The 56,449-nt window shown below is 67.9% G+C and carries 56 protein-coding genes (2 of these 56 cut by a window edge); 22 read left to right on the forward strand and 34 right to left on the reverse strand.

What is annotated here, in order from left to right:
- Positions 1-390, reverse strand: partial view of an aldo/keto reductase gene (locus EV650_RS12020; protein ID WP_134118288.1) — the start only. It extends 567 nt beyond the left edge of the window; 390 of the gene's 957 nt are visible here — the first part of the coding sequence; the start codon lies at positions 388-390; its stop codon lies beyond the left edge, outside the window.
- 102 nt (positions 391-492) lie between these two features.
- Positions 493-1,899, reverse strand: coding sequence for a DUF2252 domain-containing protein (locus EV650_RS12025; RefSeq protein WP_134118290.1), 1,407 nt, complete (start codon positions 1,897-1,899; stop codon positions 493-495).
- Between the two features lie 88 nt (positions 1,900-1,987).
- On the opposite strand from EV650_RS12025, the gene EV650_RS12030 reads away from it, so the two are divergent.
- Both EV650_RS12030 and EV650_RS12035 read left to right on the forward strand, forming a co-directional pair.
- Complete coding sequence (locus EV650_RS12030) at positions 1,988-3,037, forward strand: LLM class flavin-dependent oxidoreductase (protein ID WP_134118292.1); 1,050 nt, start codon at positions 1,988-1,990, stop codon at positions 3,035-3,037.
- Positions 3,038-3,153: 116 nt separating this feature from the next.
- Positions 3,154-4,011 carry a peptidoglycan recognition protein family protein gene (locus EV650_RS12035; RefSeq protein ID WP_134118294.1) on the forward strand — a complete coding sequence of 286 codons (858 nt, stop codon included), beginning with the start codon at positions 3,154-3,156 and terminating at the stop codon, positions 4,009-4,011.
- A gap of 80 nt (positions 4,012-4,091) precedes the next feature.
- On the opposite strand, the gene EV650_RS12040 is transcribed toward EV650_RS12035, so the two are convergent.
- Genes EV650_RS12040 through EV650_RS12060 form a run of 5 tightly spaced genes read right to left on the reverse strand, consistent with a single transcriptional unit; the run spans position 4,092 to position 7,897 of the window.
- Positions 4,092-4,652 carry an HAAS signaling domain-containing protein gene (locus tag EV650_RS12040; RefSeq protein WP_134118297.1) on the reverse strand — a complete coding sequence of 187 codons (561 nt, stop codon included), beginning with the start codon at positions 4,650-4,652 and terminating at the stop codon, positions 4,092-4,094.
- Complete coding sequence (locus EV650_RS12045) at positions 4,649-4,990, reverse strand: PadR family transcriptional regulator (protein WP_134118299.1); 342 nt, start codon at positions 4,988-4,990, stop codon at positions 4,649-4,651. Before EV650_RS12045 ends, EV650_RS12040 begins: the two co-directional genes overlap by 4 nt.
- A gap of 45 nt (positions 4,991-5,035) precedes the next feature.
- The gene (locus EV650_RS12050) at positions 5,036-6,607 is read right to left on the reverse strand and encodes a DUF6297 family protein (protein WP_134118301.1); all 1,572 of its coding nucleotides are present in this window, start codon (positions 6,605-6,607) and stop codon (positions 5,036-5,038) included.
- Entirely contained in the window at positions 6,604-7,251 is a 648-nt protein-coding gene (locus tag EV650_RS12055) for an ABC transporter ATP-binding protein (RefSeq protein WP_134118303.1), read from the reverse strand. Before EV650_RS12055 ends, EV650_RS12050 begins: the two co-directional genes overlap by 4 nt.
- A 10-nt stretch (positions 7,252-7,261) precedes the next feature.
- Entirely contained in the window at positions 7,262-7,897 is a 636-nt protein-coding gene (locus EV650_RS12060; RefSeq protein WP_134118305.1) for an O-methyltransferase, read from the reverse strand.
- 105 nt (positions 7,898-8,002) lie between these two features.
- Between EV650_RS12060 and EV650_RS12065 the strand changes: the two genes are divergently transcribed.
- Positions 8,003-8,980: a carbohydrate kinase family protein gene (locus tag EV650_RS12065; RefSeq protein ID WP_134118307.1), complete on the forward strand. Its 978-nt coding sequence runs from the start codon at positions 8,003-8,005 to the stop codon at positions 8,978-8,980.
- On the opposite strand, the gene EV650_RS12070 is transcribed toward EV650_RS12065, so the two are convergent.
- Positions 8,977-9,396, reverse strand: coding sequence for an ester cyclase (locus EV650_RS12070; protein WP_134118309.1), 420 nt, complete (start codon positions 9,394-9,396; stop codon positions 8,977-8,979). The genes EV650_RS12065 and EV650_RS12070 overlap by 4 nt on opposite strands.
- 71 nt (positions 9,397-9,467) lie before the next feature.
- Between EV650_RS12070 and EV650_RS12075 the strand changes: the two genes are divergently transcribed.
- Complete coding sequence (locus EV650_RS12075) at positions 9,468-10,061, forward strand: TetR/AcrR family transcriptional regulator (protein WP_134118311.1); 594 nt, start codon at positions 9,468-9,470, stop codon at positions 10,059-10,061.
- Here EV650_RS12075 and EV650_RS12080 read toward each other — a convergent pair.
- The 10 genes from EV650_RS12080 to EV650_RS12125 all read right to left on the reverse strand — a co-directional run bounded on the left by EV650_RS12080 (position 10,049) and on the right by EV650_RS12125 (position 23,168).
- Entirely contained in the window at positions 10,049-10,735 is a 687-nt protein-coding gene (locus tag EV650_RS12080) for a GntR family transcriptional regulator (RefSeq protein WP_134118313.1), read from the reverse strand. The two genes, EV650_RS12075 and EV650_RS12080, sit on opposite strands and share 13 nt — an antisense overlap.
- Before the next feature lie 44 nt (positions 10,736-10,779).
- Positions 10,780-12,057 (reverse strand): alpha/beta fold hydrolase, encoded by a 1,278-nt coding sequence (locus EV650_RS12085; protein ID WP_134118316.1) that lies wholly within the window; start codon positions 12,055-12,057, stop codon positions 10,780-10,782.
- Positions 12,054-12,863 (reverse strand): ATP-binding cassette domain-containing protein, encoded by an 810-nt coding sequence (locus EV650_RS12090; RefSeq protein WP_134120036.1) that lies wholly within the window; start codon positions 12,861-12,863, stop codon positions 12,054-12,056. Before EV650_RS12090 ends, EV650_RS12085 begins: the two co-directional genes overlap by 4 nt.
- 5 nt (positions 12,864-12,868) lie before the next feature.
- Positions 12,869-13,669, reverse strand: a complete 801-nt coding sequence (locus EV650_RS12095) for an ABC transporter ATP-binding protein (RefSeq protein ID WP_134118318.1) — start codon at positions 13,667-13,669, stop codon at positions 12,869-12,871.
- Positions 13,666-14,649, reverse strand: coding sequence for an ABC transporter permease (locus EV650_RS12100; RefSeq protein WP_134118320.1), 984 nt, complete (start codon positions 14,647-14,649; stop codon positions 13,666-13,668). The genes EV650_RS12095 and EV650_RS12100 overlap by 4 nt, the downstream gene beginning before the upstream one ends.
- A gap of 127 nt (positions 14,650-14,776) precedes the next feature.
- Positions 14,777-15,640: an ABC transporter permease gene (locus EV650_RS12105; RefSeq protein ID WP_134120037.1), complete on the reverse strand. Its 864-nt coding sequence runs from the start codon at positions 15,638-15,640 to the stop codon at positions 14,777-14,779.
- Positions 15,641-15,643: 3 nt separating this feature from the next.
- Positions 15,644-17,338 carry an ABC transporter substrate-binding protein gene (locus EV650_RS12110; RefSeq protein WP_238174165.1) on the reverse strand — a complete coding sequence of 565 codons (1,695 nt, stop codon included), beginning with the start codon at positions 17,336-17,338 and terminating at the stop codon, positions 15,644-15,646.
- A complete protein-coding gene (locus EV650_RS12115) occupies positions 17,338-19,155 on the reverse strand; it encodes a glycoside hydrolase family 127 protein (protein WP_238174166.1) in 1,818 nt (605 codons plus the stop codon). Before EV650_RS12115 ends, EV650_RS12110 begins: the two co-directional genes overlap by 1 nt.
- A gap of 96 nt (positions 19,156-19,251) precedes the next feature.
- Positions 19,252-21,771, reverse strand: a complete 2,520-nt coding sequence (locus EV650_RS12120) for a polynucleotide kinase-phosphatase (RefSeq protein ID WP_134118324.1) — start codon at positions 21,769-21,771, stop codon at positions 19,252-19,254.
- Positions 21,768-23,168 (reverse strand): 3' terminal RNA ribose 2'-O-methyltransferase Hen1, encoded by a 1,401-nt coding sequence (locus EV650_RS12125; RefSeq protein WP_134118327.1) that lies wholly within the window; start codon positions 23,166-23,168, stop codon positions 21,768-21,770. The genes EV650_RS12120 and EV650_RS12125 overlap by 4 nt, the downstream gene beginning before the upstream one ends.
- A 218-nt stretch (positions 23,169-23,386) precedes the next feature.
- On the opposite strand from EV650_RS12125, the gene EV650_RS12130 reads away from it, so the two are divergent.
- Positions 23,387-23,707, forward strand: coding sequence for a hypothetical protein (locus EV650_RS12130; RefSeq protein ID WP_134118329.1), 321 nt, complete (start codon positions 23,387-23,389; stop codon positions 23,705-23,707).
- Positions 23,708-23,738: 31 nt separating this feature from the next.
- On the opposite strand, the gene folE is transcribed toward EV650_RS12130, so the two are convergent.
- Positions 23,739-24,350 carry a GTP cyclohydrolase I FolE gene (gene folE, locus EV650_RS12135; protein ID WP_134118338.1) on the reverse strand — a complete coding sequence of 204 codons (612 nt, stop codon included), beginning with the start codon at positions 24,348-24,350 and terminating at the stop codon, positions 23,739-23,741.
- A 75-nt stretch (positions 24,351-24,425) separates the two neighbouring features.
- Here folE and EV650_RS12140 point away from each other — a divergent pair, with 75 nt between their 5' ends.
- Both EV650_RS12140 and ybaK read left to right on the forward strand, forming a co-directional pair.
- On the forward strand, positions 24,426-25,091 hold the full coding sequence (locus tag EV650_RS12140) for a helix-turn-helix transcriptional regulator (protein WP_134118340.1): 666 nt from the start codon (positions 24,426-24,428) through the stop codon (positions 25,089-25,091).
- Entirely contained in the window at positions 25,084-25,572 is a 489-nt protein-coding gene (gene ybaK, locus EV650_RS12145; protein ID WP_134118342.1) for a Cys-tRNA(Pro) deacylase, read from the forward strand. Before EV650_RS12140 ends, ybaK begins: the two co-directional genes overlap by 8 nt.
- Here ybaK and EV650_RS12150 read toward each other — a convergent pair.
- From EV650_RS12150 to EV650_RS12160, 3 genes are read right to left on the reverse strand one after another with little or no spacing between them, the layout of a single operon-like run.
- The gene (locus tag EV650_RS12150; RefSeq protein ID WP_134118344.1) at positions 25,559-26,869 is read right to left on the reverse strand and encodes a glycoside hydrolase family 32 protein; all 1,311 of its coding nucleotides are present in this window, start codon (positions 26,867-26,869) and stop codon (positions 25,559-25,561) included. The genes ybaK and EV650_RS12150 overlap by 14 nt on opposite strands.
- A gap of 34 nt (positions 26,870-26,903) precedes the next feature.
- Entirely contained in the window at positions 26,904-28,979 is a 2,076-nt protein-coding gene (locus EV650_RS12155) for a phosphocholine-specific phospholipase C (RefSeq protein ID WP_134118346.1), read from the reverse strand.
- Between the two features lie 53 nt (positions 28,980-29,032).
- Positions 29,033-30,124 carry a 3-deoxy-7-phosphoheptulonate synthase gene (locus EV650_RS12160; protein WP_134118349.1) on the reverse strand — a complete coding sequence of 364 codons (1,092 nt, stop codon included), beginning with the start codon at positions 30,122-30,124 and terminating at the stop codon, positions 29,033-29,035.
- A gap of 207 nt (positions 30,125-30,331) precedes the next feature.
- Between EV650_RS12160 and EV650_RS12165 the strand changes: the two genes are divergently transcribed.
- The 6 genes from EV650_RS12165 (at position 30,332) to EV650_RS12190 (ending at position 33,065) form a co-directional block, all read left to right on the forward strand.
- Positions 30,332-30,847: a GNAT family N-acetyltransferase gene (locus EV650_RS12165; RefSeq protein WP_134118351.1), complete on the forward strand. Its 516-nt coding sequence runs from the start codon at positions 30,332-30,334 to the stop codon at positions 30,845-30,847.
- 62 nt (positions 30,848-30,909) lie between these two features.
- Entirely contained in the window at positions 30,910-31,275 is a 366-nt protein-coding gene (locus EV650_RS12170) for a hypothetical protein (RefSeq protein WP_369409952.1), read from the forward strand.
- A gap of 3 nt (positions 31,276-31,278) precedes the next feature.
- Positions 31,279-31,833, forward strand: a complete 555-nt coding sequence (locus EV650_RS12175; RefSeq protein WP_439648772.1) for a histidine phosphatase family protein — start codon at positions 31,279-31,281, stop codon at positions 31,831-31,833.
- Positions 31,826-32,209 carry a fluoride efflux transporter FluC gene (locus EV650_RS12180; protein WP_134118355.1) on the forward strand — a complete coding sequence of 128 codons (384 nt, stop codon included), beginning with the start codon at positions 31,826-31,828 and terminating at the stop codon, positions 32,207-32,209. The genes EV650_RS12175 and EV650_RS12180 overlap by 8 nt, the downstream gene beginning before the upstream one ends.
- Positions 32,185-32,571 carry a fluoride efflux transporter CrcB gene (crcB, locus tag EV650_RS12185; RefSeq protein ID WP_238174167.1) on the forward strand — a complete coding sequence of 129 codons (387 nt, stop codon included), beginning with the start codon at positions 32,185-32,187 and terminating at the stop codon, positions 32,569-32,571. The genes EV650_RS12180 and crcB overlap by 25 nt, the downstream gene beginning before the upstream one ends.
- A 203-nt stretch (positions 32,572-32,774) precedes the next feature.
- Positions 32,775-33,065 carry a WhiB family transcriptional regulator gene (locus tag EV650_RS12190; RefSeq protein WP_134118357.1) on the forward strand — a complete coding sequence of 97 codons (291 nt, stop codon included), beginning with the start codon at positions 32,775-32,777 and terminating at the stop codon, positions 33,063-33,065.
- Positions 33,066-33,090: 25 nt separating this feature from the next.
- On the opposite strand, the gene EV650_RS12195 is transcribed toward EV650_RS12190, so the two are convergent.
- From EV650_RS12195 to EV650_RS41465, 5 genes are all read right to left on the reverse strand, one after another.
- Entirely contained in the window at positions 33,091-33,519 is a 429-nt protein-coding gene (locus EV650_RS12195) for a PLD nuclease N-terminal domain-containing protein (protein WP_134118359.1), read from the reverse strand.
- Positions 33,520-33,537: 18 nt separating this feature from the next.
- Entirely contained in the window at positions 33,538-34,413 is an 876-nt protein-coding gene (locus EV650_RS12200; RefSeq protein WP_134118362.1) for an ABC transporter permease, read from the reverse strand.
- A complete protein-coding gene (locus tag EV650_RS12205) occupies positions 34,403-35,173 on the reverse strand; it encodes an ABC transporter ATP-binding protein (RefSeq protein ID WP_134118364.1) in 771 nt (256 codons plus the stop codon). The genes EV650_RS12200 and EV650_RS12205 overlap by 11 nt, the downstream gene beginning before the upstream one ends.
- A 12-nt stretch (positions 35,174-35,185) precedes the next feature.
- Entirely contained in the window at positions 35,186-36,265 is a 1,080-nt protein-coding gene (locus EV650_RS12210) for an ABC transporter substrate-binding protein (protein ID WP_134118366.1), read from the reverse strand.
- 66 nt (positions 36,266-36,331) lie between these two features.
- On the reverse strand, positions 36,332-36,451 hold the full coding sequence (locus tag EV650_RS41465; RefSeq protein WP_369409953.1) for a putative leader peptide: 120 nt from the start codon (positions 36,449-36,451) through the stop codon (positions 36,332-36,334).
- 120 nt (positions 36,452-36,571) lie between these two features.
- Between EV650_RS41465 and EV650_RS12215 the strand changes: the two genes are divergently transcribed.
- A complete protein-coding gene (locus EV650_RS12215) occupies positions 36,572-39,160 on the forward strand; it encodes a family 78 glycoside hydrolase catalytic domain (protein WP_238174168.1) in 2,589 nt (862 codons plus the stop codon).
- On the opposite strand, the gene trmB is transcribed toward EV650_RS12215, so the two are convergent.
- Together trmB and EV650_RS12225 are read right to left on the reverse strand one after the other, a co-directional pair.
- Positions 39,141-39,851, reverse strand: a complete 711-nt coding sequence (trmB, locus tag EV650_RS12220) for a tRNA (guanosine(46)-N7)-methyltransferase TrmB (protein ID WP_134118370.1) — start codon at positions 39,849-39,851, stop codon at positions 39,141-39,143. The two genes, EV650_RS12215 and trmB, sit on opposite strands and share 20 nt — an antisense overlap.
- 13 nt (positions 39,852-39,864) lie before the next feature.
- The gene (locus EV650_RS12225; RefSeq protein WP_134118372.1) at positions 39,865-42,864 is read right to left on the reverse strand and encodes a bifunctional [glutamine synthetase] adenylyltransferase/[glutamine synthetase]-adenylyl-L-tyrosine phosphorylase; all 3,000 of its coding nucleotides are present in this window, start codon (positions 42,862-42,864) and stop codon (positions 39,865-39,867) included.
- 147 nt (positions 42,865-43,011) lie between these two features.
- Between EV650_RS12225 and EV650_RS12230 the strand changes: the two genes are divergently transcribed.
- On the forward strand, positions 43,012-43,515 hold the full coding sequence (locus EV650_RS12230; RefSeq protein ID WP_134118374.1) for a hypothetical protein: 504 nt from the start codon (positions 43,012-43,014) through the stop codon (positions 43,513-43,515).
- 52 nt (positions 43,516-43,567) lie between these two features.
- Entirely contained in the window at positions 43,568-43,855 is a 288-nt protein-coding gene (locus EV650_RS12235) for a YiaA/YiaB family inner membrane protein (RefSeq protein ID WP_134118376.1), read from the forward strand.
- Here the strand turns inward: EV650_RS12235 and glnA are convergent.
- On the reverse strand, positions 43,852-45,192 hold the full coding sequence (gene glnA, locus EV650_RS12240; RefSeq protein WP_134118378.1) for a type I glutamate--ammonia ligase: 1,341 nt from the start codon (positions 45,190-45,192) through the stop codon (positions 43,852-43,854). The genes EV650_RS12235 and glnA overlap by 4 nt on opposite strands.
- Positions 45,193-45,308: 116 nt before the next feature.
- Here glnA and EV650_RS12245 point away from each other — a divergent pair, with 116 nt between their 5' ends.
- Positions 45,309-45,713 carry a hypothetical protein gene (locus EV650_RS12245; RefSeq protein WP_134118380.1) on the forward strand — a complete coding sequence of 135 codons (405 nt, stop codon included), beginning with the start codon at positions 45,309-45,311 and terminating at the stop codon, positions 45,711-45,713.
- Here EV650_RS12245 and EV650_RS12250 read toward each other — a convergent pair.
- Both EV650_RS12250 and EV650_RS12255 read right to left on the reverse strand, forming a co-directional pair.
- Entirely contained in the window at positions 45,639-46,544 is a 906-nt protein-coding gene (locus EV650_RS12250; protein WP_134118382.1) for an HTTM domain-containing protein, read from the reverse strand. The genes EV650_RS12245 and EV650_RS12250 overlap by 75 nt on opposite strands.
- A 76-nt stretch (positions 46,545-46,620) precedes the next feature.
- Positions 46,621-47,106, reverse strand: coding sequence for a hypothetical protein (locus tag EV650_RS12255; protein ID WP_238174169.1), 486 nt, complete (start codon positions 47,104-47,106; stop codon positions 46,621-46,623).
- A 56-nt stretch (positions 47,107-47,162) separates the two neighbouring features.
- Here EV650_RS12255 and EV650_RS12260 point away from each other — a divergent pair, with 56 nt between their 5' ends.
- A complete protein-coding gene (locus EV650_RS12260; protein ID WP_134118386.1) occupies positions 47,163-47,843 on the forward strand; it encodes a peptidoglycan recognition protein family protein in 681 nt (226 codons plus the stop codon).
- Here the strand turns inward: EV650_RS12260 and EV650_RS12265 are convergent.
- Positions 47,795-48,973 carry a DUF418 domain-containing protein gene (locus EV650_RS12265; RefSeq protein ID WP_134118388.1) on the reverse strand — a complete coding sequence of 393 codons (1,179 nt, stop codon included), beginning with the start codon at positions 48,971-48,973 and terminating at the stop codon, positions 47,795-47,797. The genes EV650_RS12260 and EV650_RS12265 overlap by 49 nt on opposite strands.
- Positions 48,974-49,058: 85 nt before the next feature.
- Between EV650_RS12265 and EV650_RS12270 the strand changes: the two genes are divergently transcribed.
- The 4 genes from EV650_RS12270 (at position 49,059) to EV650_RS12295 (ending at position 55,730) form a co-directional block, all read left to right on the forward strand.
- Positions 49,059-49,691, forward strand: coding sequence for a GNAT family N-acetyltransferase (locus EV650_RS12270; RefSeq protein WP_166678093.1), 633 nt, complete (start codon positions 49,059-49,061; stop codon positions 49,689-49,691).
- 71 nt (positions 49,692-49,762) lie between these two features.
- Positions 49,763-51,535 carry an NAD+ synthase gene (locus tag EV650_RS12275; protein WP_134118392.1) on the forward strand — a complete coding sequence of 591 codons (1,773 nt, stop codon included), beginning with the start codon at positions 49,763-49,765 and terminating at the stop codon, positions 51,533-51,535.
- Positions 51,536-51,711: 176 nt separating this feature from the next.
- Positions 51,712-53,982, forward strand: a complete 2,271-nt coding sequence (gene panB / locus EV650_RS41560; RefSeq protein ID WP_439648773.1) for a 3-methyl-2-oxobutanoate hydroxymethyltransferase — start codon at positions 51,712-51,714, stop codon at positions 53,980-53,982.
- A gap of 104 nt (positions 53,983-54,086) precedes the next feature.
- Complete coding sequence (locus EV650_RS12295) at positions 54,087-55,730, forward strand: alpha/beta fold hydrolase (RefSeq protein WP_134118397.1); 1,644 nt, start codon at positions 54,087-54,089, stop codon at positions 55,728-55,730.
- Here the strand turns inward: EV650_RS12295 and EV650_RS12300 are convergent.
- Positions 55,675-56,449, reverse strand: partial view of an aldo/keto reductase gene (locus EV650_RS12300; protein ID WP_134118399.1) — the 3' portion only. 125 nt of this gene lie beyond the right edge of the window; only the last 775 of its 900 coding nucleotides appear in the window; the start codon falls outside the window, past its right edge; its stop codon occupies positions 55,675-55,677. The genes EV650_RS12295 and EV650_RS12300 overlap by 56 nt on opposite strands.

The following is a 56,449-nucleotide window of genomic DNA, read 5'->3' on the forward strand; positions in this document are numbered from 1 at the left end:
CAGATCGATCCGGTCCGTCCGGAGCCGGCGGAGCGACTCGTCACAGGCCCAGCGGATGTAGTCCGGGTCACCGTTCTCGCCCGGCGCCTCGCGGGTCTCCTCGACGTACGTGTAGCCGGCCTTGGACGCGATCACGATGTCGTCCCGGACGTCCCCGAGCGCGTCCGCGATCAGCTTCTCGCTGTGCCCACACCCGTACACGTCAGCGGTGTCGAAGAACGTCACGCCCAGCTCGTACGCCCGCCGCAACGCCCGCTTCGACTCCCCGTCATCGATCACACCCCACCCCACCGGACTCCCCTGCCGAGCATGAGGTCCCCCGATCGCCCAACACCCCATACCGAGCCCACTGACCACCGGCCCACCATCACCGAGCGAACGCCGAGTCATGCCAACCTCCGTCGAACGGGAACGTTTCCAGCCACCAGATCACGCCCCCGCCCCACAGTCCAACAGATGTTCCTACTGACCCCCACAACTCCCAGCAATGAGTCAGACCCCTTCACGGGCCTGCACGCGGCCGGACTGGACCGCTTCGGCGAAGGTCTTGTGGTCTTGGGAGTTTTGGTCGGCGTACGTCGTGGCGAAGGTGGTTATTGCTTCGTCGAAGCGGGGGGATTTGCCTAGGTAGGCGGCTAGGGCGAAGCGGTCGCCGGAGCGGGCGTGGGCTCGGGCGAGGGTCCAGCCGCAGAGGCGCGCGTACAGGGTCATGGCTTCGGGGGTGAGGGTCTCGATGTCGGCGGAGAGTTTCCAGTCGCGGAGTTGGCGGACGTAGTAGTCCTGCTCGCCGTCGGCGGTGTCGGCGCGGAGCCAGCCGAGGAAGATGTCGCTGGCGGCCTGCATCAGGCGCTGGCCGACGACCACCCGCTCGCCTTGGTTCACATGCTCCGAGGGACCGGCGTACGACGACAACGCCGACGGCCCGGCCTGTTTGGCCTGGAGGAGCAGCGCCTCGTCTGCCACCGTCGACTCGAGCAGCATGATCCACGCCCGCGTTCCGACGCTGCCCACGCCGACCACCTTGTGCGCGACATCGGTGAGGCGGAAGTGGTCGAGCAGGTGGCGGCGATCCTGCTGCAGGGTCTCGCGGTACCCGGCGATCAGATCCTGCATTTGCGCGAGCAGCTCCGCGCCGTCGAGGTCGGTCAGTTCGTCCATCGGTACGACGAGCGGCGGGTTCGAGACGATCCGGCGGCGGCCGTCGATCGTCGTGGTGAGCTTCCCGATCGCCTGCATACTGTCGCGGGTGTACGCCTTGGAAAGCATCCCCCGGGCCGCCTTAAGCCCCTTCCGCTCCCCCGACGGCAGCGTCGCCTTCAGCCGCTTGGCCGACTCCTCGACGTCCAACCGCGCGTACCAGACCTCAAGAATCGGCTGGCCGGCGAACTCGCGCATCGCCTCGCGATAGCTGCGTACGGCGGTCAGCACGATCTCGCGACACTCCTTGGCGCTGAACCCGTTGTCCTGCGCGGCCACCACGAAACTGGTCGCAAGCCGCTTCACGTCCCACTCGAACGGTCCGGGCAGCGTCTCGTCGAAGTCGTTGATGTCGAACACGAGCCGCCGCTCAGGAGACGCGTACGCACCGAAGTTCGACAGATGGGCGTCGCCCGACAGCTGGACCGACAAACCGGTCGGCGTGGACTGGGCGAGGTCGGCGGCCATCACCAAAGCCGCGCCGCGGTAGAAGGTGAACGGCGAAACCAGCATCCGGCCGTTCCGGATCGGCACCAGCTCCGGGACGCGCCCGTCGGCCTGGGTGAGCAGCAACCCGACCGGATCCCGCTTCGGGTCCAGCCGTACTTCGGCGTGCGACTCGAGCGGCACCACCTTCCGCACGGCCTTCCCGCGCGCCGCCCGCTCCTCCGCAGTCAGTTGCTCATCCAGTCGCGCGTTCATCAAGCCAGCCTGGCCCCTGCACCCCGGTCTTGACCAGCCAGCGAGACGTCCCAAAGTCGACTAAACAAGTGAACTTAAGCTGTTTTGCATGACTTTCCTCTGGTACATCCCGAACCAGGTCGACCCCGGTCACCGCGGCGACGACACCGTCCAGGGACACAACAGCATCGACCGGCTGACCGAGCTGGCCCGGCTCACCGAGGACCACGGCTGGGGCGGCGCGCTGATCGGCACCGGGTGGGGCCGGCCCGACACGTTCACGGTCGCGACCGCGCTCGCCGCCCGGACCACGACCTTCCAGCCGCTGGCCGCGATCCGGCCCGGATACTGGCATCCCGCGCACTTCGCGTCCTCGGCGAGCACGCTCGACCAGCTGAGCGGCGGGCGGCTGCTGATCAACATCGTCTCCGGTCAGGACAACCTCGCGGCGTACGGCGACAGCGAGGGCGATCAGCCCCAGCGCTACGCCCGCACGAAGGAGTTCCTCCAGCTGGTACGGCGGTTGTGGACCGAGGAGGACGTGACGTTCACCGGCGAGTACTTCTCGGTCACCGGATCCACGGTCGCGACGCATCCCGTCGTACGGGAAGGTCGGCCGCATCCGCGGCTGTACTTCGGTGGCGCGTCGGATGCCGCGCAACGAGTCGCTGCGACGGATGCCGACGTACAGCTGTTCTGGGGTGAGCCGCTGGACGGGATCGCCGGGCGGATCGCTCGGCTGCGGGAGCTGGAGAGCGAGCTCGGTCGCGAACACGCGCCGCTGGAGTTCGGGCTGCGGATCACCACGTTGGTCCGCGACACCACCGAGGAGGCCTGGGCCGACGCCGAGGCGAAGGTCGCGAAGATGGCCGAGGCGCAGGGCTCCAAGGACCGTCGCTGGTTCAAGGCCGTCGGCCAGCAGCGACTGCTCGAGCTCGCCGAACGCGGCGAGGTCCTCGACGACAACCTCTACACCGCACCGGGCAAGTACGGTGGCGGTGGCGCCGGCACCACCTGGCTCGTCGGCTCCCCCGACGAGGTCGCGAAGTCGCTGCGCAAGTACCGCGATCTCGGCGTCACGCACTTCATCCTCAGCGACACGCCGTACCGGGAGGAGACCGTCCGGATCGGCGACCAACTGCTGCCGCTACTGACCTGAACCTCCAAGCCTGAAAGGATGGCGTCATCGCTTGACGTCGCGTGCCGAGTGTGATCGGTTGATTACCGAGCGCCAGCGTCGGGTATGGGGCGCTGTGAGGCACGTGAGGAGCACAGATGGTCGAATATCTGCCCCGGTCCGCGTGGAACGCGCGACCGCCGAAGGCCGGTCCGGGCAACCTGACCGTGTCCCGGGTCGAAGGCGCCGTGATCCACTGGCCGGGCACCGGGTCGACGAGCGTCATCCACAGCCAGGCAGCGGTCGCGTCCGCGTTGCGCGGCTGGCAGGACTACCACATGGACAGCCGGGGCTGGTCGGACATCGCGTACCAGGTCGCCGTCGACCAGGCCGGCCGGGCCTGGACGTTGCGCGGCCTGCGCACCCAGTCCGGCGCCAACGGCGACAACGACGTGAACGAACGGTACGGCGCGATCCTGCTGGTCCTGGTCACCGGCGAGCAGCCGTCCGCCGCCCTGAAGGCGACCACCCGCGCGGTGATCGCCGACTTCCGCAAGCTCTACCCCCGCGGTACGGCGATCCGGCCGCACTCCGCGGTCCGTCCGGAGCCGACCGACTGCCCCGGCGATCCCGCCCGTGCCGCGATCGCCCGCGGCGAATTCACCCCTGGCCACTCGGAGGACGACGACATGACTCCCGCCCAGATGCAGGAACTGAAGAACTTCATCGAGGCCCGATCGCAGGCGTACGCCCTCTGGGTGCACAAGCAGTTGCGCCGCGATCTGTCAGGGGTGATCAGGGCGTACGCGCTCGACATCAAGAACTACGAGCGCCAGACCGACGCCGCCGACGCGGCCCGCGCTGCCGCCGCTGTCTGGGCGACGGCCCCCAAAAGCCTCCAGGTAGACGGCACCCCGAACCAGGATCCGGAAACCCCGGACCCGAACACCGACCCGGCCCCCGCCGACCCGGACCTCGACCCGTTCCCCCCGGTCGACACAACCCCGGCCCAATAAGCCCGCCCTCCCACCCAGGTCCCGCCGCTTTGTCGGCGGGGCCTGGTTAGGTGTTGGGGTGGATCTTGCAAGTGGCTGGTTTATGAGGCCTGACGCGGCGCGCGGGCGTTCAGCGCCAGGGCGGTGATCAGACCGATCGTGATCACCGTGTCGGCCAGCAGGCTCAGCCAGATCGGGGCCTGGAAGAACGCATCCAGGAACAGGGCCGCGGCGTACCCGATCGGCCAGGTCAACGTGCCGACCAGCTTCCAGACAACGGTCCAGCGATTCGACGTCCAGAGCAGCCCGACGCCGATCCCCCAGCCGATCACGGCCACCAGCCCGCTGAACGACAGCAGGTACGGCGCGACCAGCAGCAGCCCGACCGCGACGAAATCCCGCGGGCGCAGCCGCGGCGGGACCTCGACCCGGACGAGGCCGTCGGTCGCGGCGGCAACGATCTCACTCGGCCGGCCGAGCCGCCGCAGCACCTCGCGGATCTCGTCCTCGGACGTCGCACCGCCCGCACGCGCCTCGGCGATGTGCGCCTTCATGTCGGCGAGCAGCTCGTCGCGCCGTCCGGCCGGCAGCTCCGCGGCCTCCGTGGCCAGCTCGTTCAGGTACGCGTCGACCAGGCGATCGCTGTCCAGTTCCATGCTCATCCCCGTCTCCCACTCTGCAAGATCTTGTCGACCGAGGTACAGAACCGCTGCCAGTCCGCGGTGAACGCGGCCAGCGCCCGGCTGCCCTCGGGTGTTGAGGTGTAGTACCGCCGCGGCGGGCCTGATTCGGACTCCTGCCAGCTCGTCTCGACCAGACCTTCGCGGCGCAGCCGGGCCAGCAGTGGGTAGATCGTGCCTTCGGTCGTCACCAGTCCGTCGACCTCACCGAGCGCCTTGACCAACTCGAAACCGTACCGAGGCTCTCCCTGCAACAGCGCCAGCACGCAGAACTCCAGCGTCCCGCGGCGCAGTTGTGTGAAGACCTTCTCCGCTACCATGCAAGACAAGGTACCTGTTCACACCACGGTAACGCAACGTGAGCGTCAGTCAGTTTTCGGGCGTACGGCGAACATCACCGCGAGGACGAACGCCGGGATGGCCAGCACCCAGGTGGAGCTGATGCCGAGCAGGACCGGCGCCAGGCAGACCAGCAGCAGATCGAAGCCGCGCATCGGCTGGGAGAACAGGCCGGGCGGGATCGCGCCCATCGGTGAGGAGACGAGCGGACCGGAGTACGACGGTGGTCGCGCGGAGGCCTGCCGGACCGCACCGGCGAGCATGCCGGCGGCGACCGCGAACGTGGCCGGGGCGCTGCCGATCGCCGGGGACGCGAGCGCAGCCCAGAGGATCGCGAAGAGCCCGGGTACGACGGCCATGATGACCCGGAGCTCACGCAGGTCCATCCCGAGCGCGCGGACCAGACCGGTCGATCGGCAGACCGACCGGAGCCCGTCCATCAACGGACGTACGGCACCGAACCCGGCGAACCCGGCGGCGACAGGCACGAGCGCGTCGAAGCCCGCGCCGGCGACCGCATACGGTACGACGAGCAACGCGAAGCCGATCACGAGCCGCCGAGGCCAACGCAGAATCCGGACGAACTCGCGATGCACGAGCGCCCCGCCGCGCGAGCCGTGACCGCGGCGGGTGTGCGCCCGTCCTTTCAACCGCCAGTGCCGGCCGGCGACCACGTCGGCGAGCATGCTGATGTCGAGGCTGCTCGCCGCGCCCGCGAGACCGGCGAGGAGTTCGCCGCCGGCGATCACACTCGTCCGCGTGAGCTTGTCGAGCGACCGCGAGGTGACGACCACCAAGGCGATGCAGAAGACGATCAGGACACCGAAGAGCACCGGCAGCAGCGTATGCGCCGGTTGGTCGATCAGCGCCGTCCCGAATCCATAGTCGTCAACGACATCCGTGTACATGACGGCAGTCGTCGTCGTCATGCCCGCCTTCGGGCGCGAGTTCGGTTGCGCGGCGAGCAGCACGGCCGGAATCACGGCCGCGACCAGCAGGAGATCCGCAACCCGCAATGCCCAGCGGGACCGCTGGGCCGTCTGCTGCACCCATACCGTCACCGCCGCCGTACATACGAGCAGCGCCGCCATCAGCGCCGCCGCCTCCACCACACCGAAGAACTGCGTCCCCAGCAGCGCCCAAACGACCATCGAGGCGAGGAAACCGATCACGGCCGCCACGACCATCACCAGCCGGTACGTCGGACGCAGCAGACTCGCCCGATTCACTGGAGTGGCCAGCAACCAGAACCCGGTCGCCTGGGACGCGGACACCGGTCCGACACTCAGCAGCACCCGGATGGTGGTTGCCAGCAGCAACGGCACGACGATCCACGGCATCCAGTGCGACAGCTCGCCACACGTGAACGACGTACACCGGGCCGCGTTGGTGTTCAGGTGATGTACGACGTTCCCGCCGGTGGCGCCGACCATGGCCAGCGTGAACAGGACGAGGTACACGTCCTCGAAGATCTGCCCGAACGAGCGGTCCGCGTGCCGCCGCCGGGTCGTCCGCATCCATTGCCGCAACGCCCGCGACGTCGGGATCGCGCCGTAGTCCGACGGGTCGAAGACGACCGGGCCTTCCGCTGAGCTCATGGCAGCGGGGTCAGGGTCACGATGGAGTCGGCGACTGACTCGACCAGGGCCGGGTCATGGCTCGCGAAGAGGATCGCGGTGCCGGACTTCTTCTCCTCGATCAGCCGGTTGGACAGCCACTGGACGCCGTCGGTGTCGAGGCGGGCCTCTGGCTCGTCGAGCACCATCAGCTTGCGCGGGCGGACCAGGGCGGTCGCCAACGCGAGGCGACGCCGCTGACCGGACGACAGCGACCCGGGCAACTGGTCAGCGGCCGACAGCAGGCCGATCTCGTGGAGCGTCGTGTCGACGAGATCCTCCGGTGAGGCGTTGCCGTGGGCACGGGCTAGCAGGTCCAGGTGCTCGGCCGCGGTCAGGTCCGGGAAGAAGTCCAGGTCGTCGAGCAGCGTGGCGACATCACGCCGTACCATCTCGACCCGCTCGTCGATCGGCAGACCGTCGAGCAGGATCTTCCCGGCGGCCGGCTCGGCCGAACCGACGATGCACTTGAGTACGGTCGTCTTGCCGGCGCCGTTCGGGCCGACCAGCGCGATCGCCTGGCCGGCCCGCAGGGTGAACGTCAGCCCTTCGATCACCGGCCGGTCGCCGTACTTGTGCTGCAGGTCGGTCACGGCGAGCCGCGGCGCCGCCTTCTTGTTGCTCATTTCCTCCTGCTCACTTCTTGCGGACCAGCGTCAGCCCGTCGCCGATGCCGAGCATGATCACGTCGACCCGATCGTCCTGCGCGACGTGCGCGTTGAACTCCTTGCGGTCCGCGGGACCGTCGGCGTCGATCACGCGGCCGCCGGCCAGCGTGTTGTCGAACAGCAGCAGCCCGTTCGGCCGGATCAGCGGCAGCACGGTCTCGTAGTACCGGATGTACCAGTCCTTGTCGGCGTCGACGAAGGCCAGGTCGAACTCGCCGTCGAGCTTCGTCACGGACTCGTGCGCGTCGCCGATCCGGAGGTCGATCTTGTCCGCGACCCCGGCCCGCGCCCAGTAGCGGCGCCCGATCGAGGTCCACTCGTCGCTCACGTCGAGGCAGATCAGCTCGCCGTCGTCGGGCAGCCCGCGCGAGATCGCCAGCGCGGAGAACCCGGTGAAGGTGCCGATCTCGACCGCCCGGCGGGCGCCGATCAGCCGGGTCAGCGTGGTCAGCAGACCGGCCTGGTCGGCGGTGGTCAGCATCCCCGCGGGGTTGCCGAGCTTCTCGGTCTCGGCCCGCAGCTCGGTCGCGATCTCGTCCAGCGGCATGCCGTGGGCGACCATGTAGTCGTGCAGTTCCTCGGTCACCGGTACCTGATGGCCCATGAATTCCCGCCCTCCGTGTATTTGTTCGGTCGCCTGTAGTCTCTATTGGCTGCTCGTTGGCCGTACACCGACCCCAGCTCTATCGACTCACAGGGAGCTATACGCATGCGCATCGCCATCGCGGGTTCGATCGCGACCGACATCCTGATGACGTTCCCGGGCCGGTTCAAGGACCAGTTCCTCGAGGAGCAGATGCACAAGGTCTCCTTGTCGTTCCTGGTCGACGAGCTGGTCGTCCACCGCGGCGGGGTCGGCGCGAACATCTGCTACGGGATGGCCCAGCTGGGGTTCCCGTCGCTGCTGGTCGGCTCGGTCGGCGCCGACTTCGCCGAGTACGGCGCGGCGCTGACGGCGGCCGGCGTCGACATCTCGCACGTCCGCGTCTGCGAGAACGTACACACCGCGCGGTTCACCTGTACGACGGACCTGGACGCGAACCAGATCGCCTCGTTCTACACCGGCGCGATGGCCGAGGCGCGGGAGCTCGACCTGGGCGCGATCCATCAGGCCACCGGCGGGGTCGACCTGGTGCTGGTCGGCGCCGACGACCCGGACGCGATGCTCAAGCACACCGAGCTGGCCAAGCAGCACGGGATCGCGGTCGCGGCGGACCCGTCGCAGCAGTTGGCGCGGATGGACGGTGCGGATATCCGTACGCTCGTCGACGGGGCGGCGTACCTGTTCAGCAACGAGTACGAGGCCGGCCTCATGATGCAGAAGACCGGCTGGAGTCACGGCGAGATCCTCGAGCGGGTCGGCGTACGCATCACCACCCACGGCGGCGACGGCGTCGTGATCGAAGACACCAGCGGGATCCTGGCGAAGATCGCGGCTGTCCCCGCGCCCGGCCTGGTCGACCCGACCGGCGGCGGCGACGCGTTCCGCGCCGGCTACCTCACCGGCCGCGCGGCGGGCCTCGACCACGAGTCGGCCGCCCACCTCGGCTGCACGCTGGCCACCACGGTCCTCGAGACGGTCGGGACGCAGGAGTACACGCTCGACCACCCCACCTTCCTGGAGCGGCTGACCAGCGCGTACGGCGCCCCCGCGGCCGCCACCGCCAAGCAGGCCCTCCCCCTCTAAGACAGGCGCGCTAGAACACCCGTCTGCGCAAGGAGCGCGAACCGGTCCGGCGAGCCCCAATGCTCGACGATCCGGCCGTCCACGACCCGGGCCATCTCGAAGAGCGCGATGTCGATCGGGGCGTTGCTCGGCGGCCCGAAGAACGACCCCGTCGCGGTCCCCCGCGCCCGCCCACGCGCCCAGACCACGTCACCGACGACAACCGAATCCTCCAGCGTGTACACGATGTCCGGCATCATCTCGTACACCTGCCGGATCGCGGCCTTCACGTGTTCGCGCGCCTGGTCACCCCGCCCAGCGAGGCCGAACTGATGCTCGATCAGGTCCGGCGCACACACCTCGTCGACGATCGCGTCGTTCCCGGTCGCGAACCCGTCGTACAGGATCCGCTCCAGTACCTCTCGTGGTCCTTCCATGACTCCCCCTCTGCATTGGTAGTGCACTCGCTGCAGTATAACTGCACTGAACACAGTGATAGTGTGCCCACATGCCTGAGGCTGTCAAGACCTATCGCCAGGTGCAGGCCGAAGAGACGCGGAGCCGGATCGCGCGGGCGGCGCGGCGACTGTTCGCTGCGCAGGGGTACGGCGCCACGAGCATCGACGCGATCGCCAAGGAGGCCGGCGTCGCGACCCGGACCGTCTACTCGGCGTTCGGGACCAAGCGGGAGATCCTGTCGCTGATCTGCGACCAGTGGCTGACCGAGGCCGGCGCTATCGAGCGGGCCGACCAGGTGTTCGCGATCGAGGACCCGATCGAGCGGCTCCAGGGCGCGGCCGGTTGGCTGACGAACCTGTACTCGGCCGGCTTCGATGTCGTGCTGATCTTCGAGGCCGCGACCGACGAAAGCCCGGAGACCAAGGCCCTGCTGCGGGCGAAGCTTGCCGGCCGCAACCAAGTGATGGACGCGATGATCGCCTCCCTCGGCGACGTACTACGGCTGCCGCTCAAGCAGGCGCAGGCGATCTACCGGGCCCTCGCGGCGCCCGGCGTCTACCAGGAGCTGGTCGACGAGTCCGGTTGGACTCCGGAAGAGTTCGAGGGCTTCGTCGCCGACTCGCTGCTCCGTCAACTGCTCTGAGAGCGAGCCCACAACCCACGGACGTGGCCGATGTGGCGCCGCATCAGTTGCTCGGCGCCTTCTGCGTCGCCTGCCTCGACCAGGTCGATGAGCTCGTGGTGTTCGGTCGCTGACGGGAGCAAGCGGCCGCTCTCGACCAGCGGGGTGAGGCCGAGGAGCCGGGTCTGCGATCGCAAGTCGGACACGACGTCGACCAGCTTCTGGTTGCCGGAGTACGCGAGCAACGTGACGTGGAAGACCCGGTCTGCCTCGATGTACGCGATCAGGTCGCCGGCCTGCGCCGCCACCACGATGTCCTCGGCGAGACGCCGCAGCCGCGGGTAGTCCTTCGGTGGGATCACCGGAACCACGTCGCGGATCGTCGGTGGCTCGATCAGCTGCCGGAGCGCCGCCAGGTTGTCGAGATCCGCTTCGGACACCTCGGTGACCCGGAAGCCCTTGTTCCGCAGCGAGATCACCAGGCCCTCGCGGACCAGGTCCAGCATCGCCTCGCGGACCGGTGTCGCGGAGACCCCGAACCGCGCGCCGAGCGTCGGCGCCGAGTACACCTCGCCCGGCTTCAGCTCGCCGGAGATCACCGCCGCCCGCAGTGCGTTGGCGACGCTGTCGCGTAGGTTCTCGCGTTGCGCCAACCGCCGTACGCTCGGCATCGGCTCGATCGAATCGGCAGCCATCGGTTCACCTCCCAGGGTCGTCGCCCATTGTGAATCACCAGTCCTCACCGACCGGGGATGCCACCCCCGACGGACGCGACCAGCTCGGTGAGCCGCTCGAAGACGCGGTCCGAGCCGAGCCCGTCGTGTTCGTACTCGTTCGTCACCCAGGCCTGTACGTTGCCGACCCGGCCGGCGGTGTCGAGCTGCAGCCCGGAGTCGACGTACATGTCATCGAAGTACACCGCCGCGGCCACCGGTACGTCGTTCGCCGCGAGCCGCTCGAGGTCGTACAGCTCCGACCACCGCGGCCGCTGCGCCAGGACCTCGACCGCGCCCTGGAACGGCCGCAGTCCGCGGATCTCGGCGAACATCCAGGGGTACATCATCTCGCCGGTGAACAGCAGCGGCCGCGCCTCCTCAGCGAACTCCGGTCGCCGCGCTCGCTCCGCCTCGGCCGCCCACGCGGTCGCACCGTCACCGGATCCGTAGATGCTCTCCTGCAGCGCGGCGAACAACGGTTCCTCGAGGTACGACGACAGGTCGAGAGCCTGGCCCAGGAAGGTGTCCGAGAGCTCGTCACCGTCGAACGCTTCGTCGATCAGCCAGTGGATCCGCTCATACCCAGGCTTCATCCCGAAGGCGATTCCGAGGGACTGGAACCGGCGTACCGTCAGCCGATCGCCGTCCGGCAGCCGTACGTCGTCAGCCGCCAGCCGGTCCGCGATCGCACCGACTCGCTCGACGTTGTGCGGATACCGTTGGTAGAACTCGCGGTTCTTGGCCGCCACCCGCGGATAGGTACGCCGGTACACCTCGGCCGCCGACGGATCGATCGAGGCGAGCCCGCCGGTCACATAGCAAGCGGTCAAGGCGTCAGGTGCCTTGGACAAGTAGGTGAGCGTGAGGAATCCGCCGTAACTCTGACCGAGTGTCGACCAGCGAAGTCCCCCGAAGACCTTGTTCCGCAGGTGCTCGGCGTCCGAGATGATCGAGTCTGCCCGGAAACAGGCGAGGTAGTCGGCGCCTTCCTCGGCAGACATCGTCGCGATCCGCCGACGAGTGACCGGCGTGCTCCGGCCTGTGCCCCGCTGATCCATCAGCACGACCCGGTACTTCTTCAGCGCTTGCCCGATCCACCCATTCACACCGATCGGCCGCGGACCCCTCCCGCCCGGACCACCCTGCAGGAACAGCAGGCACGGCAGGTCTTCGTCCTTGCGCGTCGGGTCGACGAGTTCGCGCGCGAAGACCGTGATCGTCTCGGCCGGGTTCGACCAGTCGAGCGGCACTTCGACGGTGTGCTCGCGGACGTGCATCCCGGGAATCGTGTAGCTGATCATTGAGCCTGCCTTCGTTTGGCGTCCCATTCAGGATTGATCCGCGGTACGGCGGCCAGCAGGGTCTTCGTGTACTCGTCCTGAGGGTCGCCGAACACCTGGTCCCGCGGGCCTAGCTCTACGATTCTGCCTCGGTTCATCACCGCGACCCGCTGGGAGATCTGGCGTACCACGGCCAGATCGTGCGCGATGAAGATGTAGCTGAAGCCGCTCTCCCGTTGCAGCCGCATCAGCAGGTCCAGCACCTGGGCCTGGATCGAGACGTCGAGGGCCGACACCGCCTCGTCGCAGATCACCAGCTTCGGGTTGACCGCGAGCGCGCGGGCGATCCCGATCCGCTGCGCCTGCCCACCGGAGAACTGCGCCGGGTAACGCCGGCAGTGGTCTGGATTCAACCCGACCCGCTCCATCAACTCCTGCGCGAACGCCCGCCGGCCCGTGGGCGGCGTGATCCCCTGGTAGGTCAGCGGCGCGGTAATGATCCGCTCGACGGTGTACCGCGGGTTGAGCGACGAGAACGGGTCCTGGAAGACCACCTGCACGTCGTTGCGGAATCGCGCCAGCTCCCGACCACGCGCCCGGGTCACGTCCTGCCCGTCGAACACGACCGTACCGCTGGTCGGCTCCAGCAGCCGGGCCGCGATCCGTGCCGTGGTCGACTTCCCGCTACCCGACTCCCCCACGATCGCGAGCGTCTCGCCGAGCTCGACCTCGAAGCTCACGTCGTCGACCGCGGTGAAGGTGGTCTTCCGCGCCCGCATGCTCTCGCCCCGCGTGACGAACTGCTTCGTGACGCCACGGATCTCCATCAACGTCACAGGGCCACCTCGTCGTCAATCCGCGGTACGGCGTCCAGCAGCATGCGGGTGTACTCGTGCCGCGGCGCCGAGAACACCTGCTCGGCCGTCCCGTACTCGACGGGATCTCCGGACCGCATCACCAGGACCCGTTGCGCGATCGAGCTGATCACCGCGAGGTCGTGGGTGATGAAGATCATCCCGGTGCCGGTCGTCGACTGCAGTTCGGCGAGCAGCTCCAAGATCTGGGCCTGAACGGTCACGTCGAGCGCAGTCGTCGGTTCGTCCGCGATCAGCAACGACGGCGAGCAGCACAGCGCCATCGCGATCATGACTCGTTGGCGCTGGCCACCAGAGAACTGGTGCGGGTAGTGGTCGACCCGCCGGGCCGGATCAGGGATCCCGACACGGTCGAGAGCGTCGATCGCGACCTGTCTGGCGGACCGGCGCGAGCCTCCACGGTGCGTCTGGTACATCTCCGAGATCTGCAAACCCACGGTGTAGTAGGGATTCAGCGACGACAGTGGGTCCTGGAACACCATCGAGATCGCGTTCCCGCGGACCGATCGCAGGTCCCGCTCCGACTTCCCGAGCAGCTCGATGCCATCCAGCTTGACGCTTCCCGACGTACGCGCGCCACGCGGCAACAGCCCGAGTACGGCGAGTGCCGTCATCGACTTGCCCGATCCGGACTCGCCGACGATGCCGAGCGTGTCGTCCCGGCCGACGGTGAACGACACGTTCTTCACCACGTCCACTGGACCCCGACTGGTCGGGAACGTGACGGTCAGATCCTCGACCACGAAGAGATCACTCATGTCGACACCACCCGTACGCGAGGATCCAGCGCGGTGTACAAGAGGTCCACCACAACGTTGCCGATGACAACGAAGAACGCGGCCAGCAGGGTGACCGCCATGATCACCGGTTGGTCGTTCTTGGCGATCGAGTCGGCCGCCAGCTTGCCGATCCCGTTCAGCCCGAACACGGTCTCGGTGATCAGCGCGCCACCGAGCAGGCCGGCGAAGTCCATCCCGAAGATCGTGGTGATCGGCGTCAACGCCGGTCGTAATGCGTGCCGTCGCATGATCAGCGAACCGCTCAGTCCCTTGGCCCGGGCCGTCCGGTAGTAGTTCTCCGACAACGTGTCGATCACGTTGCTTCGGGTCAACCGTGCGTACAGGCAGGCATAGCCGACGGCCAGCACCACCCACGGCATCAGATACGACTCGAACCAGACAACAGGATTGTCAACAAACGACACGGCCGCCGGGAACGGCAGCACCTGCAGCTTCACCACGAGCACGTACTGCAGGACCAGCGCGAGCACGTAGTTCGGCACACTGACCCCGCCGAGCGCGAGCGCCATGGCGGACCGGTCCCACCACGTGCCCTGTTTGATCGCACTGACGAGTCCGCCGATCACACCGGCGAGCAGCCACAGTACGGCGGCACCGACCGCGACCGTGACGCTGACGGGGAGCCGGGCGGTGATCATGCTCCACACCGACTCGTTGGTCTGGAAGCTGTACCCGAGACAGGGAGCCGGGCAGTGCACCGAGCCGTACTGACGTCCGACGAAGATGCCCCGCAGGAACTCCCAGAACTGGGACAGCAGCGGCTGGTTCAGCCCGAGCACGTTCCGGATCGAGTCGATCCGGTCCGGCGTACACGTCTTGCCGCAGATCATCACCGCGGGATCCGGCGACAACTTGAAGAAGATCAGATACGTGAACAGACACACGGCCAGCAGAATGAGTACGACACTCCCCAATCGACCAAGGACATATCGGGTCATGGGGCCTCCCGGTCTGGACTGAGGAGTGGAGGGAGCGAAGCGACCGGAGCGACCGGAGCGACGAGGGAAGACCGGGAGCCAAGGCCCCATGACCACGCCGGCGCCGAAGGCCCGGCCAAAAGCACAGTCATGCGGCCACTCCCTGGTCGACCATGGTGCGGATCTTGTCGCCGAGGACCGTCAGCGAGAGCACGGTGAGGAACAGGAACGCGCCCGGGATCGCGAAGAACATCGGATCGACCGAGTACCAGCTCACCGAGCTCGCGATCATCTGACCCCACGACGCGGTCGGCGGCGACACTCCGACGCCGAGGAACGACAGGCCGGCCTCGGTGCCGATGTAGCCCGGGATCGCGAGCGTCGTCATCACCACGATCGAGCCGCGCAGGTTCGGCAGGATCTCCCGGAACACCACTTGGGTGCCCTTGGCACCGGACGCCCGCGCCGCCTCGACGAACTCCCTGTTCGCCAACGTCATCGTCTGGCCACGGATCACCCGGGCCAGATACGGCCAGCCGAACGCGCTGATCACAACAACCAAGAGCACCGGCCGATTGCCCGCCGGAAGCGAGGACAGGATCGCGATCATGAAGATCAGCGCCGGGAACGCCATCAGGAAGTCCATCAGCCGTGAGATCACCTGATCGACCCAGCCGCGGTAGAACCCGGCCAGCATGCCGAGCACCACCCCGAGGATCCCGGTCAGCAACGTCGCCGACAACGAGATAGTGATCGACACGCGAGCGCCGTACACGATCCGGGCGAAGAGGTCGCGGCCGTTCTGCGGCTCGACGCCGAACCAGTGCGAGCCGCTGATCCCACCGAGCGCACCATGCGGCACGCCGCCAAGGTCGGAGTTGGTCGCGGCCGAGTCGAACTGGTACGGCCCCCAGCCGCTGAGCTTGGTGATCAGCGGCGCGGCGACGGCCATCAGCACCACGATCGCGAGGAACGCCAGGCAGGCGAGTGCGCCTTTGTCCTTCTTCAGCATCACCTATTTCCCGGCATCCTTGAGACCCACCGAGACCAGGTCGATCCCGCCGGAGAAGCCGTCGTGCAGGTACGCGCCGCCGATGTTGCTGCCGACAAGCATCAGCACCTTCTCGTACAGCAGCGGGACGACCGGCGCGAGGGCCATGATCTGCTTGTCCAGTTCGCCGTACGCCGCGTTGGCCGCCTGTACGTCGGTGAGCTTGGAGATCTCGTCGATCTTCGCGTTCACGCCGGCGTCGTTCAGCTGGGACAGGTTCGTGTTGCCCTTGGTGGTGATGTTGCGGCCGTCGAACAGCGGCGGCAGGAACGTCGCACCGGACGGCCAGTCCGGGCACCAGCCGGTGATCGCGGCGTCGTGCTGCTGCGACGTCGTACCGATCACCTCGTAGTAGGTCGCGGTGTCGATGGTGTTGATCTTGACGGTGATCTTCAGCGGCTCGAGCGCCTGCTGGATCGCGACCGCCATCGCCTGCATCTTCGGCTGGGCGCGGGTGTCGAGCGTCATCGTGAAGCCACTCGCGAAGCCGGCGTCGGTCAGCAGCTTGCGTGCGCCTTCGACGTCACCCTTGTGGTCCGGGCTCGGGTACGGGTCGTAGTCCACCCGGCCGGCCACGGTCGGCGGCTGGATGCTGGTCCCGATCTCGGCGAGCGCCGAGCCACCGTCCGCGTCGCGAACCGTCTGCTTGTTGATCGCGAGGTTGATCGCCTGGCGGACCTTCACGTTGTCCAGCGGCTTCTTCGTGGTGTTCAGACCCATGTACGTCGTACAGCCGTTGATCCCAGTCATCGTCCGCTGCTTCAGCTGCGGGGTCTGGATCCGGGCAACACTGGCGGCCTGAATGGTGCCCGCGATCGCGTCGGCGTCGGTGCCCTGACCGGCGATCATTCGCTCGTCGATCGTGGCCGGGTCGAGGCCGAAGGTCCACTGGAAGGCCTCCGGGTTCGCCGTCCGGACGTCGTCGGTCTTCTTGTCCCACTTGTCGTTGCGGACGAGCTTCAGCGAAGCGCCCGGCTTGTACTCGGCGAGCTTGTAGGGGCCGGACGAGATCGGCTTGCTGTCCAGCTGATTGCCCGCGCCCTGCCCCTTCGGCACCGGGGTGAAGGTGTTCTGCGCGACCACGCTGCCGAAGTCAGCGAACGGCTTCTTCAGGTGGAACACGATCGTCTTCGCGTCCGGTGTGGCGATGGTCGACAGGTCACCCGACTTGTACGGGCCCTGGTACGACGCCGGCGCCTCGATCAGCTGCTTCGCGTACGGCGAGCCGATACCGATCTCGGGATCCCAGGCCCGGGACACGCCCCACTTCACGTCCGCGCTCGTGATCGGCGCACCGGTCTCGAAGAACAGGCCGTCCTTCAGCGTGAAGGTCCAGGTCTTGCCGCCGTCGGACGGCTTGCCGGTATCGGTCGCCAGGTCCGGGACGATCTTGGTGCCGTCGGCACCCGGTGCGGCACCTTGGGTGGTCAGCGTGCGGTAGATCAACCGGTAGAAGTTGTTGACACCGCCGTCGAAACCGCGGGCCGGGTCGAGGTGCGAGTACGCCGCATTCTGCAGGACCTGGAGGGTGCCGCCCTGTGCCGCCTTCGCACCCGGTCCGGCCGATTCACCGCTTGACCCGGTCGTGCCGCCGCCGCACGCACTGAGTGCGAGCGCGGTCGATGCCACAAGCCCGACCAGCATGAGAGTTCTCTTCATTAGTTGTCTCTTTCGGTTCGCAGCCACACACGCATGGCCAAGGCCTGACGGTTTCCCCAGCGGAAGTATGGAACCAACGTCACCGGCACTTCACCGATGGCTGATTCGCGGGTCTGTTCGGTGATCACGGGGTAGAGCTCGTTCGCCGGAGCCGGTGCGACGCCGCCGGTCAGCTCGAGGACGAGCAGGTCGTCCTGCTGCCGCGCGATCGCCGCACTGACGGCTCTGGCCGTCAGCAACAGGTCGTCCACCGGTACTTCGACATCTTGTTGCTCGACGCAATAGACCAACGGTCCACGAGCGACCGCGATCGCGCCCCGGGTCGCATCCAGATACGGGTGTGAACCGTGCGCTCTCGGTGCCATCGGCAACGTCAATCGAAGAACGTCACCAATAGCAAACTGCTTGCGAACCACCGCCCAGCCCGCCTCGACAGGCTGTCCGTCGAGCCGAGCGCCGACTGCCCACGAGGGGATGCGGAGTGCGATCGCCTGCTCGGCAGCAGTCGATTCCTCAACCGTGACAGCAATCTCGCCGTCCCACGGGTAGGCGGTTCTCACGGAGACTGTGAGGTCGGCGGTGCTGATGCGCGCGTCGGCGTACACCCCGACGTACAGGATGTTGTCGCGGGCAACTGCTAGGTGGTCCTGGAGCTCGGACATCCAGCGGACGATGTTCGGCGGGCAGCACGGGCAGCCGAACCAGGCCCGCCGGAGCGGCTCACCACCGTCCTCGGCGCCCGAACGCTGCTCGTGATCCGGTCGGCGCTGCAACGGATTGTCGTAGAAGAACGCCGTACCGTCGACCGAAAGCCCAACAGCGTAAGCGTTGTAGAGCACAGTCTCGTAGACATCGAGGTACGACGCCTTGCCGGTCGCGAGGAACATCCGCCAGGCCCACTGCATGGTCGCGATCGCCGCACACGTCTCGGTGTACGCCCGCTCGGACGGGAGCTCGTACCGGTCACCGATCGCCTCGTCGGAGTGCCGGCTGCCGAGCCCGCCGGTGAGGTAGAGCTTCGTCGCGACCATGTCGTCCCACAACCGCTCGAGCGCGGTGAGCAGCGTCTGATCGCCGGTCTCCAGGTACACGTCCGTCGCGCCGGCTGCCAGATAAGCCATCCGTACGGCGTGCCCGGTGACGGACGGCAGCTCGCGGAACGGCACGTGGTCCTGGAAGTACTCCCCCGGGAAGATCGTGTGCTTGAGCTTCCCCTGGCCGCGGCGATCGACGAACAGCTGCGCCTGGGTGAGGTAGTCCGCGTTCCCGGTCTCTCGATAAAGCTCGACCAGCGCCATCTCGACCTCGGGATGCCCGTCGACGACCTCCTCACCGTCGACGCCGAACCTCCGGACGACGAGATCCGCGAACCGGGTGGCGATTGTCAATAATCGCCCGTCCGACAATCGACGGTTCGCCGCGATCGCAGCCTGGATCAGGTGACCGAGGTTGTAGAGCTCGTGGCCCCAGCCGAGGTCCGACCAGGGCTGCTTGGGCTGGTCGGGGTCCTGGAAGTACGAGTTCAGATAGCCGTCGTCGGCTTGTGCCTGCTCGAGCAGTCCGACGACCTCCTCGAAGAACTCCCGCGCGCCTGCCGACCGGTCCGCCTCGTAGGCGAGGCCTTCGAGCGTCTTGTACAGATCCGTGTCGAGGAACGGGTACCGCCCGCGATACGGCCCGATCGACGGATCGGCCAGCCGCTGGAGGTTGTCCAGGTTCCCCGCCTTCCGCAGCTCCGCGATGACATGCGGGATCGTCGCGTCCCGGTTCCGCTGCTGCCAGTCGCGCAGCAGACCACCGGTCAGCTCTGCTCTCACCTCAGTACCGTGTGACATTGCACTGACCTTAAGTGCAATGTCACACCTTGCCAAGAGATTCCGAAAGACGTTTACACGCCGGAAACCAACGGCAGGTCAGAGGCGCGGGTCGACTGGCTCTGACTCGAGGGCGAGTACTGCGAAGACGCACTCGTGGATTCGCCAGAGGGGTTCGCCGCGGGCGACTCGGTCCAGGGACTCCAGGCCTAGGGCGTACTCACGGAGGGCGAGGGAGCGTTTGTGGCCGAGGTTGCGGTCGCGGAGGCGGGTGAAGTTGGCGGGCTCGGTGTAGTCGGGGCCGTAGATGAGCCGCAGGTACTCCTGCCCGCGCACCTTCAGTCCCGGCTGCGCCATGCCCTTCGCGGTCCGGGTCAGGTTCGCGGCCGGCTTCACCACCATGCCTTCTCCGCCGGCGCCCGTGAGCTCTTCCCACCAAGCGATCCCGGCATCCCAGTTGCCCGCGTCAACGAACAACCGACGGGTCGGCGTGATCAACTCCGGGCCTGCGGCAACCAACTTGTCGGCGATGTCGAGGTGCCAAGCGTGCGGCCGGTCCTGGTACGTCGCTCCTTCCGACGCGAGCACCTGGAACGGCGCCACCCGTACCCCGTCCAGCCCGTCGGTCGGCCAGCAGTACCGCCGGTACGCCTCGGTGAACTTCCCGGCATTCGTCGTACGACGCTCTGTTGCCGCCAGCAACTCATCCAGCTCCAGCCCGGCGGCCACGGCGGATCGCAGTGCGGAGGTTGCCGCGGGCAATGACGTACGGGCGGCTGCGCCGACGGCGGCGTACTGGTTCCGGAGCAGGTCCTCGGCCTTCGCGCTCCACGGGAGGAGCTCCGCGTCGAGCAGGATCCAGGAAGTGTCCTCGAACAGGCCAGCCCGCGCCGCGACTGCCCGCAGTCGAAGCAGGAGCTCATCCGTCAACTCGGCATTGAAGAACGACCGTCCGGTCCGAGTGTGGATCGCACCGCGGCCGGCGAGACCGAACCGTTTCTCCGCAACGTCGTCGTCCCGGGTGAGCAGCACGACCGCCCGCGAACCCATGTGCTTCTCCTCGCACACCAGCTCGGTGACGCCCTGCGCGCGGTACGTCTCGAACGCCTGCCGCGGGTGCTCCAGCAGCCCCGGCTCCGGCGAGGTCGAGACCGGGCTCATCGTCGGCGGCAGGTACAGCAGGAACCGCGGGTCGATCGCGAACCGGCTCATCACCTCAAGCGCCGCGCCGGCCTGTTCGGCCCGGACACTCAGTCGCCCGTGTGTCGCGGTCTCGATCACTCGGCGACCGGTCACGTCAGTCAGCTCGAGTACGTCGGGCTCGCGGGACGGAGCGGTTGCCACGTGCAACGGTTTGGCCGGCGCGTAATACTCCTCGGCTGCCTGAATCGACACCAGCTCGCGCTCCGGGTAGCGGAGCGCGGTCAGCGATCCGCCGAAGACGCAGCCCGTGTCGAGGCAGATCGTGTTGTTGATCCACTCCGGCTCGGGCGTCGGGGTGTGGCCGTAGACGACCGTCGCGCGACCGCGGTAGTCGTTTGCCCACGGGTAGCGCACCGGCAGCCCGAACTCGTCGGTCTCCCCCGTCGTCTCGCCGTACAGGCAGAACGAGCGGACCCGGCCGGACGCGCGGCCGTGCATCCGCTCGACCAGGCCGGCGTGCGAGACGACGAGGTTCCCGCCGTCGAAGACGTAGTGCGAGATCAGCCCGTCGATGAAGGCCGCCACCGCGTCGCGGAACTCCGGAGGCTCGGCGGCCAGTTGCTCGAGCGTGGTCTCGAGGCCGTGGCTGATCTTCACGTTCTTGCCGCGGAGTGCCTTGAGCAGCTTGTCCTCGTGGTTGCCGGGGACACAGAAAGCGTGGCTGTTGGCAACCATTCCCATCACCAGCCGTAGTACGCCGGGGCTGTCGGGACCGCGGTCGACGAGGTCGCCGACGAACACCGCGCGCCGGTCCGGGTGTACGGCGTCGATCGGCCGGCCGGCGTCGTCGCGGGTCAGCGTGTAGCCGAGCTCGGTCAGCAACCGCTCGAGTTCAGGACGGCAGCCGTGGACGTCGCCGATGATGTCGAACGGGCCGGTCTGATCCTTGAGGTCGTTGAACAGCCGGGTCCGTTCGATGCTGACGGCATCGATCTCGTCGACGGTGGTCAGCACGTGGACGGTGCGGAAGCCTTCACGCTTGAGGCTCTTTAGGCCGCGCTTCAGTTGCGAGCGCTGACGCGCGATCACCTTCGCGCCGAACTGGCGGTCGGGCCGTTGCTCGGTCCGCTCGATGCAGACGCGCTCGGGCGGATCGAGCACGATCGCCACCGGAAGTACGTCGTACTCCCGGGCCAGGTTCACCAGCTCCTTGCGGGCTTCCGGCTGGACGTTGGTCGCGTCGATGACGGTCAGCCGCCCGGCCGCGAGGCGCTTGCCGGCGATGAAGTTCAGGATCTCGAACGCGTCCTTCGTCGCGGCCTGATCGTTCTCGTCATCGGACACGAGCCCACGGCAGAAGTCGCTGGAAATCACCTCGGTCCCGAGGAAGTGCTTCCGCGCAAAGGTCGACTTGCCTGAGCCGCTGGCCCCCACGAGCACGACAAGACAGAGGCTCGGGATGTTCAGCTCATTCATCGCGCCACCGCCTGACGGAACAGTGCAAGCTGCGTAGGCGCACCGAGCTTTGGATCCACTGGTCCAACCGGACGGAACTCGACGGTGTAGCCGTAGCGGTCGGCGACCTGCTTGGACCACGTCTCGAACTCTGCTCGGGTCCATTCGAAGCGGTGGTCGGGGTGGCGGAAGTTTCCGGCCGGGAGGGACGGGAAGAGCACGTTGTACTCGCTGTTCGGGGTGGTGACCACGACCGCGGCCGGATGTGCGGCCTGGAAGACGGACTTGGCCAGGGCGGGCAGGCGTGGCGGGTCGACGTGCTCGATGACCTCCATCAAGACCACCGCGTCCAGTCCGGCCAAGCGCTCGTCGGAGTATGTGACCGAGGACTGTATGAACCGGAGCCGGTCGCGTTGCCGGTCCGGCAGGTCGTCGTAGTGCAGCCGCCGTTTCGCCCAGATCAGCGCTCGCGCCGACACGTCCGTTGCGATCAGTTCGCCGATCATCGGGTCCTTCAGCAGTTCACCGACGAGCGCGCCCTCACCACAGCCGATGTCCGCGATCCGGCGAGCGCCCAACTCACGCAGTACACCGGCCACCGTCGTACGGCGCTCAACCGCGAGCGAGACCGAGCCTTCGTCGGACGACTCGTCGACCAGCTCCTCCCCATCGACCTCCGCGAGCCGCTCAAGGGCTGCATCCGCCAGATACCGCCGGTGCGCGAGATAGCGGTGCGAGATCAGATCCTTCTCCGGGTGCGCTGCGAGCCATCCCTCGCCGGCCCGCACAAGCTTGTCGACCTCGTCCGATCCGACCCAGTAGTGCTTGGCGTCGTCGAGGACCGGGAGCATCACATACAAGTGATTGAGCGCATCGGCCAGCCGCAGTACGCCGGTCAGCCGGAGATCGACGTACCGCGAATCACCCCACGCCGGGATCTCCGGATCGAGCGGCACCGGGCGGGCGTCGACGGTCCAGCCGAGCGGCGCGAACAAGCGCTCGGCGAGGTCGGCTCCACTGCTGCACGGGAGCGCCGGGACGTGGATCTCGAGCGGGATCGGGCGGGCCGCCAGCTCAGGACGAGCGTCGCAGCGGCCGTTCATCGCGGTCCGGAACAGTTTTCCGAGCGCGACCGCGAGCAGGCTGGAGGCGGCGTACGGGCGGTCGTTCACGTACTGCCCGAGCGTGAAACCTTCCGCTGCCTTGCCCCGGCCGGCCCGGACCAGGCCGATCGGGTCGATCTCCAGCAGCACCGCCGCCGTACAGCGCTCGTCGGTCGCCTCGGGGTAGAACACATGGGCCGATCCGCCGGTGACCTCGATCGCCTGCGGTCGGGCCGGGTTCTTGTGCAGCAAGAATCCGAAATCGCTCGCGGGCGCGTTTACTCCGGCTAGATCGGTGCCAAGCGTCAGGAACACCGCGCTATTCGATCACGGGTCGAGGATTGAGACACGCGGATTCAGGACTGGCGCGTCCGCGCAGTTGGATCTAGCTTGTCTTGAGAAGATGAGTCGCTACAGACCGTCCTTCCCCGCTGACAGTCGGTACTTGTCCCCGGTTTGTGGCGAGAGCCCAACCACGCCACTAACGGGGAAAGGATCATGGCACCAATTTGTCGCCACTCGGGGTGTCGCCGGTGAAACCCCAGACGTTCGAACTCGTGCGCTACACCGACATCAGCGGGGTTTCCGGTACCGGCGTCGTCGCCGAAGGCTGTGTCTTCACCGACGGCTCGGTCGCACTGCGCTGGCACGGCCCGAACCCGTCGACGGCCGTCTGGCCGGACCTCGACTCCATCCTCGCCGTTCACGGCCACTGCGGCGCGACCGTGGTGCGCTGGCTGGACGTCTCCGAGATGGAGCCGATTCCCGGCACCGACCTGCTGCCCGGCGAGCTCACGCACATCCTCGCCACCGGCCGCCGCACCCACCACCCGCCGGCGGTCGCCTCCGCCTGACCAGCACCAACCCTTCGACTGACCGCCCGACCTACGGGGTGAGGCCGGTCAGGGCGAAGAACTCCTGACGCGAACTGGGGTTCTCGCGCAGGATCCCGTGCAGTGACGACGTGACAGTGCGCGATCCGATCGCGCGCACTCCGCGCAGCGACATGCACTGATGCTCGGCCTCGATCACGACGCCGACGCCCTTCGGATCCAGATGGTCCTGCAGCCAGTCGGCGACCTGCTTGGTCAGCCGCTCCTGCACCTGGAAGTCGCGCGCGAACAGCTCCACTACCCGGGCCAGCTTCGACAGCCCGAGGATCCGGTCGCCGGGCAGGTACCCGACGTGGGCCACCCCGGTGAACGGCAAGAGATGGTGCTCGCACAGCGACTGCACCGGGATGTCCTTGGCCAGGACCAGTTCGTCGTACCCCTCGTCGTTCGGGAACGTGGTCAGCTCGAACTCGCGCGGCGTGAGCATCTCCGCGTACGCGTTCGCCACCCGGCGCGGGGTGTCGGCCAGGTGCGCGCTCTCCGGGTCCCGGCCGAGCGCGACCAGCAGGTCGGCGACCGCCCGCTCCGCGGCCGGAAGATCGATCTGTTCCCGCCGGGCGACGATATGGAGAGGGACGGACTCGAGGTCTGCCGAGATCGCCATCTACTCACTCCTTGAAGTGTCAACGAACTGCCATCATACGGTTTGATCAACCGATGTTGTCGATAGAATCATCCCGTGGACAGTTCGTGGGACGCCCGGGTGCAGGCAGTCGCCGTGCTGGAGGAGCCGACCCGGCGCCGGTTGTATGAGTACGTCGTCGGCCGCGGCGACGCGGTGAGCCGGGACGAGGCCGCGACCGCGCTCGGCATTCCGCGGACGACGGCCGCGTTCCACCTCGACAAACTCACCGAAGAGGGCCTGCTCGACACCTGCTACGAGCGCCGCAGCGGACGCACCGGCCCGGGCGCCGGGCGGCCCGCCAAGCTGTACCACCGCTCCGACCGGGAAATCGAGATCACCCTCCCGGAACGCCAGTACGCCGTCGCCGGCCACCTCCTCGCCGCCGCGATCGAGGACGCCGAGACCACCAGCCTGTCTCCGCGCGAGGCAGTCAACCGGCAAGCCCGTGAGTACGGCGCAACGCTTGGACGGGACGGCGGCGAACTGACGGCGATCCTGGCGGCCAACGGGTTCGAGCCGCGGCCGGACGGTGACGGGATCGCTCTCGCGAACTGCCCGTTCCGGCGACTCGCGGCGGACTACCCGCGACTGGTCTGCGGGATGAACCTGAACCTGCTCGAGGGTCTGCTCGACTCCGTCGACAACACCGGACTGGAGGCGCGCCTCGACCCGCAGCCGCAGTCCTGCTGCGTGCGTCTCGTAAGCTCCGAGGGTGGCTAAGGCGAAGCAGAGTCAGGGGACGCCGGCGACGGTGGCGCTGACGAAGGCGAAGGTCGAGTTCACCACGCACGCGTACGAGCACGATCCGGCGGCGAAGTCGTACGGGCTGGAGGCCGCCGAGGCGCTCGGACTCGCACCGGAGCAGGTGTTCAAGACCCTGCTCATCGAGGTCGACGGGAAGCTCGCGGTCGGCGTCGTACCGGTCGGGAAGCAGCTCGATCTGAAGGCGATCGCGGCCGCGGCCGGCGGGAAGAAGGCGGTGATGGCCGACCCGGCCGCCGCCGAGCGGACCACCGGGTACGTCGTCGGCGGCATCAGCCCGATCGGCCAGAAGCGCGCCCTGCCGACGGTCGTCGACAGCACCGCCACCGACCACCCGACGGTCTACGTGTCGGGCGGCCGGCGCGGTCTCGACATCGGCCTCTCCCCCGCCGACCTGATCACCGTGACCAAGGCGCGTACGGCGGCTATCGCCAGATAGACCTGAGCTGGTGGATGGTGAGCGTGTCGATCTGTACCCGACCCTCTGCGACCAGCTCCGGCTCAGATGCAGGGGCGTTGTAGCTCTGGTAGACCGCGCCGTCATTGCCGAACACGTCCAGCTGATCGCGGTCGACGAGTAGGTGCAGCTTGAGCTTCCCGTCGACCGGTCGCAGCTTGGCGCCGTCCAGGGACTGCTGCTCGGCGTCGTACACCACCTCGCGACCGACTCGCAGGCTGAACGTCCTCGCCTGCCGGACGTCGACCATCGCCTCGAGCTCGTAAGTCGTGCCGGCTGAAAGCCGCTGAACGCTGTCCTCGATGGTCAGGCTCTCCCAGGTCTGCGTGCTTTCGCGCAGCGTTGCGAGCTCTGGGATCGGGGTGCTGAAGACACGGATGCCGTCGTCGGTGTGATGCAGGGTGAACTCCACGGGGAAGGACGCGTTGCCGGTCCAGATCGTGCCTTTGTTCTCGCCCTGCCAGGCCATCGACACGACGCGGTCGTTCGGCAGGTTCTCGAAGTTCAGACCAGCGTAGTACCCACTGCCCGCGAACGTCTTTGTCTGGTTGAGCTTCTGCGTCCCTGTCCAGTCGGTCTGGTACGCCGTGCCGTCCCAATCGCCGATCTGGTATTCGCCGCCGCCGGCATGGAGGACCCAGCGGTGGCCGCCGTCGATCGGCATCCGGATCAGGTTCGGGCACTCGAACGCCCAGTCCGCTTGGTACCGCGATGCGAACGTCCAGTCGAGCAGGTTGGAGGACGTGGAGAAGTCGACACCGTTCCCGCCCTCGTCGGACCACACGACCACGCCCCAGTGCTCCGACTCCGGATCCCAGAACACCTTCGGGTCGCGACTCGTGCCGCCGGGCGTGACCACCTTCTTCCCGTCGGCGTACGACGTGAACGTGTTGCCGCCGTCGAGGCTGTAGAAGACAGTCACGCCGTTCGTGCCGGAGTAGACGATGATCGGATCGTCGTCGCCGGCCTTCAGACCGCTCGCGTTCGTGGTGTCGACGACGCCGCCGCCTGACCACAGGTCGCCCGGGTGGACGTTCGGGTCGAGCGCGATCGGGCGTTGCTCCCAGTGCACGAGGTCGGTGCTGGTCGCGTGGCCCCAGTGCATCGTGTCCCAGACCAGGCTGTACGGCGCGTGCTGGTAGTAGAGGTGATACACGCCGCGGTAGTACAACGGCGCGTTCACGTCGTTCATCCAGCCGCCGCGACTGCTGAAGTGGAACTGGCCGCGGTTCTCTTCCTGGTAGTTCGTCGCCGGATAGGGAAAGGACGGGTAGGTCATAACTCCACCAAATCACGCGAGTCCTGCGGCTGTGTCAGCCCGTGATGCTCGGCTTGCCCGCTTCCAGGTGACCCGACAGGCGACGGCGGTACGTCGTGTCGTCCGGGGTCGTGACCTCGACGTCGTACCAGCCGTGGTCGGTGGGCCAGAGGATCGGGCGGGTCTGCTTGCCACGCAGCTCGACGGTCACGGTCTTGCTCGTGTAGCCGCGCGACTTCAGCTTCACCGTGATCGGCTTGCGGGAGGAGTTGACCAGCTCCAGTTCGAGTGAGCTGCCGCGTTGCTCGGTACGAACGTCGAGGCCGGCGGCCGCGCCGTCGGCTGAGCCGGCCAGCTCGACCCAGAAGCGGTTCGGGCCCTGGATCGCGAGCTCGTACGGGCCGGCGACCGGGATCACCGTGGAGTGCGCACGGCGTACGTCGAGATGAGTGGGGGCCGGAAGTTCGCCACCGTACGGGTAGACGGCGAAGTGGGCCGACTGCGAGCCCTTGTTGCCGAGGGCCAACGTCAGCTTGCCATCAGCAACGAATCCCGATGCCGACGGCCCGTAAGGCAGCGCGCGGGCAGGACGGCGGCCAGGCTCCTGCACCGGGATCGCCTGGTCGGCGGGCGGCGCGGGATGCCAGCGGGTGATCGGCGCCGGGACCGGACCCGGCTGGTCGAGAGACGGTTGGCGGTACCCACGGTCGAAGTCGAACGTCGACGTCAGGTCGCCACAGGCCGTCCGGCGCCAGGTGCTGATGTTGGGTTCGCGGACACCGGTCCACTGCTCGAGGAACCGGAGTACCGAGGTGTGGTCGAACACCTGCGAGTTCACGTGACCGCCGACCGACCACGGTGACACCACGGTCATCGGGACCCGCGGGCCGAGGCCGATCGGCTGACCGGCGTACCAGTCGTCGCCCTCGCCCGAGGTGGGCTGCGGGGCGACCGGCGGCGGGACGTGGTCGAAGTACCCGTCGTTCTCGTCGAAGTTGATCAGCAGGACGGTCTTGGACCAGGTCTCCGGGTCGGAGGCGATCGCGTCCAGCACGTCGTAGATCAGGTTCGCGCTGCCGACCGGGGTGGACGAGCCGGGGTGCTCGGAGTCGACCGCGGACGGGACGAGCCAGCTGACCTTGGGCAGCGTGCCGGCCTTGATGTCGGCGCGCAGCCGCGGCACCAGGGACTCGGGCTCGGACCGGTACATCGCCTTCCGGAACAGCTTCTGGTCCTTGGTCGGCAGCTTCTCGAAGGCCGCACTGAGCTGCTGCAGTGCCTGCGCGCGCTCGGCGTCGGTCTTCGCGAAGATCTTGTCGTAGAACTCCTCGGTCGTCCGGTAGTCGCCAGGGACTCCTCCCAGGATCCGGTGCCCGATGTCCTTGAAGGTCTTGAAGTACTCGACCGCGTTGTCGGTGAAGTTGTCCCACTCCTGGTAGATCTGCCAGGAGACACCGGCCTTCTCGAGCCGTTCCGGGTACGCCGTCCAGTCGTAGCCGGCGTGGTTGTAGTCGTACGCCGCGTTGGTGACCGCGCGCTGCGTCGTACCGGGCTCGTAGCCGGTCGTCCCGGACCACAGGTAGTTGCGGTTCGGGTTCGTCGAGCCGTTGACCGAGCAGTGGTAGGCGTCGCAGATCGTGAACGTCTCGGCGAGCTCGTACTGCAGCGGGATATCGCGCCGCTCGTAGTGGGTCATCGTGGCGGCTGTCTTGGCCTGCACCCAGTCGTCGTTCCAGCCGCCGGCCCAGGCCTGGGTGGCGTCACTGTAGCCGTGGGCCAGCGCACCGAGGTACTGGATGTCGTCCGGCTTGCGGCCCTCGTCGGCCGCGGCCTTGCTCAGGGAGAACGGCAGTACCTCGCCCCCGCCGCTCTTCGGCTGGTGGAAGATGCTTTTGCCGTTGCGCAGCCGCAATGGCTGGCGGTCGCCGTACCCGCGGACCCCGCGGAGCGCCCCGTAGTAGTGGTCGAACGAACGGTTCTCCTGCATCAGCACGATCACGTGCTCGATCGCGCGCAGACCACCACGCCTCACAGGTTGCGCCATCGCGGTGTGCAGCGACGGTGGGAGCAGCGAGACCGCTGCCCCACCCGCCACCGAACCGAGCACCAGACGCCGGGAGATCTCAGTCATGGTCCGGACCTTAGAGAGGTCCTGTAGCCGCTGTGAGACCTTCAGGTGAACAGCTATCCGCGTCGAGCGATTGCTGCATTCCGTAGCTTCTCGAGGGTCTCCACGGTCGTTTCCCAGCCCATGCAGGCGTCGGTGATCGACTGCCCGTAGGTCAGCTCCCGGGTCGGGTCGAGGTCCTGGCGACCCTCCTGCAGGAACGACTCGAGCATCACGCCGACGATCGCCTTGTTGCCGGCCGCGACCTGGGCGCCGATCTCCTCGGCCACCACCGGCTGACGACGGTGGTCCTTGCGGCTGTTGCCGTGGCTCGCGTCGATGACCACTCGCTCGGGCAGGTCGGCCTTGCGGAGCAGTTCGACGGCGCCAGCCACGGACTCCTCGTCGTAGTTCGGTCCGCTGTCCGAGCCACGCAGTACCAGATGGCAATCGGGGTTGCCGCGGGTGTGCAGGATCGCGGGAGCGCCGTCGTGGTCGATACCGGTGAAGACGTGCGGTACGGCGGCGGCCTTGATCGCGTCGACCGCGGTGGCGATCGATCCGTCCGGGCGGTTCTTCATCCCGATCGGCATCGACAGGCCGGACGACAGCTGGCGATGGACCTGGCTCTCCACGGTCCGGGCGCCGATCGCACCCCAGCCGACGGTGTCCGCGATGTACTGCGGGGTGATCGGGTCGAGGAACTCACAGCCGGCCGGGAGTCCGAGCTCGGTGACCTGGACCAGGAGCTGACGGGCGATCCGGAGACCGCGGTTCACGTCACCGGAGCCGTCGAGATCCGGGTCGTTGATCAGGCCCTTCCAGCCGAGAGTGGAGCGCGGCTTCTCGAAGTACACCCGCATGACGACGAGGAGACCGTCGGAGAGGCGCTCGGCGACCGGTCGGAGGCGTTCGGCGTACTCGAGGGCCGCCTTCGCGTCATGCACCGAACAGGGGCCGACGACAACGAGCAGACGGTCGTCGACGCCGTTGAGTACGTCGGCCACCGCCTGCCGTCCGTCGGCGACGGTCCGGGCCAGCTCGTCGCTCAGCGGGAACTCGTCGTGCAACGCCATCGGCGTGACCAACGGGACCGTCTTCTCGATCCGTCGGTCGACGACTCGGGCCTGTTGACGGCTCTGTTCGGTCGGTTTGGGAAGGGTGTTCATCGTGGGGACCTTTCTACCGGTCCGCTCGCGTTGCAGCGCAGCAGCCGGCTGAGGAACGAGAAAAGCCAAGGACGGGATGTCCTTGGCTTCGGGCCGGCTGTGGTGTTTGCGGTTGGGCGTCAGCGATCGGCTGAGCTGCCCGGCACCAAAGCCGGCCACTCAAAAAATCGCCAATAGCAACGCTTCACGGGAACGACAATAGCACCCATGAACATCCGTACCGCCCACCGAGACGAACTCCCCACCCTCCAGAACCTCGAGGTTGCCGCAGGCGTGCTCTTCCGCGACATCGGCATGACAGACGTCGCGGAACATCCGCCGCCCGCGCTGGAAGTCTTCGAGCAGCTTCGCCAGACGGGTCGGCTGTGGGTCTCGGTCGACGAGGCCGACCAGCCAACGGGGTTCGTCTTCGTCGAGCTCGTTGACGGTGCGGTGCATGTCGAGCAGATCAGCGTGCATCCTGATCACCAGGGGCGCGGGATCGGGCGGCAGCTGATCGAGTTCGTCGACCGATGGGCGGCCGGGCAAGGGATTTCAGCCTTGACGCTCAGCACGTTTCGCAGCGTGCCATGGAACGGGCCGTACTACGCGCGGCTCGGGTTTGCCGAGCTGCCGGGCGCCGAGCTGACGCCCGGTCTGGTTGCGATCCAGGATGCCGAAACGGCGCTCGGGCTGGACCCTGCGGAGCGGATCTTCATGCGGCGGGCGGTTGCCGGTCAGTAACCGGACGTGGTGTGGGCTCGTTGAGGGCTGCAAGACCGGCTAGACGACGGGGAGTGCTGCAGGTGGTGAGGCCGCGGACCTTTGAGTTGGTTCGGTATCGAGATCCGAGTGGTGTGTCCGGCACCGGCGTGGTGGCTGAAGGGTGCGAGTTCAGCGACGGGTCGGTGGCGTTGCGATGGCGGGGCGACAACCCGGCGACGGCGGTGTGGCCCAACATCGAGTCCGTGGTTGCCGTGCACGGTCACCAAGGTGCGACGGAGGTCCGCTGGGCCGACGCGCAGGTCACGCAACCTGCACAGGCAGTACCTCGGGACGGGCTCGACGACCTCTTCGACGAGCTGCACCAGGTGCGCCCGCCGGCGTCCTTGACCGATTCGCAACCGCCCGGCCACGCTCGTGGATGGGCGGGGGCCCGCCACCTCAGGTAGAACATGGGCGTGACGCAGATTTATCTGGTCCGGCATGGTGAGGCGGACTACGAGCCGATCGACTCCCGGGGGTGGCCCGGGATGGCGGCCGACTCCGCCCCGCTCAGTTCCGTCGGGATGAAGCAGGCCGAGGAGCTCGCCGACATCCTCGGCGGCGTGCGGGCGACGTACCTGGTCAGCTCGCCGTTCACCCGCGCCCTGCACAGCGCCGCGATCATCGGCCACCGGCTCGCCCTCGGTGTCAGGGTCGACTACGACCTGCGCGACTGGCTGCCGGACCACAGCGGCCTGTGGCGCACCGTCGCCGACGTGCACGCCGCGAAGGCCGAGTTCGAGACGTACGACGGCGAGTGGCCGGACGGCATCCAGCGGGCCTGGGAGCCGTTGTCCCGGGTCCGCGAACGCGCTCGCGCCGCGCTGGCCCGCCATACCGCCAGCACCGACGGGCCGGTCCTCGCGATCACCCATGCGACGGTGATCCGGGCGCTGACCGGTGAGACGGGTACGGCGCACGGCGGGCACGAGTACTACCGCTACGATCCGGCGGACGATGCCTGATTCCGAACTCGCTCGCACCCTTGGCGTCGTAGCGCTCGGTGGTGTGATCGGTTCGCTCGCCCGCTACGGCCTGGCCGAGGCGATTCCGCACGACGCGGGCGGCTTCCCGTGGGCGACGTTCGTGACCAACGTGCTGGGCTGTTTCGCGATCGGGGTGCTGCTCGCGCGGCTGACTCCGCGGCACCACGCACTGCTGCGGCCCTTCCTCGGCACCGGCATCCTCGGCGGCTTCACCACGTTCTCGACCTTCGCGGTCGACACCGAGAAGTTGCTGCACGTGCAGATGGTTGTTGCATTCGCCTACTTCTTCGGCACGATCGCCGCAGCGTTGACCGCGGCAACGATCGGCGAGTGGTTGGGCGGGCGGTCGCGATGAACGTGCTGCTGGTCGCGCTCGGCGCCGCGGTCGGTGCGCCGCTCAGGTTCCTTGTCGACAAGCACATGGTGGCCCGGTTGTTGCTCGGTACCCGGATCGAGACGCCGCTCCCGTGGGGAACCTTCACCGTCAACGTTCTCGGCAGTTTCCTGCTCGGCCTACTCAGTGGCGTCGGCAACCACACGATCGCGCTGCTCGTCGGCGTGGGATTCTGCGGCGCGTTCACGACGTACAGCACCTTCGCCGCGGAGACGACCGCGCTGGCCGGTTCCGGACATCACGGCAAGGCGCTGGTGAACGTCGTACTCAATCTGGGTACCGGATTGGCCGCGGCCGTGCTCGGGGCGTGGATGATCAAGTGACTGACATCCGAGTGACTCATGTCACATCAGGTGATGACGTGAACACGCTCGCCGCCTGAAAACCGCCGATCACGGGCCGCTACGGCACGCGGTGATAACGAATGGCTCGAACTTCGAGACAACAAGGGTTGAACTCGCTGTGAGATGAGCATAGTTTTCACCGAGCGCCCGTCCGCGCTTACGGTGAGTCATAGGAGGTTGCCATGTCGAGAGGGATGCCTCGTCTGCCCCGCCCGCTCATGGATCTGTGGGACTGGCAGTCGCAAGCCGCATGCCGGGACGTCAACCCGGAACTCTTCTTCTCACCCGAATCGGAGCGTGGCGTTCGCAAACGCGCCCGCGAGATGGTGGCCAAGTCGCTGTGCGGGACCTGCCCGGTCCAGCCCGAGTGCCGGCAGCACGCGCTCTCCGTGGGAGAGCCGTACGGCGTCTGGGGCGGGACCACCGAGTCCGAGCGCGACAACACCGCTCTCCCCGAACGACGGTCTGCATAAGAAGTGGCTGCCTGACTCAAACGGCTCAGGAGTTCCCGTCCTCGGTTTCGGACGGGAGGTCCTCTGACGGCTTCTTCGGTTTCTTCGGCCTGTCCTTGGGCTTGTCCTGCGACCGAGGTCCGTCAGCCGGTTCGTCGGGCTCCGGCGGCTTGGTGGTCGTCCGCGGGTCCCGGTAGCGGTCCAGCGACTTGAGGAAGTCCGGATCGTCATCGGGCGCCAGTGGGCGGCTGACCGACGGAGACGGTCGTACGACCGCCTCCGGACGTCCGCCGGCGCCCTGGGTGCGCGACATGAGCAGCCAGACGATCGGTCCCACGAACGGGACGAACACGATCAGGACGATCCACACCAGCTTGGGCAGGTGCGGCACGTCTTCGTCGGGGGTCTGGATGCAGGAGAACAGCGCATAAACGCTGAGCACCAAGCTGATCAGGAACGGCAGAAATCGGACCACGCCCCCCACAGTACGGCGTTAGCGCGCCGAGGACGTCAGTCCGCGCGCCCGCAGCACGCTGCTCTCCAGCGGCCGGAACACGAGCAGCTCGATCCCCACGCCGACCACGAAGATCAGCACGATGCCGGCGAACACCATCGAGATGTCCGACAGCGACATGCCGTTGTGCAGGTACTGCCCGAGCCCTTCACCGAGTTCGGGCGAGGTCGCGATCAGCTCGGCCGCCATCAGCGACCGCCACGAGAACGCCCAGCCCTGCTTGAGCCCGCCGAGGAACCCGGGCAGCGCGGCCGGCAGCAGGATGTACCGGATCCCGCCGAACCGGCCGGCGCCGAGCGCCTTGCCGACCCGCGGCAGGATCGGCGGCACCTGATCCAGACCCGACACCAGCCCGTTCGCGATCGACGGCACCGCGCCGAGCAGCACGACCCAGTAGATGGCCCGGTCGTTCAACCCGAACCACAGAATCGCCGCCGGCACCCAGGCCACCGACGGAAGGCTCTGCAGACCCGACACGAGCGGCCCGATCCCCCGCCGTACAACGGTGATGTTCGCGATCGCGAGCCCGAGCGGTACGGCGATCAGCAGCGAGATCGCGAACCCGATCACGGCCCGGTGCACCGATACCCAGAACAGACCGCCGATATCGCCACTCGTCACCAGCTGCCAGATCTGACTCCAGACGGCAGCCGGCGCAGGCAGCTTGAACTCGGGCCAGAAGGCCGCCGCCCACAACGCCTGCCAGATCGCGACCAGGATGACGATCGCCCCGACCGGCGGCAGCACCCGCGCGGCGATCTGCCGCAGGCGTGAACCTTCCGAGGTGTGGATCGGTGTGTCGAGTGCATCCAGGCCCGCCTCGACGGACCCTTCTTCTTGAACCTCAAGCGGCATGACTGCTGATCACCTTGCGCAGTGCGGTGTTGATCTCGTCGACCGCGTCGGGAGCGTCGTTCACATCCCACTGCCGTACGACGCGCCCGGGCCGCGACGACAGCAGTACGACGCGCTGCCCGAGCCGCACGGCCTCGCGGACATCGTGCGTGACGAACAGGATCGCCGTACCGGTGGCACGCCAGATCCGCAGCAGCTCACCCTGCAGGACGTCACGCGTGATCGCGTCGAGCGCGGAGAACGGCTCGTCCATCAGCAACAACGACGGCTTGCCCGCATCACCGCTGTCGGTCGTGGACGCGAGCGCCCGCGCGAGTGCGACGCGTTGCCGCATGCCACCCGACAACTCATGCGGCCGCTTGTCCCCCAAGCCGGCAAGGCGGACAAGCTCGAGCAGCTCGGCCGCCTTCGCCCGCCGCTGCGCCTTCGGTACGCCGGCCATCCGCAACGGCAACTCGACGTTCCCGGCGGCCGTCAGCCACGGCATCAGCGCTGGCTCTTGGAAGACGACGGCCGGGCGGGACGAGTTCAGCTCGATCCGACCGCTCGTCGGCCGGTCCAGACCGGCGACAAGGTTGAGCAGGGTGGTCTTGCCGCAGCCGGATGCGCCGAGCAGGCAGACGAACTCACCGGCACTGACCTCGAGATCGACACCGTCCAGAGCGACGACCGCCTTCTGGCCGGTCCCGAACGTCTTGCCTACTTGGTGAAACCGCACCGGGCTGAGCAGATCCGGCAAGGCGTCGATAGTCGCGGTCATCAATCCTCCTGGCTACTTCGAGTCCAAGCCCGCGGCGTCAACCGTCGGCTTGCCGGCCTTGCTGAGTACGTCGTTCAGCGGCCCGAGGTCCGCGAATCCGGCCACCGCTGGTGCGGTCTTCGCGATCCCGGCCGTGACCTGGTCCTTAGCCAGCTGCGGGAACGTGGCAGCCAGCGGGTCGGCGGTGCTCTGGATGTTGGTGAAGGCGCGGTCGATCACGGCCGGCGCGAGCGCCTTGCCGGTCGCCTCCTTCAGCTGCGCGTTCACCACGGTCTTGGCGTCGGCCTTGTCGGTGTTCACGAAGTCGATCGACGCGACCAGACCGCTCAGCAGCGCCTTCACCGTGTCCGGGTGCTCCTGCAGGAACTGGGTCCGCACGATCAGCACGGTGGTCGGGAACTTCCCGCCCGGCCACAGGGTCGACTCGTCGAGCAGCACCTTCGCGCCGGCGTCCAGGACGAGCCGCGACGACCAGGGCTCGGGGAGCCAGGCCGCGTCCACGTCGCCCTTCTTGAACGAGTCGAGCGTCTGCGCGTTCTCCAGGTTCGTGACCTTGACCTTGCCGGTCAGGTTCTTCCCGGCCAGCCACTTCTTCAGCGACACGTCCTGGGTGTTGCCGAGCTGCGGCGTGACCACGGTCTTGCCGATCAGGTCCTCGGGCTTGGTGATCGTCGGCTTGACCACGAGCTGCGCGCCGCCGGACGTCGTACCGGCGATCAGGCGGACGGCCTCGCCGTTCGACTTCGCGAAGGCGTTGATCGCGGGACCGGAGCCGATGAAGCCGGCGTCCAGCGAGCCGCCGAGCAGCGCTCCGACTTCCTCGGGTCCGGCGTTGAACTTCGTCGGCACCAGCTTGGTGCTGCCGAGGTCCTTGGTGAACAAACCCTTGCCGAGGCCGGCCAGCGCGGCGGCGTGGGTGACGTTCGGGAAGTAGCCGAGCCGCAGCTCGGTGGCCGGGCCCTTGGCGGACGACGCCGCGGCCGGGGTCTCGTCGCGGTCGGCCCGCGAGCAGCCCGCGGCGGTGACAGTGACGGTGAGGGCCAGGGCGGCCGTGAGCAAGCGGAACGGACGGGTGGCGGCGAGACGACGCACGGAACTGCTCCTACGGGTCGGGGAGGAGACAACGGGTTGGAAACGGGCGGGAACGTACGCCGTTGGTCAACAACCCGAGGAGTTCACGCGCAGCAGATCGACATGCCGGCGCCGGGTGAGGACATCACCGGGCGCGTTCGCAACGAGCTGCATGTCTCTATGAAAGCGGACAAAGTCGAGCAACATGCTCAGGTTTCACGATCTGGGACGACGAATCACGAACCGAGACGAACGATCAAAATCGATCATCGGCCAGATCTGGTCACACGGTTGAAAGCTTCGCGTCCCCTGCTTACGGTCCTCAGCGTGCTGATCCCCCGATCTCTCAAGACCGAGTACGCCGTCCAGCCGCTCGGCGTCGACGTGTCCCGCCCACGGCTGAGCTGGGTCGCCACCGCCTCCGGGTACGGCGCGACGCAGACGGTGTACCAGATTCTCGTCGCCTCCGCGCCGGAGCTGCTGACGCCGGACCAGGCGGACGTGTGGGACTCGGGCAAGGTCGAGTCGGCGCGGACCTTCGGTGTCGAGTACGGCGGGCCGTCGGCGGCGCGGACTCGCTACCACTGGACCGTGCGGCTGTGGGATGGGCTCGATGAGGCCGGCGAGTGGGCTGCGCCGGAATGGTTCGAGACCGGTCTGCTGGACGAGGGCTTCGGGAACGCGCAGTGGATCGGCGGCCAGACCGACAGCGCGCCGTTGCTGCGGCGGGCCTTCGCTGTGGATGGCGTCGTACGGCGGGCTCGACTGTATGCGAGCGGCCTCGGGTACGCCGATCTCCGGGTGAACGGGCAGGCGGTCACAGACGCGGTCCTCGACCCAGGCTTCACCGCCTACGACCGCACCGTTCTGTACAGCACGCACGACGTCACCGCCCTGCTGGAAGCGGGCCAGAACGTGGTCGGAGCCGAACTCGGACGCGGGTTCTTCGGGTTGACCTCTCCGAATGTCTGGCGCTGGCACCAGGCTCCGTGGACCGCGGATCCGCGACTGATCGCCCGGCTGGTTGTCGAGTACGACGACGGTCGGGTGGACGAGGTAGTCACGGACGAGGCGTGGCGCATCACCGGCGGGCCTACGCTCTCCGACTCTCTCTATACGGGCGAGACGTACGACGCCCGTCGCGCACTGCCCGGGTGGGACGCGGCAGGCTTCGACGACTCTCAGTGGTCGGCGGCGACGATTGTCGAGGCACCCAAGGGGAAGCTGACCGCACAGGCGCACGAGCCGATCCGGGTGGTCGAGACCGTCGATCCGGTCGAGCTCACCGAGGTCCGGCCGGGGGTGTGGATCGCGGACTTCGGGCGGACCGGCGCCGGCTGGACCAGGCTGTCGGTCACCGCGCCGGCCGGGACGACGATCAGTCTGACCCACGGCGAGACGGTTGCTGATGGCAACGTGGTGGCGTTGAACGGGCACGTTGACGGCGATCGGATTCAGCGGGACGAATACGTTGCCGCTGGCAACGCTTTGGAGACGTGGGAACCACGCTTCTCGTACAAGGGCTTCCGGTACGTGCAGATCGAGGGCGCTCGCGCGGACGTGCAGATGCGGGTGGTGAACTCGGATGTCCGCGGCGTGACCCGGTTCGTGTCGTCGCAGGCGCCGTACGAGCAGTTCGAAGGCGCTATGCGGCGGACGGTTCTGAGCAACCTGCACGGGATTCCGACGGATACGCCGTTCTTCGAGAAGAACGGGTGGACTGGGGATGCGCAGGTGGGTGCGCCGACGATGCTGGCGACGCTCGATCTGGCGCGGTTCTTCACCAAGTGGCTCGGCGACATCCGGGACAGTCAGGCGGATTCCGGGCAACTGCCGGTGATCGTGCCGTCGAGCGGTTGGGGGTTCACGGACCTCTCCCCCGCGACCGAGTGGCCGACGGTGTACCCGTTCCTGCTGCGGGAGATGTACCGCTGGTACGGCGACGAGCGGCTGCTGCGGGAGCACTGGGACTCGCTGACCCGCTATCTCGCCTGGGAGCTGGCCAGGGTCGAGGACGGCTTGTCGGTGAGTGTGCTCGGCGACTGGCTGCCGCCCGGGTACAGCAACGGCCCGGCGCCCGAGGACCGGCGGCTAACGGGTACGGCGTACCTGTATCGGGCTGTCGTGGTCGCGGCGGAGATCGGCGAGTTGATTGGCCAGCCCAACGACTATCGGAAGGCCGCGACCGAGCTCGCGGACGGGCTGAATCGGGCGTTCCTCGATCGCTCGGAAGGACGGTATCGATCGGCTGAGGATCCGGACTACAGGCAGACGTCGAACGCTGTGCCGCTGGCGTTCGGGATCGTGCCGGACGACATGGTCGCGGAGGTTGCGGCCGGGCTGGCCGCGGATGTCGAGGCCCGTGGGTTCCATCTCAACACCGGTTGCCTCGGCGTCGGCGTACTGCTGCCGGTGCTGACCGCGCACGGGTACGGCGACGTGGCAACGAAGGTCGCGCTACAGCGGAGCTATCCGAGCTGGGGTTACTGGTTCGACCTCGGCGCGGACACGATGTGGGAGATGTGGGAGGACGACGCGCGGTCGCGCAACCACTACTTCCAAGGCACGGTCGTGCAATGGATCTTCGAGAACGTCGCCGGGCTACGCGTGGTCGACGCGGGCTGCGAGCGGATCGTGGTGCGGCCCGATGCGCGCGACGAGGTGCACACGGCCAGCATCCGGACCGAGACGATCCGCGGGCGGGTTTCCGTTGCCTGGAAGCGGATCGGCCGGGTGTTGTCGCTGGAGGTGCAGGTGCCGGTCGGTACGACGGCCGAGGTACACGTACCGTCGGCGGTCGGCTCGGATGTTGCCGCCGTACCGCAGTCGTTCGCGGGCGAGCCGACGTACGCCGATGGTTACGTGATCTACACGGTGCCGGCCGGGCAGTGGCACTTCACGAGTCGGTCGGCTTGAGCTTGGTGTAGATGAGGTCGCGGACGTCACGGCCCTCGGCTTGCGCGCGGGACTCGAACTTGGTGACTGGGCGCCACTCGGGTCGTGGGGCCCAGCCGTCGAACTGGTTGCGCAGCAACGGCTCCGCTTCGCAGACCTCGAGCATGCGGTCGGCATAGTCCGCCCAGTCCGTTGCCAGATGCAACGTACCGCCGGGCTGCAGCCGGGACGCGACCAGCCCGACGAACGGCGGACTGATCAGGCGGCGCTTGTGATGCCGCTTCTTCGGCCACGGGTCCGGGAAGTAGATGCGTACGCCGGCCAGCGCGCCGGGCGCCACTTGGTCGCGGAGGAAGTCGAGGGCATCGCCCTGGAGCAGGCGGACGTTGTCGAGGTCGTACTTCTCGACCCACAGCATCAGCTGGCCCAGACCGGCCGGGTACACCTCGGCGGCGAGGTGGTTGACCTCGGGGGTGGCGACCGCGAGTTGGGCGGTCGCTTCGCCCATTCCGGATCCGATCTCCAGCACGGTAGGCGCTTCCCGGTCGAACCAGTCGGCGAGATCGAGCGGACCTGACGGCAGATCCACCTGCGTCCGGCCCAGTTCGGGCCAGTGCGACTGCCAGACCCGCTTCTGCCCCACCGTCATCCGGACACTCCGCCGAACGGTGCTGAAGACACCTACCTGTCTGACCTGATCCACTGCTTCCACCAGCACAAGTGTATTAGTCGTCCCAGAACAGGTGGGCGACGGTGTTGTGGGCCCGGCGGGTGGTGCGGAGGTAGTCGTCGGAGAAACGGCTGGACTCGCCGGGCGGGTAGCCGCAGATCTGGGCCACGGCGGCGAGGTCCCGGGGGTCGGTAGGCAACGAGTCGCCGGGGCGGGCGCGGACGAGCATGATCGCGTTCCGGATCCGGCTGGCCATCTCCCAGGCAGCGCGGAGCGTGTCGGCCTCGGTGGGGTCGACGAGGTTGGCGTCTACGCCGGCCTGGAGCGCTCCGAGGGTGCGCGTCGTACGCAGGCTTGGGACTCGATGGGCCTCGCGCAACTGCAGGAGCTGGACGGTCCACTCGATGTCGGCGAGACCGCCTCGGCCCAGCTTGGTGTGCGTCGCCGGGTCGGCGCCGCGCGGCAGTCGCTCGGCGTCGACGCGTGCCTTGATCCGCCGGATCTCCATCACGTCGCGCTCGCTGATTCCGGCCGCCGGATAGCGGAGCGGGTCGATCAGTTCACGGAACGCCTGACACAGCTCGGGGTCCCCGCACAACGGGTCGGCCCGGAGCAGCGCCTGCGCCTCCCACACCGCCGACCATCTGGCGTAGTACGACGCGTATGACGCCAACGTCCGTACCAACGGGCCCTGCCGTCCCTCCGGCCGCAGATCCGCGTCGATCGCGACCGCGGGGTCTGCGCCTGGCAGCGCCAGCAGGCGGCGGAACTCGGTCGCGGTCTGCGTCGCGAAATCCGTTGCAGCCTTCTCGTCCGCGCCGGGAAGCGGGTCGTGGACGAACATCACGTCGGCATCGCTGCCGTACCCGAGCTCGTGCCCGCCGAACCGGCCCATCGCGACGATCGACATCCGCGTCGGCTCCGGCTGGCCCTCTCTCAATATGCGCAGTGCCACCGCTTTCCGGGCGACCTCGAGCGCGGTCGTCAGCGTCCCGACCGTGACCACGGTCAGCGCCTCGCCAACCGTCTCGACGTCGAGCAGACCGGACAGATCCGCCGCCGCGATCCGGAACAGTTCACGTCGCCGTACCGCCCGGATCGCCGCCACCGCGGCCTCCGGCGCATCCTGCCGACGAGCGGCCGCAGACATCTCGGACAGCAACGCTTCCTGGGTTCGCGGGATCAGCTCCCGCTCGTCTGCGAGCATCGCGGTCGCTTCCGGGGCGCGCTGCAACAGGTCGACGGCGTACCGGCCGCTGGCCAGCAGATGGGCGAGCCGTTCGGCCGACGCACCCTCGTCGCGCAGTTGGCGCAGGTACCACGGTGTTGACCCGAGCGCGTCCGAGATCGTCCGGAACGCGAGCAGTCCGGCGTCCGGATCCGGCGACTCGGCGAACCAGCCGAGCATCGCCGGCAGCAACGCCTTCTGGATCGAGGACCGCCGCGACACCCCCTCGGACAGCGCCTCGATGTGCCGCAGCGCCGACGCGGGATCGGCGTACCCGAGCGCCGTCAGCCGCTGCTTGGCCGCCTCCGGAGTCAGCCGTACTTCGACGCCCGGGATCCGCGCGACCGCCGCGAGCAGTGGCCGGTAGAACAGCTTCTCGTGCAGCCGCCGTACCTCGAGCGCATGCTTCTTCCAGGCCGCGGTCAGATCGGCGACCGGGTTCTTCGTGAACCCGAGCGACCGCCCGAGCCGCCGCAGGTCCGCCTCGTCGTCCGGGACCTGGTGTGTACGCCGCAACCGGTACAGCTGGATGCGGTGCTCCATCGACCGCAGGAAGCGATACGCATCCGCGAGTACGGCGCCATCGGTGCGACCGACGTACCCGCTGGTCGTCAGGGCCTCCAGGGCGACCAACGTCGTACCACTGCGAACCGATTCGTCACTGCGGCCGTGGACGAGCTGCAGCAGCTGTACGGCGAACTCGACGTCTCGCAAACCGCCCGGCCCGAGCTTCAGTTGGCGATCGACGTCCTCGGCCGGGATGTGGTCGACAACGCGCCGCCGCATCGCCTGTACGTCGTCGACGAACCCTTCGCGATCGGCCGCCGACCACGCGAGCTGCCCGACCCGCTCGGAGTACTCCCGGCCGAGCTCCGCATCACCCGCGACCGGGCGAGCCTTCAGCAGCGCCTGGAACTCCCAGGTCTTCGCCCAGCGCTGGTAGTACGCGAAATGGCTGTCGAGCGTCCGGACGAGCGGACCGGACTTGCCCTCCGGGCGGAGCGCCGCGTCGACGGGCCAGAGTGTGCCCTCGCCGGTGTGCGCCGAGCAGATCCGCATCGCGGCCGCGGCGAGCTGGGTCGCGGTCTTCAACGCCGGCAGCTCCGGCTCACCGTCGAGCGGCTCGGCGACGAACAGTACGTCGACATCGCTGACGTAGTTGAGTTCCCGGCCACCACACTTGCCCATGGCAATGATCGCGAGCCGGCAGTCGGCGGCGTTCGGGTGGGCGGCGAAGTACTCGTTGCGGGCGATACGCAACGCGGTCTCGAGCGCTCCCCCGGCGAGATCCGCGAGTACGGCGGCCACCTCGTCGACGAGCAGACCCTCCGCGAGATCTCGCGCGGCCAACCTGAGCAGCAGCCGTCGGTACTCGACTCGCAGCGCGTCGACTGGGTTGTCTGCCTCGACCACGGTGGCCAGCTTCGCTGCGACATCCTCGATCGACGGGCGAGCGCCCGCCAACGCCGGGTCGGCAAGGTCGTACCAGTGCCGCGGATGTACGGCGAGATGCCGGCCGAGCGCCTCACTCGCGCCGAGCACGTACACGAGCCGGCGCCGGAAGCCGTCGTCCATCTCGAGCGTGCGCGCGAACGCGGCCAAGTCGTAGTCGTTGCGATGCAGCGTCTCCGCCATCGCACAGAGACCGTGCAGCGCGAGGTCAGGGTCGGCGGACTCCGACAGTGTGACGATCAACTGCTCGGTGACGATCGGGCTGCGCGAGTCGAGCGCGTCCAGCTCCTCGAGCCGTCCCGCTGCCCGCCGCGGCTCCTCGAACCCGAGCCGAACGAGCCGTCCCTCCCACGACCCTCTTCGACCCTCTGCCACCCCCGCAGGCTACCCAATGCCGCCTTGCGAGCACCCACCGACCAAGCTGATGCGTGGCCCAAGGTCGCGGTCGGATCTCGGGCTGATTGCGGGGAATACACGGTGTCGTGTAGCGGATTCGCTCAGTAGTCGGCATGATGACTGTCCATGGTCATGATGACGGGGTCGCTCGCCGTTCGCGGCACGGTGGTCTGGTTGACACCACAGCAAGGTGGGCGAGTGTCCGGGCCGCCGGAGCCGGACTACGACTACGACTACACGGCGACTGCTTACTTGCCGCCTCGCGGTGCGGAGGACGGTCAGGCCGGGATCGCGTTGCGCCGGTTCGCGCCCGGTGCCTGGCGGACGGCGGCCGAGGGAATTCTCGTTCCGGGGAAGGGAAATCGGGCCCAGCAGGTGATCCCCGGCTGCATCGTGGTGATCACCGAAGGCGTCCGCCCGGTCGGCCTGCTCACGGTCGAAGAGGTCAACGCCCTCGCCGCCGACGGTACGCCGGTCGTGACGCCACTCCCGACCGCGGCGACGCCGGTCGACACGACCCCGCCGCAGCAGGGGCCGGCCGAGACGCCGTACCGGCACTCGACCGCGGCCGCCCGCTGGACCTCCAAACACGCCTCCGACGACGCCCCACCGCAAGCTGCCAGCGTCTGAACCGAGTGGTTTTACTGATGTAGCTGTGGCTCGGAGAGCCGACGCTTTCGGCATGACGAAAAGAATCCAGCCACAGCAGACAGCAGCCTTCTACGCACAGGCGCTCGCGTCGTTCGGGATCTCGGTCTCGGCGATGGTGATCGCCCTGGCGTACCTACCGGCCCAGCCGTGGGTACGGGCGTTCCTCGCACTCGGACTGTTGTACGTCGTGACGTCGACGGTCGTGCTGTGCAAGGTGGTCCGGGACCGGCAGGAGATCTCGGTCGTGAGCAGCCGGGTCGATCAGGCTCGCTTGGACAAGCTCCTGACCGACCACGACCCCTTCAAAGTGGACGCCTAGAGGACGGGCAGGAGTTTGTTGAGTTCGAACGGGGTTACCTGGCGGCGGTAGTCCTGCCATTCGGCGCGCTTGTTGCGGAGGAAGAAGTCGAAGACGTGCTCGCCGAGGGTTTCGGCGACGAGTTCGCTGTCTTCCATCGCGCTGATGGCCTCGGCGAGGCTGCCGGGCAGCGGCTTGATGCCGAGGGCCTTGCGCTCGCGGGGCGTGAGCGACCAGATGTCCTCCTCGACCTCCGCGGGCAGGTCGTAGCCCTCCTCGATGCCCTTCAGGCCGGCTGCGAGCATCAGGGCGAAGGCGAGATACGGATTGGCCGCCGAGTCCAGCGAGCGGAACTCGACTCGCGAAGACTGGCCCTTGTGCGGCTTGTACATCGGCACGCGTACGAGCGCGGACCGGTTGTTGTGACCCCAGGAGACGAACGACGGCGCCTCGTCCCCGACGGCCAGCCGCTTGTAGGAGTTCACCCACTGGTTCGTCACCGCGGTGATCTCGGCCGCGTGGTGCAGCAGTCCGGCGATGAACGCCCGTCCGGTCTTCGACAGCTGGTACTGCGCCCCGCCCTCGAAGAACGCGTTCCGGTCACCCTCGAACAACGACATGTGCGTGTGCATCCCGGAGCCGGGCTGGTCCGACAGCGGCTTCGGCATGAACGACGCGTAGATGCCCTGTGAGAGCGCGACCTCCTTCACCACGACCCGGAACGTCATGATGTTGTCGGCCGTCGACAGCGCGTCGGCGTACCGCAGGTCGATCTCCTGCTGACCCGGGCCGCCCTCGTGGTGGCTGAACTCGACGGAGATGCCCATCGACTCCAGCATCGTGATCGCCTCGCGGCGGAAGTCGTTGCCGATGCCCTGCGGCGTGTGGTCGAAGTACCCGGACGAGTCGACCGGCTCAGGCGTCGTACCGGGCGCGCCCATCAGCGACTTGAACAGGTAGAACTCGATCTCCGGGTGCGTGTAGAAGGTGAACCCGAGATCGGCCGCCTTCGACAGCGTCCGCTTCAGCACGTGCCGCGGGTCGGCGAAGGACGCGGAGCCGTCCGGCATGTTGATGTCGCAGAACATCCGCGCGGTGCCCATCGTCTCGCCACGCCAGGGCAGGATCTGGAACGTCGACGGGTCCGGCTTGGCCAGCATGTCCGCCTCGGTCACCCGGGCGAACCCCTCGATCGCCGACCCGTCGAACCCGAGGCCCTCGGCGAACGCGCTCTCCAGCTCGGCCGGGGCGACCGCGACCGACTTCAGGAACCCGAGCACATCGGTGAACCAGAGCCGCACGAAACGTACGTCGCGCTCCTCCAGCGCGCGCAGCACGAACTCCTGCTGCTTGTCCATCAGTCCACCTCTCACCAGCTCTACTCGGGGGCTCTCACAGTGTGCCCCGCCTCTGTTAAGCAGACGTTACGTGCCAGGGCGGACATGGCCGTGTTCAGGGCCTACCGTGTCCCCTTGTGCAGACGATCTTCCGTGCAGCGCTCATTGTCGCCGGGATCCTCTGCGTCAGCGACCTGCTGCTGAGTACGGCGCGGTTCGTCCAGTCGCTGCGCCGGAAGCGACCGGCCGAACGGGACGTGCTCGGCCGCCGGTGGCTACCGGTACCCGAGCTCGGCTTCGGCATGTGCGCGTTCTGCTGCCCCGGCCTGGTCGCGCTCGGCCTGACCCATCACGCCGACAACCTGCCGACCCGGCAGATCCTGCTCGCCGCACTGGTCTTCGGGTACGCCGGCGCCGTGCTGTCCCGCGTCGTCCGGACACCCGGCCCGGGCGGCCGCCGGTTCAAGCTACGCGCCGGCCTGCTGCTCGGCCTGCCGGCCGTGTTCGGTCTGGTCTTCGGCCTCTCCGGCCTTGCGGTCTGAGCGCGCCCGATACCACGGTACGACGCGCTCCAGCGGCGCGAACGCCAGCCAGCAGACAACCGTCGGCAGGAAGTGGATCAGCAGGATCGCCGTGTTCGCGGCGTGGAACCCGAGGAAGAACAGCGCCCCGAGCAACTGCCACCGCCCCTTGAGCCAGAGGATCACCGGCGAGCAGAACTCCCCGATGATGCCGACCCACTGCATCACGTGCAGCATCCACGGGTGGTGCAGCAACCACTCCCCGACCGGGTGCGGCCGCCGTACGATCGCCCAGGTCAGGATCGCGCTGTTCGGCCAGGCGAGCGTCCAACCGGCACCACGGAGCTTCGCGATCGAGGACAGGAAGTACGTCGCGATCACGCAGATCTGCACGCATCGGATCGCCCAGCCGGCCGCCTCCGACTTGGTCTGATCGCCGTACGACGCGATCCCGCGGCTGCCCGCCTTCACGGTCGGCAGGACCCAGAGCGCGATCACCAGCGCGAGGTGGTCGTGGTCGACCTTGCCGTCGCTCATCCCGATCAGCACCCACCAGGTGAACGCCGGCGCGACGACCCAGCCGGCGATCCGCGGGAAGTAGTTGGTGGCGCCGATCAGGCAGAACACGATCAGGACGACGTACAAGGTGGTCGTGTTCGCCACCGACGGCTTGGGCAGGTCGAGGATGCGGGCCAGCAGCAACGGCTGGTACAGGCCGGGGTGCTCGCCCTTGTCGCGGGTGTCGCGGACGAACGCGTGCATGTCGAGGATGACGAACAGGTAGAGGACCGTCCGCAGCCAGGCGATCCGCGCGAGTGCGATCGCGGGAGTGAACCAGTTGGCGAATCTCATCCGCGTCCTCGCTTCGCTCCGGGCGCGGCTGAGGTACGAGGCCCGCTGTGCTTGATGGTGAACTCGCTTCGCTCGCTCACTTGCGCACCTCCCACGTGGCCAGGACCTCGGGTGTCGGCGGGCCTTCGACCCGGCCCTTGACCAGTTGGGTGGTGTCGCGGATCAGCTCGAGCTTCACGTACTTCGGCTTGTCCGGATGCTTGCGCGCCCACCCGTCCGCGACCTGCTGCAGCAGCGACGGGTCCTTGACGATCTCACCGGTCCGGGCCTCGATCTCGGCCCGCGCGACACCGGCGCCCTCGATGTTCAGCGGTACGTCGACCGTCGTACCGGCGTCCGTGACAGCACTGATCCGGGTGAACGTGATCGAGGCGTCGTCCGCGACCGAACCGGCGTACTGCGACATCGGCCCGAACGGCCACGCGTCGTCGGAAGCACGCACCGATCCGTTGATCAGCAGACCGATGCCGACGACGGCGACGAGGACCCGCACGCCCTTGCCGACCGGGCCCAATCGCACCGCCGTCTGCTCCCCCCGCCGCTCCTCCTGACTCTGTGTCACCACGTCATTAGATCATTCCGGTTTGGACCCCTGGCTGGTAGGGGATTTTCTTAGACATGACCGCCCCAGAAAATATCCAACGTGCCCCTCAGCCTGCTCGGCTGTCCCGGCGTACGCTCCTCGGCGCGACCGCCGGCGGCGTACTGCTCGGCGGCGTCGCAGCCGCTGCCCTTCCGACAGCAGCGCAGGCCGCTCCCGCGCCGCGCTGCTACACGCGGACCGAGTGGTCGGCGCGACCGCCCAAGTCCGCCACCCAGGTGATCGCCAAACCCGACCACATCGTCATCCACCACACCGCGAGCCCGAACGTCACCGACTACTCGCTCTCGGCGGCGTACGCGGTCCAGCACTGGATCCAGAACCTGCACATGGACACCAACGGCTGGATCGACATCGGCAACCAGCTGACGATCAGCCGCGGCGGGTTCCTGATGGAGGGCCGGAGCAAGTCGCTGACGTCGATCAACAACGGGCAGAACGTCCTCGGCGCCCAGACCGCCGACAACAACAGCCACACGATCGGCATCGAGCACGAAGGCATCTACGTCACCGAGAACGTGACGACGGCGTTGTTCGACACGTCCGTGCTGACGTGCGCCTGGTTGTGCAACACGTACGGCCTCGACCCGCACGTCGCGATCGTCGGGCACCGGGACTACAACACGACGCAGTGCCCGGGTGACGTGTTCTACGCCAGACTGCCGGAGCTGCGGGATCGGGTCGCTGCCGTCCTGTAGGTAACGCGTCGGATCAGCAGCTCGAACGGTCCGCGGTAGTTGGCACGCCGCATCCGGTCGGCGAGTACGACGGTCGCCAGCCAGGTCGCGACGGCGAGCAGTGCTGTCGTCGCGACGGTGAGGGTGCGCGACAGGTCGAGCAGGTACGGCGTGAACACCACGGCCCACACCACCGATTGGCAGAGGTAGCAGGTCAATGATCGTTGTCCGACGGCGGCGATCGCCAGCGTGACGGTGCTCTGGCGATCGCTGAGTCGACGGGCGATCAGGACGATGAGTGCGGCGTACCCGAAACCGCCGAGGACGCCGGTTGCGTCGTGCAACGGTCCGAGGATGTTCCCCGCCTGGTCGCTCGGTGGGGCGAGTACGCCGCCGACGACGAGCGAGACCGGGAGGGCGCCCGCGACCGCGACGGTGAGTCCGATCAGGGCCGTCGTACGGAGAAGGGTGAGGTGCTCGGCCGGGCGTTCGAGGATGCGGCGTCGGCCGGCCCAGAGGCCGATCAGGAACGGCGTGACGAAGCCGATCCAGCCCAGGCCGGCGATGTACGGCTGGGCGACGATCCGGTCGGCGAACTGGCCGAGGAAGGTCGGCGGCAGCATGGCCGGGTCGGCCGCGTCGGAGGAGGTCGCGAGTGAGCCGTCGCTCGGCAGCGCGGTCAGGACCAGGACGAACGCGGCGACGATGAACAGCCAGCGGTCCTTCCAGCGCAAGGCCCATACGCCGAGGAACAGCAGTACGCCGTACGCCGCGAGGATGTCGCCGATGTAGAGCAGCATCGCGTGCAGGAAGCCGAGTACGACCAGGACCAGACTGCGTCGCCAGAGCAGCTTCCGGATCGGCCACCAGTCGTTGCCAGCCTCGCGTTGACGGCGGACGATCTGCGCGACCCCGTACCCGAAGAGCACTCCGAACATCGGGAACGCGCGACCGTCCACGAAGGTCGAGATCACCATTCCGACCGCGCGATCGACCGCCGAGCCGTCGGTCGGGAACCCGCCGAAGATGCGGTCGCCGTAGACGAAGTAGTGCGAGTTGGCCAACGCGATGAACAGCAGCATGAACCCGCGCGCGAGGTCCGGCCCCAGCGCCCGTTCGCTCAGCCCGGTCGGTCCACCTTGGATGCTCATGGCCCCCAGTCAATCCGCGCCGGACCGGTGCCGCGTCCATCGAAAGTCCCCCGGCGATGAACCTTCGTCGCTGTTCGATAGATGCATGCACGACGAACCCCTGACTCGTTGGCAGCGCGGGTGGTCAGCCTCTCGCGGTTGGACCGACTACCAGCGCATCGACGACGTCACCGTCGTCCGCATCGGCCAGCCGCAACGGCGCGTCGAGTACGTCGCCACCGAGCCGAACGTGACCGCCGCCGCCCACCTCGCCCTGACCGACTGCAATCCGCCGGGCTCGTCCTGGCTCACCGTCGGCACCCACGATCCGGTCCGCTTGGCTGCGGACCTCAAGCCGCTCGAGTTCGTCCGGACCGAGTGGCTGATGACGATCGACCTGTCCGACCAGGCGTCGTACCCGGTGCCCCCGCCGTACTCGCTCGAAGTGTCCGTCACGCCGTCCGTCGTCGACGTCGAGATCTGCGGGCACGGCGAGGTTGCGGCCAGCGGACGGATGGCGGTCCTGCACACCGGGGCCGTCGCCGACATGATCGTCACCGAACCCGCCCACCGGCGCCGCGGACTCGGACGCGCCGTCATGACCGCCTTGGCAGAGGCAGCCCTATCCCAGTCCGCTACCACCGCCTATCTAGCGGCTTCCCCAGACGGCCGTCCTCTTTATGAATCGCTCGGCTGGACCACCGTGACGCCACTCCTGGTCGCCCGTACCGCGGCCTGACATCTTCGGCGTACGTAAGAGGTTTGGCGACGGACGTGGGGATGAGTGGTGGGAACCAGTAATGTGCTCCCGTGCCTCAGCTTCGAGTTGCTCTTGCTCAGCTCAATGTGACCGTGGGTGACATCGCCGGGAACGCCGACAAGATCGTCGCGTGGACCCGGAACGCGGTCGAGCAAGGCGCGCACGTGGTGGCGTTTCCCGAGCTCGGACTGACCGGCTATCCGGTCGAGGATCTGGCCCTGCGCGCGTCGTTCGTCGACGCGTCCCAGGCCCGGATCCACGACCTCGCGCAGCGGCTCGCCGACGAGGGCCTCGGCGACATCGTCGTGATCTGCGGCTACCTCGACCGAGCCAGCGGTACGGCGATGGGCGTCGACCGCCTCGGCCGTCCGAAGGGCTCGCCCACCAACGCCGCCGCGGTCATCCACCAGGGCCGCGTCGTCACGAGCGCGGTGAAGCACCACCTGCCGAACTACGGCGTCTTCGACGAGTTCCGGCACTTCGTTCCCGGCAACACCCTGCAGGTGATCCGGATCCACGGCATCGACGTGGCGCTGGTGATCTGCGAGGACCTTTGGCAGGACGGCGGCCCGGTCGCGGTCACCCGTGAGGCCGGTGCCGGTCTCCTGCTGGTGATCAACAGTTCGCCGTACGAGGCCAACAAGGACGACGTCCGCGGTGACCTGGTACGCCGCCGGGCCCGCGAGGCCGGCTGCTCGCTCGCGTACGTGAACCTGGTCGGCGGCCAGGACGAGCTGGTCTTCGACGGCGACTCGCTGGTCGCCGATGCCGACGGCAAGGTGTTCGCCCGCGCCCCGCAGTTCGAGCAGGGCAGCATGATCGTCGACCTCGATCTCCCTGCCGCATCAGGTACGCCGGCTGGCACGCACGAAGGCATCGAGATCGTCCACACCGTGCTGCAGGAAGACCCGGTCGAGTCGTACGACGCGATGGAGCCGGTGATCGCACCGCATCTGTCCGACGAGGCCGAGATGTACGGCGCGGTCGTCACCGGACTGCGCGACTACGTGCAGAAGAACGGCTTCAAGTCCGTCCTGCTCGGTCTGTCCGGCGGCATCGACTCGTCCCTGGTCGCCGCGATCGCCTGCGACGCGATCGGCGCCGAGCACGTCTTCGGGATCTCGAACCCGAGCGTGTACTCCAGCGACCACTCCAAGGACGACGCCGCCGAGCTCGCCGCCCGGACCGGTCTGAACTACCGCGTCGTACCGATTCAGCCGATGGTGCAGCCGTTCCTCGACACGCTCGGCCTGACCGGGCTGGCCGAGGAGAACCTGCAGGCGCGGGTCCGCGCGGTGATCTGGATGGGCCTGTCGAACGCCGACGGCCACCTAGTGCTTGCCTGCGGCAACAAGTCCGAGCTGTCCGTCGGCTACTCCACCATCTACGGCGACGCGGTCGGCGGGTACGCGCCGCTGAAGGACGTGCCGAAGACGCTCGTCTGGCGGCTGGCCAAGTGGCGGAACGCGGACGCGAAGGAGAAGGGGCAGCAGCCCCCGATCCCGGAGAACTCGATCGTCAAGCCTCCGTCGGCCGAGCTTCGCCCGGGGCAGCAGGACACTGACTCGCTGCCGCCGTACGATCTGCTCGACGACATGCTGGACGACTATGTCGAGCAGGACCGTGGCAGTGCGGAACTCGTCGCTGCCGGGTTCGACACCGAACTGGTCACGAAGGTGATCCAGCTCGTCGACCGCGCGGAGTACAAGCGCCGGCAGTACCCACCGGGCCCGAAGATCACCCACAAGGCCTTCGGCCGGGACCGCCGGTTGCCGATCACCAATGCATGGCGTGAGGACGCACGGAAGGCAGCCGAGCACTGAGCGACTCATGGCGGTACCGCCCATCAACAGACAACCCGTGGGGCTCGTCGGACGACCTGCACGATCGGTCCGGCCTGCCCAGGGACAGTTACGGCGACGACTTCGCCGATGATGTGAGCGATCGCTCACCGTCAGGCGGTGGCGCTCACCCTCCGCAACGGTGGGACGATGGCAGCATGGTTGACAACTTCGCGTCGGCCGGTACCTCAGACGACGACGAGGAGCTGCCGTCGCCGTACGGGACCGGACCGAAGAATCGGACAACCGAGGAGAGCCGCCGCTCGGACTACGACAACGACAGTTGGCGGGACCGCGGCCCGGGTGGTTCCGGGCTTGGTCTCGACCCGTCGCCGTCGTTGCCGAACGCACCCCGGACGTACGAGCGCGGCCCGGTGCCGCAGCAGCCGTACGTCCCGAAGCCGCCGTACCTGCCGAGCGCACCGCCGCCTTCACAGCACCAGCCACAACAGCGCCAGCAACCACCGCCTCCTCCGCCGCAACGGCAGGAGCGGCCGGAGCGGCCCGAGCGGCCTGAGTACTACGGTGAGTCGCGGGGCGAGGAGTCGTACGAGCGGTATCCGGAGCAGAACCCGTTCCGGCCGCAGCAGCCGCCTGTGCAGCCACAGGTACCGCCGGCGCAGCCTTCGCAGGTGCAGCAGCCGCCGCAGCAGGGTCGGCCCAGTCCGTTCGGTCCGGGGAGCAACGGCGTACCGGCGAACCGGCCGCCGCAACCTCAGCAGCAGGCGCCGCGTCCGCCCGCACCACCCCAGACACCGCCGGCGCAGTCGAGCAATGGTGTGAGCCAGCGGCCGCCGCATGCGTCGAATGGCAGCGCGAACTGGAGCAGTCCGGCGCCGCAGCCGAGTCCTTCTCCTTCTTCACCGCAGCCGGGTGCACAACCGCACTCGCCCGCGCAGAGCAACGGGCATAGCAATGGCCTTAGTAGTGGGCACAGCAACGGACTGAGCAACGGTTCGAGTAATGGGTTCAGTCCGCAGCAGCCGCCGCGTCAGGCGCCGCCGGCTCAACCCCAGGACCAGGCGCAGGAATCCGCCCAGCCGCAGGAGCCTGTCCGCCGACAGGAAGAGCGGCAGCCCGAGCGCGCGCCGCGGCCCGAGCAAGGGTCGGCGAAGGAGCGGGCGCTCGCGCAGGAGCGGGCGCTGCGGATGGAGCTCGCGCGGCAGGAAGAGCAGGAACGCCAGCGGGCGGCTGCGGCTGCTGCTCCCCCGGCCCCGTCACAGACACCGTCACAGACACCGTCACAGACACCGTCACAGACAGCGCCACAGACGCCGCCGCAGACTCCCCCGGCGACCCCGATGGACACTTCGACCATCACGGCGTACATGCCGGAGATGATCGAGACGTACCAGCAGCAGGCCAACGGCTATTTGTCGGATCCGAGTGCGGAGTACGAGAGCAACGCGCCGGTCAGCGACGAGCCTGATGAACAGCGGACGGTCGGTGCGCGCCGGCGTGCGAACGTTCAGCAGGATGCGCCGAGTCAGATCGGCGTCGAGCCGGCCGCGTCGCATCGTGCGGCTCGCCGTGCACAGGCCTCGGCGAGCACCGAGGCCGGGGCGGAAGCTCCGTCCGCCGCAGTTGGCGGGCAGGCGCCACAGGGCGGTGCTCCCAGTGATGCAGCGAAGCGGCCGCGGCGGTATCGCGTGCATCATCTGCGCGATTTCAAGAACCGCGGCGAGAAGTGGGCGATGCTGACGGCGTACGACCAGTACACCGCCGAGATCTTCGACCAGGCCGGCATCCCGGTGCTGCTGGTCGGCGACTCCGCCGCGAACAACGTCTTCGGATACGACACGACTCTGCGGGTGACCGTCGACGAACTGATCCCGTTGGCGCGCGCTGTCGCGGGTGCGGTCGAGCGCGCGCTGGTCGTCGCCGACCTGCCGTTCGGTTCGTACCAGGCGTCACCGGAGCAGGCCTTCCACACCGCCGTGCGGTTCATGAAGGAAGCCGGCGTGCACGCGGTCAAGCTCGAGGGCGGACGGACCGTCGTACCGATGGTCGAGAAGCTGACGCAGTCGGGCATTCCGGTGATGGCGCATATCGGTTTCACGCCGCAGAGCGAGCACAGCATCGGCGGGTATCGCGTGCAGGGTCGCGGCGACCAGGCTGCCGGCCTGATCGACGACGCCGTCGCGCTGGCCGAAGCCGGTGCGTTCGCGGTGGTCCTCGAGATGGTCCCGGGCGATGTCGCGGCCGAGATCACCAAGCGCGTCTCGATCCCGACCATCGGCATCGGCGCCGGCCGCGACACCGACGCTCAGGTCCTCGTCTGGCAAGACATGGCCGGCCTGCGCTCAGGCACCATGCCGCGCTTCGTCAAGCAGTACGCCGACCTTCGCGGAGTCCTCACCCAAGCCGCATCCGCCTACGTGGCGGACGTTGCCTCGGGCGCCTTCCCCGGCGACGAACACACCTTCTGACGCAACTCTTCGTGCTGCCGCGGTAGCTCAGCGGATACCCGTTCCAGACTCTTGTCCGGCGGGTTCCGCGGGTTCAGGCTGTTTGCGGCAAAAGGGGAGGCCCGATGAGAATTCGTCGACTGATTGTTGCTGCCGGAGTTTCGTTCGCTTTGGTCGGTGGGGTGATGGCGTCGCTTCCCGCGGCGAACGCCGTACCGTCCGGTCCGAAGCCGGTGGCGAGTTACACACCACCGCCGGTGCAGTGGGGTACCTGTACCGATCCGCGGCTCGCGAGCCGTGGTGCGCAGTGCGGCTTCGTGGTCGTGCCGCTGGACTACGACCATCCCGGCGGGACGAAGATCCAGCTGGCGGTGTCGCGGATCATGCACAAGACACCCGACTCGCAGGCACAAGGTCCGATGCTGGTGAACCCGGGCGGACCGGGCGGCTCCGGCTTGATCTACTCCGTCTTCGGTGAGTTCGTACCGAACGGCGCAGGCGACTCGTACGACTGGGTCGGTTTCGACCCGCGCGGCGTCGGTTCGAGCAAGCCCGCGCTGAGCTGCATCCCGGACTACGCCGGTTACAACCGGCCGCTGTACGTCCCAGTGACGCCCAAGCTCGAACAGGTCTGGATCCAGCGGTCGAAGGCCTACGCGAAGGCCTGCAACACCGCACAGCACGCGTTGCTCGGGCACCTCACCACGCTCGACTCGGTCCGCGACATGGAGAGCATCCGCAAGGCGCTCGGCGCCCCGCAGATCAACTACTACGGCTTCTCGTACGGCACGTACCTCGGCCAGGTGTACGGCACGCTGTACCCGAACCGCCTCCGCCGCGTCGTCTTCGACGGCGTCGTCGACGCGACCCGCGTCTGGTACAAGGCCAACCTCGACCAGGACATCGCGTTCAACAAGAGCGTCAAGGTCTTCTTCGCGTACGTCGCCGCGCACAACTCCACCTGGCATCTCGGCACCACCGAGGCCGCGGTCGAGCTCCAGTACTACGCCCAACTGAGGAAACTCGTCGGCCATCCCGCTGACGGCAAGATCGGGCCGGACGAGTGGAATGACATCTTCTCGCAGGCGGCGTACTACGTGTACGGCTGGGTCGATGTGGCGAACGCGTTCGCGGCGTGGGTCCACGACAAGGACGCCACCGCTCTGGTCGACCTGTACGGCGGCCCGCCGTTCGACGACAACGGGTACGCCATCTACCTCGGTGTGTCCTGCACGGACGCCAAGTGGCCGACCAACTGGCAGACTTGGCGCCGGGACAACTGGAGCATTTACGCCAAGGCTCCGTTCCTGACCTGGAACAACGCCTGGTTCAACGCACCGTGTGCGTTCTGGCCGGCCAAGGCCGGGAACCCGGTGAAGGTCGACGGACGCCAGGTGAAGGGCGCGCTGCTGATCAACGAGACGCTCGACGCGGCCACGCCGTACACCGGGGCTTTGCAGACGCGTAAGACGTTCCCGCACGCGGTGCTGATCGAAGGTGTCGGCGGAACGACTCACGCCGGTTCGTTGTCCGGCGTGACGTGCACCGATGACCGCATCGCGGCCTATCTGCAGACCGGCGTACTTCCGAAGCGTCTGCCAGGGAACCACTCCGACGTCCAGTGTCCGCCGGTACCGGCGCCACAGCCGGACGCCGCCTTGGCCCCGGCTGCAAAGTCCGGCGGCTCAGCGATTAGCAGGTTCCGGGAGGAGCTCAGATCCACGGTAGGGCCGAACGTTCGGTCCAGTACTCCTCGGGCTGCTGGCTGAACTCGATGAGGGGGCCGTCGGCGTGGTAGGCGAGGTTGCTGGCTAGTTGGGTAGCGGTGGTCGCACCGCTGAGGACTATGTCAGCCCAGGGCTGAGCCACTGCCGCGCCGATGGCCAGGGCGTCGGGAGCGACGCCGCGCTTGTCAGCGAACTCGTTGAAGGGCGTCTCACCAGCGCGGCTGGTGAGACGCCCGTTCGCCACGGCTTCCTTGACGACGACGAACCACCCGGCGTCGTGTGCTTCGGCGAGGGCTGGGCCTACTGACGGCTCCAGGACGTTCCAGGTCGCCTGTACTGCGGAGAACGGCGTACCTGCGTCGACTGCCTTGCGAAGGGTCTCTGCTTGGCGTGGGCCGCTGGTGGAGAGGCCGACGCGGACACCGGAGTCGGCCAGTCCGCGGAGGCGGTCCAGCAGCCGCTTGTCGTCGAGCGCTGGGCTGTCGGTGGTCAGGCTGTGGATGAGGTAGACGTTCGGCGGTCCACCAAGCGCTTGAAGGGTCTCCGGCCACTGCCGTTCGAACGTGGCGAGGGTGTGGTCCTTCACTTCGTGCGTCTCCGCGTCGTGCCGCCAATCGGCGACGTACGTGTAGCCCCACTTGGACCCGATGGTGAGTTGGGTACGCCGCTCTGGGGTAAGCCACTCGCCGAGGAACTTCTCGGCAAGGCCGTACGAACGGGCGGCGTCGAAGTACCGAACACCGGCCTGCCAAGCCTGCTCC

The sequence above is a fragment of the Kribbella kalugense genome, from assembly GCF_004365875.1.
GTDB lineage: Bacteria > Actinomycetota > Actinomycetes > Propionibacteriales > Kribbellaceae > Kribbella > Kribbella kalugense.

Bases quoted from the DNA above. Each gene is read 5' to 3' on its own strand.
- EV650_RS12260 (WP_134118386.1), top strand. From the start codon at position 47,163: ATGACCGCCCCAGAAAATATCCAACGTGCCCCTCAGCCTGCTCGGCTG.
- EV650_RS12090 (WP_134120036.1), bottom strand. From the start codon at position 12,863: ATGGAGATCCGTGGCGTCACGAAGCAGTTCGTCACGCGGGGCGAGAGC.
- EV650_RS12055 (WP_134118303.1), bottom strand. From the start codon at position 7,251: ATGAGCAACAAGAAGGCGGCGCCGCGGCTCGCCGTGACCGACCTGCAG.
- EV650_RS12120 (WP_134118324.1), bottom strand. From the start codon at position 21,771: ATGAATGAGCTGAACATCCCGAGCCTCTGTCTTGTCGTGCTCGTGGGG.
- EV650_RS12060 (WP_134118305.1), bottom strand. From the start codon at position 7,897: ATGGGCCATCAGGTACCGGTGACCGAGGAACTGCACGACTACATGGTC.
- EV650_RS12200 (WP_134118362.1), bottom strand. From the start codon at position 34,413: ATGCCGCTTGAGGTTCAAGAAGAAGGGTCCGTCGAGGCGGGCCTGGAT.
- EV650_RS12045 (WP_134118299.1), bottom strand. From the start codon at position 4,990: ATGGTAGCGGAGAAGGTCTTCACACAACTGCGCCGCGGGACGCTGGAG.
- EV650_RS12070 (WP_134118309.1), bottom strand. From the start codon at position 9,396: ATGGAAGGACCACGAGAGGTACTGGAGCGGATCCTGTACGACGGGTTC.
- EV650_RS12295 (WP_134118397.1), top strand. From the start codon at position 54,087: ATGAGAATTCGTCGACTGATTGTTGCTGCCGGAGTTTCGTTCGCTTTG.
- EV650_RS12040 (WP_134118297.1), bottom strand. From the start codon at position 4,652: ATGAGCATGGAACTGGACAGCGATCGCCTGGTCGACGCGTACCTGAAC.
- EV650_RS41465 (WP_369409953.1), bottom strand. From the start codon at position 36,451: ATGTTGCTCGACTTTGTCCGCTTTCATAGAGACATGCAGCTCGTTGCG.
- EV650_RS12205 (WP_134118364.1), bottom strand. From the start codon at position 35,173: ATGACCGCGACTATCGACGCCTTGCCGGATCTGCTCAGCCCGGTGCGG.
- folE (WP_134118338.1), bottom strand. From the start codon at position 24,350: ATGGCGATCTCGGCAGACCTCGAGTCCGTCCCTCTCCATATCGTCGCC.
- EV650_RS12180 (WP_134118355.1), top strand. From the start codon at position 31,826: ATGCCTGATTCCGAACTCGCTCGCACCCTTGGCGTCGTAGCGCTCGGT.
- EV650_RS12190 (WP_134118357.1), top strand. From the start codon at position 32,775: ATGTCGAGAGGGATGCCTCGTCTGCCCCGCCCGCTCATGGATCTGTGG.
- EV650_RS12035 (WP_134118294.1), top strand. From the start codon at position 3,154: ATGGTCGAATATCTGCCCCGGTCCGCGTGGAACGCGCGACCGCCGAAG.
- EV650_RS12065 (WP_134118307.1), top strand. From the start codon at position 8,003: ATGCGCATCGCCATCGCGGGTTCGATCGCGACCGACATCCTGATGACG.
- EV650_RS12030 (WP_134118292.1), top strand. From the start codon at position 1,988: ATGACTTTCCTCTGGTACATCCCGAACCAGGTCGACCCCGGTCACCGC.
- EV650_RS12025 (WP_134118290.1), bottom strand. From the start codon at position 1,899: ATGAACGCGCGACTGGATGAGCAACTGACTGCGGAGGAGCGGGCGGCG.
- panB (WP_439648773.1), top strand. From the start codon at position 51,712: ATGGTTGACAACTTCGCGTCGGCCGGTACCTCAGACGACGACGAGGAG.
- EV650_RS12235 (WP_134118376.1), top strand. From the start codon at position 43,568: ATGACGAAAAGAATCCAGCCACAGCAGACAGCAGCCTTCTACGCACAG.
- EV650_RS12080 (WP_134118313.1), bottom strand. From the start codon at position 10,735: ATGGCTGCCGATTCGATCGAGCCGATGCCGAGCGTACGGCGGTTGGCG.
- EV650_RS12150 (WP_134118344.1), bottom strand. From the start codon at position 26,869: ATGACCTACCCGTCCTTTCCCTATCCGGCGACGAACTACCAGGAAGAG.
- EV650_RS12050 (WP_134118301.1), bottom strand. From the start codon at position 6,607: ATGAGCTCAGCGGAAGGCCCGGTCGTCTTCGACCCGTCGGACTACGGC.
- EV650_RS12165 (WP_134118351.1), top strand. From the start codon at position 30,332: ATGAACATCCGTACCGCCCACCGAGACGAACTCCCCACCCTCCAGAAC.
- EV650_RS12110 (WP_238174165.1), bottom strand. From the start codon at position 17,338: ATGAAGAGAACTCTCATGCTGGTCGGGCTTGTGGCATCGACCGCGCTC.
- EV650_RS12230 (WP_134118374.1), top strand. From the start codon at position 43,012: ATGGTCATGATGACGGGGTCGCTCGCCGTTCGCGGCACGGTGGTCTGG.
- EV650_RS12265 (WP_134118388.1), bottom strand. From the start codon at position 48,973: ATGAGCATCCAAGGTGGACCGACCGGGCTGAGCGAACGGGCGCTGGGG.
- EV650_RS12105 (WP_134120037.1), bottom strand. From the start codon at position 15,640: ATGCTGAAGAAGGACAAAGGCGCACTCGCCTGCCTGGCGTTCCTCGCG.
- EV650_RS12155 (WP_134118346.1), bottom strand. From the start codon at position 28,979: ATGACTGAGATCTCCCGGCGTCTGGTGCTCGGTTCGGTGGCGGGTGGG.
- glnA (WP_134118378.1), bottom strand. From the start codon at position 45,192: ATGGACAAGCAGCAGGAGTTCGTGCTGCGCGCGCTGGAGGAGCGCGAC.
- EV650_RS12160 (WP_134118349.1), bottom strand. From the start codon at position 30,124: ATGAACACCCTTCCCAAACCGACCGAACAGAGCCGTCAACAGGCCCGA.
- EV650_RS12085 (WP_134118316.1), bottom strand. From the start codon at position 12,057: ATGATCAGCTACACGATTCCCGGGATGCACGTCCGCGAGCACACCGTC.
- EV650_RS12095 (WP_134118318.1), bottom strand. From the start codon at position 13,669: ATGAGTGATCTCTTCGTGGTCGAGGATCTGACCGTCACGTTCCCGACC.
- EV650_RS12270 (WP_166678093.1), top strand. From the start codon at position 49,059: ATGCACGACGAACCCCTGACTCGTTGGCAGCGCGGGTGGTCAGCCTCT.
- EV650_RS12250 (WP_134118382.1), bottom strand. From the start codon at position 46,544: ATGAGATTCGCCAACTGGTTCACTCCCGCGATCGCACTCGCGCGGATC.
- EV650_RS12175 (WP_439648772.1), top strand. From the start codon at position 31,279: ATGGGCGTGACGCAGATTTATCTGGTCCGGCATGGTGAGGCGGACTAC.
- EV650_RS12100 (WP_134118320.1), bottom strand. From the start codon at position 14,649: ATGACCCGATATGTCCTTGGTCGATTGGGGAGTGTCGTACTCATTCTG.
- EV650_RS12075 (WP_134118311.1), top strand. From the start codon at position 9,468: ATGCCTGAGGCTGTCAAGACCTATCGCCAGGTGCAGGCCGAAGAGACG.